Source organism: Pseudoalteromonas sp. NZS127 (assembly GCF_015864805.1).
GTDB classification, from domain to species: domain Bacteria; phylum Pseudomonadota; class Gammaproteobacteria; order Enterobacterales; family Alteromonadaceae; genus Pseudoalteromonas; species Pseudoalteromonas nigrifaciens.
In genome coordinates, this window is sequence record NZ_JADYWN010000005.1 from 1 (window position 1) to 57,671 (window position 57,671).

A 57,671-nucleotide genomic window follows, 5' to 3' on the forward strand; every position below is an offset into this window, starting at 1 on the left:
CGCTTACTTAGACAAATTAATAACTACCTATCATTATAATTGACATTCTCACCTTGTAAAGTGTACAGGTAATTATTTTAATTTAAAGTGTATGGGTGTACGTTTAAATCTTCAAACACTATAATGTCATTTTCATTGGTTATCTGTCGTGAGATTTGGTGTGCAAAGTCGAGCCTTTGCCTTGAGATCTTACCGTGTAATTTATTGATGCGTTGTCTTGTTTTGTGCCAGCGATTTGAGCCTTTATTTCGGCGGGCAAGCTGACGTTGCAATTGATTTAATTTGGCTTTTGATTGCTTTAAAAACTTTGGATTGTCGGCCACGTAGCCGTTCGAGCCAACTACCGTTTGCTTTGAGTTAATGTCAAAACCTGTGATTGTTTTTAAAACGCGAAGCGCTGTTTTGCACTCCACTTCTTGAGTAATACTGCATTCCCATTTACCGTGGCGAAACTGAACAGTTACCGTTTTGATTTTGCTAGCCAGTTCGCGATGTAAAATGATAGGCACTTTACCAACTTTTGGAATACTGATAGTGCCATCTTCAATACGGATGCAATTAGAATTGTTTACCGCTCGAAATGAATCGTTGTGAAGTTTTTTCTTTTTGTATGAGGTTTTATGCTTTGGAAAGCGCTGCAAACGGCCTTTCGAGATTGCGTTCTTTAACGCTGTTTCTAAGTCGCGAGCAACTTGCTGAGCTGCTGCCGAGTCAAAAGACTTAATCCACGTAAACTCTTCAAAAGGCTTTATTTCCTTAAGAAGCGAGGCCATATCATTGTAGAACAAGAATGTTTTATCGAACTCATATCGACGCATATTTTCAGACAGTAATAAGTTCCAAATACCACGCGCAGTCGCGCCAAACTCTATGAGTTTAGCTTCTTGTTCTGGTGTAGGATTCAGTCTGTAATTGTATCTAAGCGTCTTTTTCATATACTGTATAGACTACTGTATATGAAAGGGTTGTCAAGATAGAATATGAAACTAAATCACACTGCAAATATCTAATAGCGTTACATTTAATCTTAGTTGTGAAATATAGAAGGCAATTGCTACAAGGTAACTTAGGTGAATTTGTAAAACAAAAAATTTCTGAAATCGCAGAGCGCTCAGAATTTAATATTGAAGAGATCGAGGTAGACAAAGATCATATGTAAGCGCGCATTTAAGCAGTGCGCTTAGCTATAATCGAAGTCTAGCTGCACATTCCACGGCATTAGGTCGGTAAAATCATCATCACCCTCATCTCGATTCGGCAACGCTTTAAATAAATGCACAAAGTAGTAATAAGGATTGATGTCATTGGCACGGCAGGTCATCACAATACTATAAAGTATTGCGCTGGCCTGAGCACCATTAACCGATTTTGAGAATAGCCAGTTTTTTCTACCCGTGGTAAACGGCCGAATATCTCGCTCAGTAATATTATTATCAATCCCTAGTTCGCCATCTTCACTATACCGCATTAATTTCGGCCATTGATTAAGCGTGTATTTTATCGCTTTGCCAATATAACTCCCCGCCGTTACTTTACCTTCGGCTTCATCAAGCCACGCTTTAAAGTGCATTAATATGGGTAAGGCTTTTTCTTGTCGTAACTGATACCGCGCTTGAGGAGATAACTGTTTGTTTTTAGCGTGGGTTTCCAGTTTATATAATTGGCTGATAAAGCTGATGGCTTTATGCGCTCGACCTTTGTTTTTCGACTCTGCTTTTAAGGCATCGTTATATTTGCGTCTAGCGTGTGCCCAGCAACCAACAGGGGTAATGCCTTCAATACTGTCATAAACACGGTAACCGTCGCACTGTAAATAGCCTTGATAACCGGCAAGAAATTCTTTTGCGCAAGCGCGACTTCGACCTGCTTGGTAATCGTAAATCACGACAGGCTCACGGCTGACCTCATTGCTGCGATAAACCCACATGTAGGAATTGCTGCTAGGGTTGTCACCTTCATCTAACACTTGTGTACGGGTTTCATCGGCACATAAACTATGCTCACTAAGCAAGTGACGTTGCATGGCTGCCACTAAGGGGCTGATTAGCAGGCCCGCTTTAATACACCAATTAGCTAATGTTCCGCGCGATAGTTCAAGGCCGCCACGGCCCAGTATGTCAACGAAACGATAAAGCGGTAAGGCATCGCAGTATTTGCCCGTAACAACCGCCGATAACGCTTCTGGACTCGCAATGCTGCCAGGAATAGGCTGCTTGGGTTTAGGCGCGGTGATTATTTTACTGGCCAATTGTTCATGCTCGCAATGTCTGCAAGCATATTTAAATTGTTTGTGCTTAATGACACTGACTTTCGCCGGAATAATCTTCACTTGCTCGCTGTCTTCACTACCACATTGATGTAGTTGTTCACCGCAACACTGACACGTTAACTCGGTTAAGGTGTGCTCAACCTCTTCTCGTTCAAAGTGCTCAGCCAGTATTTGTTTACCTTTCTTATGGTGTTTAGGCGGCTCAGTCGTTTTATGCTGCTCCGCTTCATTGAAGGTGCCCCGTGGGGCTTTTTCACTTTTTTTACCGTATTTTTGGGATTTACTTAACTTAAGCTCAGCAAGCAAGTGGTCAATCCGCGATTGCATTTCAACCTTATCTTCTTGCAGTGAAATTTTATCTTTTTCTAAGCCATCAAGCTTAGCCTGCATAAGTGCAAGCTGATTTTGTAGTTCGGTGATGAGAATAGTGTCTGGCATTTTAATAGCATGACACATGGGAAAGATCGTTCAAGTAAAAAAAACGATCTGATTAATTTACATCACCGATAACCCCGATAAAGTCGGGTGCCGTGTTTGATTACTGACCGGTAACCCTGATAGCAACCACTGTAATTGGCGTTGCTCGATGCCCATAGCCGTGTGTTCATTAGTCTGTTTTGGCCACTGAAATCGTCCTTGTTCTAAACGACGATAATAGAGCCAAAAACCGTTGGTATCCCAAAATAAAATCTTTAATTTATCGCGTTGTTTATTACAAAAAACGAACCACGCTTGGCTTAAAGGATCGAGAGATAGGGTATCGCTGACAATAATACTTAGGCCATTGATTGATTTGCGCATGTCGGTGAACCCCGTGACCAAGTAAACTTGGTGTGTGCAAGGTGTCACAGTACGCTCAATAATTTGGCTAGCGTTTGGTTAGCTAATGTCGACTCGAAGTCTATTTGATAGCCGTTTGGTGTGGTGAGTTTAATGATTGAAGGTTGCGTAAAGGCTTGCTCATGAATAACAAACGGGATCACCTGTTGCTTTTTAACCCTTACCGTTTCGTCAGAAAGGCGTTTACGCCAAACATAGAAAGTCGATGCGTTAATGTTGTTATCACGACAAAATTGAATGGTGGCTAAACCACTCGATTTTTGCTGCTCAAAAATGCCTTGCCAGTGTTTTATTTTTTGCTGTTTATTCATAATTACCTCAGGTTAATATGCTGAGTAAATTATGCATAGGTGCCATTAACATTGGTATGTGGGGCTAATTACGCGCTTACGATCATATACACATATTGCTTACGATTTCCCCGACCATTTGTGTTGCGAGTTATGTTCGTAGAATTAAACAATCAACGACACAAAGCCTATGGTCGAGATTTAAGCAGGGCGGGATCGCACTTTAAATAAAAATATGATCTAATAGAGAAAATTCACTTATAGCATTCAATTTTGAGCATCTTAGACCACCTTACTGTTATTGAAGAAACACGTTCTGATATCAACCAAAAACATAATCTAATTGATGTTATGTTCTTGATAATTACAGCCATATCCTCAGGATGTGAGGGATGGCAAGATATTGAAATTTATGGTGATGAAAAGCTATCATGGCTCAGACAGTACCGAGCTTTCAGACATGGTATCCCTCGGCGGCATACGATAGCACGTATACTACGCAGTGTTGTTGCGGAATCCTTATTAGAAGCTTTAGCCTTGTGGTTAAATGAACAGCGCCAGTCATTAAATAAACCTATTATTGCCTTTGATGGCAAGGTGCTACGCGGCTCTTATCGAAATGATAGAAAAACAGCACTGCAATTAGTAACGGCGTACGATACTGAGCGAGGGTTAGTATTGAGTCAAAAACCGACAAAAACAAAAAGCGGCGAAATAAGTGTTGTTCGTCAAATGCTTGATATACTTGATGTAAAAGGAAGTGTCATCACGATGGATGCACTTCATTGCCAACGTGAAACACTCGAAATAATTTCAGATAAAAAGGCACATGTAGTTGTTCAGGTTAAGAAAAATCAACCCAAATTGTTTGATGCTGTATCGAATTCATTTCAAGCAGTATTTGATGCAAATAAAGAAAAAGTCGTCACACACATTAAGCAAGAAATCCATGGTCGCAAAGAAGAGCGCTACGTCTATCAATTAAAAGCGAACCTGCCGACAGAGCTTGCACAGAAGTGGCCAACAATAAGAAGTATAATCGCAGTTGAACGCCACAGAACAGTAAAGAATAAGTGCAGTATAGACACGTCGTATTACATAAGTTCAATGTCACCTAAACACAAAATGCTAGGGCATTATATACGGCAACATTGGCGTATTGAAAATAGCCAGCATTATGTTTTAGATGTTGTTTTCAAAGAAGATGATTCAAGAATAGCGTTAGAGGGTGCAGTTGAAAACATCGCTTTATTTAGGCGCTTTGTAATGAACATTTTGAGGCAATGCGAATGCGGGGCCCCAAGTCAACGTAGCAAAATCAAAAAGGCAAGCTGGAGTGATGATTATCGGGCGAGAATATTTTTTGGATTATAAATTAATCAAAGTATGCTCCCGCCCTGGAGATTTAAGTGGTTGAAAAAGCAATTCTGGATTGAGAAAACCTTTTGGTCTGACGGGTATTTTGTTTGCTCAGTTGGAAATGCTTCTGCTGATACAATTCGAAAATACATTCAAAAATCAGGGCTAGTTATTCCGATTCATCCCATCGACGCCGCTTCGCGTCGATCAATGGGTTTTCTCGGAAGGATTCGATAAAAAATGCCAGCAGTTAAAAACTCAAAAGCACATTTGCACAATGGATGCGAATGGGAGTAAATGAGCAGTGATTTAAACAGATAATTTATCTATTTTTTCTTCTCTAAAGCGCAGCGCCCTCTTAGCCTCTTTGTGAATAAAGCATTAAAATATTATTTTGCACAAAGAGAAAACAATGAGGGTAAATGAGGAGTGATTTAAACACATAATCTAGTGGGTTTACTTCTCTAAAGCGCAGCGCCCTCTTAGCCTCTTTGTGAATAAAGCATTTAAATATTATTTTGCACAAAGAGAAAACAATGAGGGGAAATGAGGAGTAACTTAAACATATAATCTAGTGGTTTTACCTCTCTAAAGCGCAGCACTTCATAGCCTTTTTGTGGATATATTTGCTTAAATATATTGGCACAATGCGCTTTAAATAAGGGGAGGTGCGAAGCTATAACTTATACAGAGTGCTTGGTAATACGCAAAGCTTGGCTAATTACTTGCTGATCACTAAAACGAAAAACGACGCTAGATGCGTCGTTTAAATAATGCTTAAAATGTGCAAACTGCTCGCACTTCACCACACTTGCAGTTATTTCTTTTGATAAATAATACCAGGGTTACATCTAACCATATCAAAATCGTTACTTAAACCACTCATCGATTCCGACGCACCTAAAAGTAAATAACCTTTAGGATTAAGTGCTTGAGAAAATTTAGCAATAATTTTTGCTTTTACTTCTGGTGCAAAGTAAATCAACACATTGCGGCAAAATATAATATCAAACTTGCCTAAAAGCGCGTATGAGTCGAGTAAATTAAGGTGTCTAAAGTTAACCTGCTTTTTTATTGGATCAATAACCTGAGCCATACCATTGCCGCTGTCTTTAAAAAACTTTTTGCGGCGTTCGACCGAGAGCCCTCTTGCTAGTGCTAACGCGTCATACTCGGCGTGTTTACACATATCCAGCATAGTATTTGATATATCGGTAGCCACTATTTGCGCTCCCATGCGTAAAACCCCAGGAGAACTTGTCTGAAACTCAGCAACCGACATAGCAATTGAATATGGTTCTTGACCAGAAGAGCTTGCCGCAGACCATATTTTTAATGGTCTGTTAAGCCCTTTAAACTCTGGAAACAGTTTAGTTTTTAATAACTCAAACGGATATTGATCTCTAAACCATAGGGTTTCATTGGTGGTCATTGCATCAACCACTGCAGCGCGTAATTGGCGCTCATGCAAACCCAACGTTTTATTTACTAGCTGTGACAAAGACTCAACATTAAATCGCTTCATTAACGGCGCTAAACGGCTTTTAACCAAGTATTGTTTGTTTTCGCCTAATACAATACCGCACTGTTGTTCTAAAAATAAGCGAAATTGATCGTATTCACTTTGCTGTAAATCTTTACTATTCAAATCAATAACACCTATATTTATTAATCACAATGAACCCATTTTCTTACTGCTGTTGCGAGTTCGTCGGGATTAAATTTTGCAATAAAGTCATCTGCACCTACTTTTTCAACCATGGCCTGATTAAACACGCCACTTAACGAGGTATGTAAAATAACATGTAATGGTGCCAATTTAGGGTCGGCTTTTATTTCGGCGGTTAATGTATAGCCATCCATTTCAGGCATTTCTACATCCGAAATAAGTAACCCTACACGTTCTGTAATATCGTTTACGCAGTCATGTTCGGCTATTTCTTTTAATCGCTTAAGTGCTTCTTTACCATTTTTGGCAAGCTCAGTTTGAACGCCAAGTGGCTCTAATGCTCGCTTAACTTGGTTTCGTGCTACTGCTGAGTCATCGGCAATAAAAACAATTCGCTCGCCTAAATCTTTTTTAATGTCACCTTGTGTAGCCGCAACATCGGCACTTACTTCGGTATTAACTGGGCAAATTTCGTTTAATATTTTTTCTACATCTAAAATTTCAACTAATTCGTTTTCTATTTCAGTTACAGCAGTTAAGTAAGAATACCGGCCTGCACCTGGCGGTGGCGGCATTATTTTTTCCCAGTTCATATTTACAATACGCTCTACACCGCCAACTAAAAAGCCTTGAACGATACGATTATATTCAGCAATAATTATAAAACTGTCTTTAATATTTTCAATTGGACGCCCACCCACAGCCATAGAAAGGTCGATAACCGAAATAGTTTGGCCGCGAATATGGGCAACACCACGAATGTAAGCATTTGATTTTGGCATATTGGTAAGAGGAGGACATTGCAGTACCTCTCTCACTTTAAACACATTAATCCCAAAACGCTGACGCCCTCTGAGTTTAAATAGTAGTAGCTCTAAGCGGTTTTGCCCCACCAACTGGGTTCGTTGGTTTACTGAGTCTAAAATACCTGCCATTCAAATCTCCTAAAAAACAAACTATACGGAACGATAATTGCTTTGAATCTATAAAGTCACATAATACAACGGGAGCGTCTACTTTTTGACGCTAAATATTTATACCCTGTTTTAACCTATAAGCATAGCCGAAACATTATGAGTTTGTTAAAAAAAATCAGAAGATACAGTGTTTTTTATGTTCTTACTAGCCTCTGTTTAACTTTGCCTTTAGAGGCTAAAGTATTTAGCAAAGACATATTACAACAAATGGCTATAACTCATGTTGCTGCGCAAATTAACAACCTTGATGAAAATAAAATACAGCTTAGTGCGTTACCGCTCGACCCCCGCACTCCCGATCGCAGTTGCGAATCAGAGCCTGAGTTATTACTCCCCAGCGATCCGCCTTTTAATCGCCAAGTAACATTACAAATAAAATGTAACGACACTAACAACTGGGCCCAGTATGTACACGTGAGAGTAACCGAAACGGCTCCTGTTGTAGTTGCTAATGTAAATTTAGCTCGCGGCGAAGTAATAACTGCGGCGCATTTAAGTATTGAAATGCGCTCAACTCACTTTATCAGAGTACAATATTTAGATAACCCAGCATTATTAATAGGCAGCCGAAGTAAACGAAATATACGCAGCGGAATGCCACTTTTATTGAGCCAAATATGCATGGTGTGCAAAGGCGATGCTGTAAATATTAATGCTAATATTAAGGGCTTAAAAGTTAAAACAACCGGTATTGCACTTGAAGATGGTAGCCTTGGCGAGCAAGTTAAAGTAAAAAACAAAAAAACCGGTAAAGTTTTAAATGCTCGCGTAGATGGTGTAGAGTCTGTACAAGTTAATATATAATTTAAATTTATACTAAAGTATCTTATGTATATGCCGATAACTTGGCATTAGTTGGGTAATATACAGGTTTATTATTATGGTCGGTCAAGTTAATAAAGGTAATCAACAAGCAAATGTGTTAACTAACACTAAGCAGCAAAAAGTTGATATACAAAGAGATAATGCAAATACGCAAGCTGCACAGTCTTCGGCGCCTAAAGCTGCCAGCGACTCTGTAAGCTTAACCCCGCAAGCTAAACAGCTAAAAACCCTGCAAGATAAAGCGCAGCAGTCTCCTGGTTTTGATACCGATAAAGTGGCAGAGCTTAAAAAAGCAATCACTGAGGGTAAATACCAAATAGACAGCGAAAAACTTGCAAAAAACCTAGCTGAATTTGAGTTTAACGTTTATGGCTGATCACAATAGTTTAATTACTATTAAACTAAATGAGCAACACAATTGCTTAGAATCACTTAATATTTTATTAAATGACGAGCTAACATCTATTGCCTCGCGCCGTGGTGAAGGTTTAAAAGAAATTGCCCAACAAAAAATGTCTTTTTTAACCACGCTAAGCAACCTCGATAAAGAGCTCAACAAGTTGATCGCCAATAACAATGAGCAAACAACCGAGATCACCGATTTAATTAAACTAATACGCAGCAAGCTTGAGCAATGCCAAAAGCAAAATGAAGTAAATGCCCACGCAGCGCATCAAGCACAATTAAGCGTTAAACAATTAAAAGATATTTTAATTGGTGCCCCCTCTTCTATGACCTACGACCAAGCCGGTAGTGTAATAAACACCGATAATAACTTGGTACGTAATTTAAAAGCTTAATTTAAAATAACGTCCTACATAATAAAAAAGCCTTAACTGTTGATCAGCTAAGGCTTTTTTTGTTTTTAGAGTTACTAACGTTTTTAGGGGGCTAGTAATAAGTTACTTTTTTAACTTCTCGGGGTTTAATTTCACCTATGTACAGGTCGTGCACGCGCTTCATATTTAGTTCAAGCTCAGTTATATAGGTGTCGTCTACCGCGTAGGCTTTTATAACTTGTGCGCCTTTAATAATGCCCTGCACTTTGCTTTGTAGGTAATCGTCTTGTGCTATTGAACCTGCAACTGTAGTACCTGCGGTAATTTGTTGCCCATACACTTGCTCTGCAAGCTCTCGATACGCTTCTAGCTTAGAAGCTTTAATAGCCATTAACTGCTTTTGCGACTTATTAACACCCGACTGCAGGCTAATAGGTGCATAACCCACGGCTTTTAATACCGGATAATTGTTTGGCTCTACATATTTGTATTCAACGTGCTTATCAAACATATTGCTACAACCGCTTAAGGTTATGCATCCTAACGTGATAAGTAATGGCATTACTCGCATAGTACCTAGCCCTAAAAAACAAATTAAATAATTATACGATACTTATGCAGGTTTAATGCCATTGACACTTAAGTGGTGTTTACTCACAAATAATATTGGTACGCTCCTTGCTGTGTAACTTATGCTAATAGCTAAAATTTAACTGGAGTAAATGTATGAATTCGTTTTTATCATCGGTATTTGCAGGATTAAGCGCAACTGCTTTATTAACGTTTTCGCCTTTTACTGCAGCGCAGTGGTATGAATCGACCGGCCATGCACAAGTTAAAAGTAGCGATGTAGGCGCAGCTAAATCTGCAGCAATTAAAGATGCCATTACACAAGCGTTAGTGTTCTCTGGTGCGCGGGTAAGCTCGGTACAAACCTTAGTAGACGGCGTGCTAATGCAAGATCAGCTTAAAATAAGCAGCCATGGCGAAATTCAAAAAATAGAACTTGTGAGCGAAGAACGTCATAATAATCAGCTAGCTATTACACTACGCTTAGATATTTTTGCGCAAACAGAGCAATGCCCACAAAGTAGTTTTAAAAAGTTTGTGGCCGTTACCCAAAGCCAGCTTAATCATCGTGAACAAGCCCGCATGGGTCAAATATTTGACATAGATAAAGCGGTTAGCAAAAATATTTATACCGCATTGCAAAAGTCAAAAATGAGCGCTGTACCTATTGCTTATTACAATAACGCTATAAAGGTCGATAAGTATTTTTCGCAGCAACACGACTACTCTAATGCGCAACTAGAAGATATTTCCTCGCGCAGTAACGCGCAGTACGTTTTATTAAGCCAAATAACCAACCTATCAACTAGCGACAAGCTCAATAGCGACTATGCCTTTTGGCAAGACGAAAGCTATCAACGTAGTTACCAAATAGAGTTTACCCTTTTTGATGGCACTACTTATGAACAGCTTTGGCAAAATAGCTATAAAAACCAAGCTATTTGGCCATTTGAAAAAACCGCTATTGTTGATGTTAACAGTAGTATGTTTTGGCAATCACCCTATGGGCAAAGCATAAACGATATAAACCAAACGCTAAGTTACGATTTACAATCAGCTATGGCCTGCTTGCCTACTCAAGGAAAAATTATGCACCTTGATCAGGGCAACATAGTGATTAACTTAGGTAAAGCACATGGTCTTAAAAAAGGTCAACTACTTAGCATAGCACACCACAATTACCTAACAGACGCTTTAGGCAATACTATGCCGCATAAAGTAATTACCCTTAATAGCATTCGTGTTGAGCAGTTGTATCAACAAAGTGCCATTGCGGTAAGCATTAATAATGCACCACTTCCGGGCGTGCAAATTAACGATATAGTCGAAATAGTTAGCCAAAACCTTTAATTCAACGATTTAGTTAATTTAGCCTTTAAATTAGGGTGAGCCGACAACCATTCACCCAATTGCTCAACCCCCGATAAATGCGGGTAATGCTTTCTACATGCAAATACTATATTGCGCTGCTGATTAGGATAAATAGCTAAATAATTAACCCCTACGCGCTCAGTACAAGCCAATTTAGGCACAAATGTAACCCCGTCATCCATAGCCACCAGCGCCAGTAATGTTTCTAAACTATTACCCTGATACTGGCTCGACACATTAACTCCTGCCGAAAAACAAAACTGTTGGGCTTGATCTTTAAAGCAATGGCCATCACTTAACATTAATAGGCTGCATCCTTGTAATTCGCGCAGCGCTACTTTTTTTTGCTGAGCTAATGAATTATCGTGTGATACAGCCACTAAAAAATCTTCTTTGTATAAATTAACGCTATGGTACTTTTTGAGCTCGGGTACATCAGCCAAAATTGCAAAGTCGAGCTCACCGTTATCTAGCGCTTCTAAAATTGTAGCGGTTTGCATTTCAATAAACGAAAAGCGACTATTAATAAACGCCTCTTTCATTGAAGTGAGTAATACCGGCAGTAAATAAGGCGCAATGGTTGGAATAATACCAATAGTTAACTTACCCTGTAGCGGCTCGCTTGACGTAGCAGCAAGCTCTTTAAGTATTTGTGTTTGTTCTAAAATAACATTAATTTGTGTTAATAAACGCTCGCCTTTAGCGGTTAATGTTACCTGCTTAGTAGAGCGGTCAAATAAAGTAACACCTAGCTCCTGTTCAAGTTTTTTTACTTGGCCACTTAAGGTAGGCTGGCTTACAAAGCACGCATCGGCCGCTTTACGAAAGTGCTTAAAGTGCGCTATGGCTTTTACATACTCTAAATCTTTTAAGTTCATATTCATTACCAGGCTGATAGCTTATACCTATCAGTTTAATACAAACAAACGATTGGAACTATATTTAAATCACCGCCATAATGGCTATCAACAAATCAAGAGGAACAAAAATTATGTTAAACAATATTGAAGGCAAAAAAATCCCAAGCGTTACATTTGCAACTCGTCAAAACGATGAATGGAAATCAGTAACAACAGACGACATTTTTAAAGGTAAAACGGTTGTTGTATTTTCACTACCGGGTGCATTTACACCAACGTGTTCGTCTACTCATTTACCACGTTACAACGAGCTAGCTGGCGTACTTAAGCAAAACGGCGTTGACGAAATTGTATGTTTATCGGTAAACGACACCTTTGTAATGAACGCATGGGCTGAGCATCAAGAAGCGCAAAACATTACTTTACTACCAGACGGTAACGGCGAATTTACTGACGGCATGGGCATGTTAGTAGATAAAAACGACCTAGGTTTTGGTAAGCGCAGCTGGAGATACTCTATGCTTGTAAAAGATGGCGTGATCGACAAAATGTTCATCGAACCAGATTTACCAGGCGACCCGTTTGAAGTATCTGACGCAGATACAATGCTTGACTACATCAACCCTAAGCAAGCTAAACCAGAGCCAGTAACTGTATTTACTAAACCTGGTTGTCCGTTCTGTTCAAAAGCTAAAGCGCTTCTTACAGAAAAAGGCTTTGCATTTGAAGAAATTGTTATGGGCTCAGGCGCATCACTAACAAGCCTTAAAGCAGTATCTGGCCGTGAAACCGTTCCACAAGTATTTATTGGCGGTAAGCACATTGGTGGCTCAGACGATTTAGAAAAATACTTTGCTTAATTAATAATTTTGCTCAATTAGGAAATATAAATAGGGGCACTGGTTGCCCCTATTTTATAAGGAAAAAATAATGAAAGAATTGCAAACCGACGTTGTTGTTATTGGTGCGGGTACTGCTGGTTTAAGTGCTTATCGTAATGCTAAACAATTTACAAATAACGTACTTATGATCGAATCAGGCCCTTACGGCACTACCTGCGCACGAGTTGGTTGCATGCCGAGTAAATTATTAATTGCAGCTGCTGAAGCTGCGCACTCAATCACAATGGCACCTGCATTTGGTGTACACAGCTCTGCACCACGTATTAATGGTAAAGAAGTGATGGCACGCGTTAAAAGTGAACGCGACCGCTTTGCCGGATTTGTAGTAGAAGCTGTAGATGAGCTTCCAAGCGATGACAAAATTCGTGGCTATGCTAAATTTTTAGACGCAAACCGCATACAAATAGATGATCACACCATAATTACTGCTAAACGCTTTGTTATAGCAACCGGCTCACGCCCTTCATACCCTGGCGTATTTAATAATTTTGGCGACAAATTAATTATAAACGACGACGTATTTGACTGGGACGACCTTCCAGAATCAGTAGCCGTATTTGGCCCAGGTGTTATAGGCCTTGAAATTGGCCAAGCACTGCACCGTTTAGGCGTTAAAGTAAAATTATTTGGTGTTGGTGGTGCAATTGGCCCCCTTACCGACCCAGTAGTAAAAGACTACGCAAACACCGTATTTGCCGAAGAATTTTTTGTTGATACCGACTCAAACGTATCCGACATGATGCAAGTAAACAACAAAGCGCAGCTTACTTACACCGACAAACAAGGTGCTAAACACACCGAGCAATTTGACTACGTACTTGCCGCAACGGGGCGCGTACCAAACACAGATAAACTCGGCTTAGAAAACACCGGTATTGAACTTGATGAGCGCGGCGTACCTGTTGCTAATGCTAAAACAATGCAATGTGGCGATTCAAATATATTTATCGCAGGCGACGCCAGTAATATGCTGCCACTATTACACGAAGCATCCGATCAAGGCCTAATAGCTGGCCAAAATGCTGGACGCTTCCCCGATGTACAACCAGGATTACGCAGAGCAAAAATTGCCGCCGTATTTAGCGACCCGCAAATAGCCATGGTTGGCGAAAGTTATAAAGAGATCACCACTCGCTTAGGCAGCTGCGACTGTTTTGAAATAGGCGAAGTAAGCTTTGAAAACCAAGGCCGCAGCCGCGTCATGCTTAAAAACAAAGGGCACATGCGTGTTTACGCAGAGCAAGGCACAGGGTTATTTTTAGGGGCAGAGTTTATCGGCCCACAAGCCGAGCATTTAGCTCACCTACTAGCATGGGCGGTACAAAACAAAATGACCGTACCACAAATGTTAGAAATGCCTTATTACCACCCAGTGATCGAAGAAGGGCTACGCACAGCGCTGCGCGACTTAAACGCCAAACTTAAATTTGGCCCAGATATTGTAAATTCATGTATGGAATGTGGCCCAGGGGCATAGGCTTAGGGCTTAGGGCTTAGGGCTTAGGGCTTACAAGGTCAAATAAAAATAATCAGCGAGTAAATTTATTTACTCGCTTTTTTATGCTCAACTTAAAGCGAGTGACAGCCAATCGATAATGCAAAACAGCGATATTAATTGATAACATACTTTTTCGTTGGGTTTCGCTTTGCTCAAGCCAACCTACGTAAAAATTAACCACCCATGTTACGTTTAACACGACTCGCCAGCGCGACAAAACCTGAATAAAGTTTTTTATATCACGACCTAGCTTTAACTTAGTGCTGTAATATTTATTCGACTAAAGTGATAAATTGAATTAGATGTTTAAAATACAGAAGTATTAATAATCTTTTTTTGAAAATGAATGCCTGAGTTAGCACAGCTACATATGTGCTAGATGAAGTTTGAACTTCAAAGCACCAACCCCATAACTCATTGATTTTACTGGTAGCCCCTGCAAGAATCGAACTTGCAACTGCCCCTTAGGAGGGGGCCGTTATATCCATTTAACTAAGAGGCCTAAACTGAGGCTAAAATTATAACGGCATTGTCTTTTTTGGATCAAGTGCAAACTGAGTTTAATTACTTGATAAGTAGATATCTTCTTTGTTTAAAACGTATATTGGTATAAATTTTCGGCTACTGGCAACGACTTGTTTATTATTTACGTTTATAACTCGGGTATTCACTGTAACGCCATTAGCGCGGTATATTAACGTACCACCGAGTACATGGCTTGCCATATGCTTTTTGCTAAGGTTTTTTATGTCTCGTGAAAAAACAAAGTCGCCACGACGATTAACGTTTATTGCATCACTCGTTTTAAAATCAACCACCCCATAACCAAACTTTTGTAGTTGATGAATGAGTGTTTCTGATATTTGGTTACCCAGCTGGTTGCTGTTATTTAAGGTGGCATCTAAATCAACTATGCTTGTTACCGCTATATTTATGCTCTCATCAAGCTCACTGCTAGACTCTAGGGTGTCGACTAAATCAAGCGCCATTTGCTCTACATAATTAACCAGGGTTTTATGATGTTTTAACGGCGTAAATTGTCGCGACGAGTCGTATTCGCTCTGCGTTTGTAGCCCTTGTGCATGCTCATAACGAGCATTCACATCAAAATGAGTGTCTGCATTATTAGTTTTAACCTGCTTATTATTACCCGCAGTAGAGCACCCTGCTAATCCTAGCAGGATAAATAATGCGGTAACGCTATTTAATTTGTAACCCATTATTGCCTCACTCATTTACTGGCTTGTTTAAGCATAATGCCATCGGTTCTGTAGCTACTATTAAGTGCATCAACCACTGACTGAGGAATAAAGCCTTGCGCTGTTCCTACTACGGCTTTACTAGCTAAGCCAATAATACGTGCATTTACAAGCACACCACCTTGATGGCTTACTAAAGTACCGGCTAAAACATAGTTAAAGTTTTGATCTTGGTTTAGCTCAAGGTAGTCGCGGCTAAATACAAAATCGCCGCTTGGAGTTACGCGCATATAATCGGTAGTTTTAAAGTCGATAACAGGTATGCCAAAGCTGTGTAGTTCATGCATGAAACTTTCGGCAATTTGATTTCCTAACAAACTTGCGTCGTTGTAATCATCATCTAAAAACACAAAACTTGAAACGGCCAGTGGTGTTTTTTCGTTCACATATTGTAGGTTTTCTACCATGCTTTGCATTATGCCACGCACATAATGATTAATGTTTTTACGTGATGGCGTGCTCGATTTTGAATAATTAGTATGTTGCCCTAACCCCGACTGATATACCTGATTGTCGGTCATTGGGGCTGCCACTGCACGCTCGCCATTAGCCAATTGTACTGAGTTGTTTTGATTTTTTTGTGTGGTGTCTGAGTTCATGCCTGTTAGCATTTGTGAGCACCCAAAGCCCAATGGCAAACATAATGTAAGTAATAGCTTTTTCATTTTGTGCTCCTAATTAGTATTCGCTGCGATATAAATTATTATCGCGTTGCTGAACTTTTTCACTGCCCCACATTACATTAATCGGGATTTCGGTACTGCCAGCTGATAAAACGTGTTTATTATTAATATTAACCAATCGGGCATTAACAATGTAAGCATGTTGCTGGCGCGTAACTGTGCCGGTAATAATTAAGTCAATATTCTGACGTTCGCGCAGTTTAGTTATATCTCTACTAAGCGCGCTGTCGGCGTTAGATGCTAAATTTATATTATTACTTAAACGGTACTCAACGGTGCTATATCCCAATTGAGTGAATTGTGTTAGCAGGCTTTCTTGAATTTGCTGGCTTAAACCTTCAGCTTGGCCGCTGGGAAGCTTTGAATCTAGTGCGTTTGCGTAATAAAAGCTGCTTACCCCAATGCGAGAGTTACCGCTTAAAGGCCCTTTAAAGTGACTAAGCTGATAAGTTAAGTTATTTACGTAGTCGTTAACCGTATAAGGTGCCATGGTTGCTATACGCGCAGGCGTGCTCACACTTGGCTCAGGCTGTGGTGTTAAGCTACATGCTGCTAAGTTTACTAATAATAACGGTAATAAAAGGCGCATAGTTGCCATCCTCAAAAAACATGACAATAACAAAGCAATTACTATGCCTATTTATAATTTTAATGGTTGTTCTGTATAATTACTAACAATACAACCCACTTGATGCTGCTTTAGTATATCGCAATCTGCCGTTGCATTTTTTTGAAGTTTATAAGCGCCAATTTTTAAGCGATAAAAAGTAACCCCTTTAACCTTTGCGGTTTCTACGTTGGCAATAAATGGGCTTGCTAATAGTTTTGTAGCCTTAGATTTCACTTCATTATAACTTTGGGTTAATCGTATCCAATCGGTAACAGATGCGACCTGCAGGGCAAACAATGGCTGTATTACTTTAGGTTGTACGGTTGCTTTGGCTTGCACATTAACAGCCTCTTCTGGCGCTGTCGTGTCTTGATTTAGGTTGCTCCCCTCTTGCTTTAGATTACTTTGTGTTGTCGACTCTCGTTGCGCTACTTCATTTAATTGGCTAATAAGTAACTTTAAATCGTGTTCAATAACAAGCAAACGTCTAACGCCTGCTTTGGCTTGTTGCCATTGTTGAGATGATGCTCTTAATTGCGCTAATTCTTCTGCCGAAATAGTAACCTCATTACTAACCTTATTTGTGGTAGTAACATTGTTTTGAGCTTCATTAACTTTACTACTGCATCCACAAAGTACAATTAGGCTAATACTTAACAATCTCATTAGCTGTTGTTTTATCATATTATTTGCCTTTTAAATTTTTACTTGGCTATTAAATTAGCATTGAACTTACAAACTGCATTGCTGGGTTTTAACTGCTGTATTAATTTTAGCTCGACTTATAGGTATGTGTTAGCACACAGGTAAATTGAGTTTCAACGTTATAACTAATCAGCTTTAAATACCTAAAACATACTTCGCTAAATTTTTTGGGTGTAATTGCCCACAAAACAAGCTACTTGCTGCTGTATTAAGGTTTTACAATCGCTTTGTGCTGCAGCTTTATTTTTATAAGAGCCTAGCTTTAATCGATACAAAGTAACTTTGTTAGCTACTACAGGCTCGATATTAACGACTGTTTCAGTATGTATTATGTTTGGGGCTTTTAACTTTAATTGCGCTAATGCGCTATGAAGTGCGGGCTCATTTTTAAAAGCACCGACTTGTATAGAAAATAATGCAGGGGGTTTATCTAACCGAGTATTTAAATTAAATATTGTTTCTTTAGGTTCGCTTAAGGGGGGTTCTGACTGCTCTATTTGTTGCATAAGAGTGGCTGTTAGCTGCGTTAATTTGTGTTCTAGCTGGCTTATTTTGTCAACATTAGTTTGAGCATTTTTCCACTGCTTTGCAGAGTCTTGTAGTAAAACTAAATCTGCTTTTTTAATAAGTATACTTTGCGGCGCATTTACTGCGCCTTGTTTTACAGGCGGTTCTGCGCTTTCATTTTGCTTAGTTGTATTGCATGCACTTATAACTAATGACAATCCTAGTATTAGTGTAATGCGCTTAAAGTTCCATTTTAAAAGCATTAGGGTTATTAACCTTTTTTGTTTATTTTTTTATAATTAATTTATAAAAAAGCAGCTTAGGTAAGCTGCATATTCTATTGATAAATAAAGCATAAGCAACTTTATATTTAAAGCTAGTTGGTATAATTACAGCTTTACCGGTTTATCTGTGTAGTTACTTACTATGCAGTCGAGTTTATAAAGTTTAAATACGTTGCAATCGGCTTGGGCATTTTTAAAGTTTTGATACACGCCTAACTTTAATCGATAGTAGGTTTTATTATTAACATTTGCTGTTTCAACATTGGTGCGAATTTTATCTCTAAATAACGGCGCAGCTTGCTCATTGAGTTCTTGCCATGCTTTAACTAAGTCTTTTTCGGAATCGAGCGACGCAACTTGCAATGCAAAAACGTGCTTTGGGGTGTTTAATTTTACCGTTGGCTTTGTATTATAAGCTGGTTTAATTGCTTGCTGAGCAGTGCTTGAGTAGCGTTGTTTGCGCGTGGGGCGATTATATTGGTTGTGATTTTTTTGATTAGACTGCGCAATTGCTTTGCTATTTATAATATCTATATGGTTTACCAAATAGGTAATATCTTTTTCTAGCTTTAAAAGTCGTTCAATCCCAGAGCGGGCTTGCTGCCATTGCATTGCAGCATCTTTTAATTGCGCCAGCTCTAATGCAGTAATAGATACATATTCAGGCGAGTCGTTTATTGGCCCTGCTAATAGCGTTTTGTTGGGCGCAGTTGCACAAGCAGTGCTAAACAAGAGTATAAGCAAACTCAATATTAAAGTATTATTTTTTTTATATTTAAACATGCATTCGCTGCCCTGAAAGTAGTGTAAGTACACTTACATTTCAGTTAAACATTCTTATAAGTAAGCGTTTAACTTTATTAATTGTGCTTGGATATATAACTGAGTTTATTTTATATCAATGATTACTGAGCAATTAATGTACTTTTTAGCTTAGCAGTCAATAAATTAAACTATAGTTAACACAAACATTACATTATAATTCACAGCGTGTCTGCAGTTATAATGTTTTTATCGCCAAATGCTACGATATTAACGACTATAAAACAAAAAAGACGCCATATAGGCGTCTTTTAGTTACTTTTATAAAAAGTAGGTATGTTAAATTAATGTTTTAATAAACGTTTTTAACTCGTCAGCAAATTCTTCACGACGCAGTGCAAACTCAATAGTTGCTTTAAGATAACCAATTTTACTACCACAATCGTGGCTACGCCCTTTAATTGCGTATGCATCAACAGTTTCGTGCTGCATTAGCATGGCAATAGCGTCTGTAAGCTGAATTTCGTTACCAGCTCCTTGCGGGGTTTTAGCGAGTAATGGCCAAATATTTTTACTTAATACATAGCGCCCGACTACTGCAAGGTTTGATGGTGCTTCGTTAACTGGTGGCTTTTCTACCATGTTATGAATTGGCGAACTTTCGCCTTGTTTTAGCTCAACACTGCCTAAGTCAACAACACCAAATTGATCAACTTCAGCCATTGGAACTGGCTCTACCATTATTTGGCTATGTTGAGTTTGCTCAAAGCGGCTGATCATTTCGGCCAAGTTATCTTTACTAAGATCGCTTTCCATATCATCAATTATTACATCGGGTAAAATAACCACAAATGGTTCGTTACCTATAATTGGCGCTGCACAGTTAATTGCATGCCCTAGGCCTTTGGCCTCGCCTTGGCGTACTTGAATAATGGTTACATCTTTAGGACAAATAGACTGTATTTCGGCAAGTAGCTGTCGTTTTACTCGTTTTTCTAGTGTGGCTTCAAGCTCAAAACTGGTGTCGAAGTGGTTTTCGATTGAGTTTTTACTTGAATGCGTTACCAGTACTATTTCTTTAATACCTGCGGCAACGGCTTCGTTAACTACGTACTGAATTAGTGGACGGTCAACAACCGGCAGCATTTCTTTTGGAATTGCTTTGGTGGCTGGTAACATGCGAGTTCCGAGGCCCGCTACGGGGATCACTGCTTTCATGGTGTTTTCCTTAATCTGTTTTGTTATACCGAAAATGGGTATTGAATAGCTTCGTGACACTCATAACCTGTCACTTCAAAGTCATCGCGTGTTACCCAGGTTTCTATATCGTTTAGTGATTTAATGTTTGGATTAATTTTTAACTGCGGCGATGCAAATGGCTCGCGTTTTAACTGCACATCGCGCATTAGCTCAAGCTGGTTTTCATAAATATGCGCGTTGGTAATTTTATGATACGCCTTACCCGCTTTATGCCCAGTAATTTGCGCCACTAATGCCAGTAATACAAAACACTGAATTTGATTAAAATTAAGCCCTAGCGGTACGTCGCAGCTACGCTGAATTGACGTTAAATAAAGTGTGTCACCTAATAATGAAAACGTGTGCGTGTGCATGCACGGGCGTAAACAGCCAAGCTCAAATTCGCCTGGGTTGTAAAAACTAATTATTTCACCGCGATCGTCTATACCATTTTTTAAGTTATTAATTACTTTTGCTAGTTGGTCTAGCGTTGAGCCATCTGGGCGCTGCCAAGCACGCCCTTGTACGCCATAAACACGCCCCATGTCGTCCTCACCTTTACGGTGCGGATTATTAAGCCAAGCGCTATTTTCGTTTGCGTTTGCATCCCAGGTTTTACAGCCTATTTCGCGAAACTGTGCCGCGCTATCGTAGCCACGCAAGTAACCGAGTAATTCGGCAATAGCTGCTTTGTAATAGCTTTTACGTGTGGTGATCATAGGAAACTGATTATTCGCCACATCGTACTCTAAATCGGCGTTGATCACGGTTAAACAGCGTGTGCCCGTACGTTTGTTTTCTACCCACTGGCCTTCATCAACAATACGCTGACATAATTGTAAATATTGTTTCATGGTATTTATTCTAACCCTTTACCGCTGTTTTTTGTGGTGCTTGCTTATAAGCCCAAATTAATAAGCCTAACCCGCCTACTATCATAGGCAGCGAGAGTATTTGCCCCATCGAGATAAAGTCGGCAAATAAACCCAGCTGTGCATCTGGTTGGCGAAAGTACTCAATACAAAATCTAAATGTGCCGTAACCTAGTAAAAATACACCCGCTACACTACCAGCAGGGCGAGGCTTTTTAATAAACCACTGTAAAATTAAAAATAATACTAAGCCTTCAAAAAATGCTTCGTATAGCTGCGATGGATGGCGTGCTAACGGCCCGCCGGTTGGAAATACCATAGCCCATGGTACATCGCTTACTCGACCCCAAAGCTCACCATTTATAAAGTTACCTATACGTCCAGCTAATAAACCTACCGGTACAAGCGGTGCAACAAAGTCGCCTACTTGCAGTATTGACTTTTTACGTGTCCAAGCAAAAATAACAACCGCGGTTATCACTCCTAAGGTGCCACCATGAAACGACATTCCACCTTGATCTATCCTGAACAAATATAGTGGGTTTTCTATAAAATAGCTAAATTGATAAAATAATACATAACCAATACGCCCACCAAGAATTACCCCTAGCATGCCGTAAAATAGGAAGTCGCCTACTTGGTCTTTAGTCCAACCTGAATTTGGTTTTGCCGCTTGGCGATTTGCAAACCACATTGCAAATGCAAAACCTATTAAATACATTAATCCGTACCAACGTACACTCAGTGGCCCGACAGAAAATATGATCGGATCGATTACAGGAAATTCCAGTGCCATAAAAATAAACCTTTAGCTAAAAACCATTTTAATTGCGATGATAACAAGTAACACCGCGAAAACTTTCTTTATTGTATTAACCGGTAAATAGTGGGTTGCTTTAGCGCCAATAGGCGCTATAAACCACGAGGTAATTACAATCCCAAATAATGCGGGTAAGTATACAAACCCTGCAAAACCGTGTTCTAAATCGGTAACCTGCCATCCGGCACTGATATAACCAATAGAGCCAAAAAAGGCGATAACAATTCCGCATGCTGCAGCGCAGCCTATGGCCTTTTTAATATCAACCGAAAAATAATGCAGTAAAGGCACTATTAGTGCGCCACCACCTATACCTATTAATCCAGATAGTGCCCCCATAATGGCGCATAAGCTGCCTAGAATAGGACCCGACGGTAAAGGTTTTTCTGACAAAGGTTTATTGCGAGCTGATAACACCATTCTTAAAGCAATAAATACCACGCTTACAGCAAATACTGTGCGTAATATTTGCTCGGGTATTAAGCTTGCAGCAAAGCCACTAATTAGCGCGCCAACAGCTACGCCCGACATAACCCAAGGTGCAATAACCCAAGGCACGTTATCATTTTTATGATGAGCCAGCGCTGAAGATGTAGAGGTAAACAAAATAGAAGCAAGCGATGTTGCAATGGCAATAACTAATACGTTTTCAACAGCCGTTACATTAAAAGCGAGTAATAAGGCACTTAATACGGGAACAATAATTAAGCCACCACCAATTCCGAGTAATCCGGCTAAAAATCCGACAACACAGCCTAGTAGCGCGCAACTTGCAACCAATAATCCTAGATCATACATAGTTATCCCATATACCTTTTATTATGCGCGTATCTTAATGGATTCTGATTACAGTTAACACGAGAATTTATTTTGGGGTGTAAAATAAGTTGCCTAACTCATGCTCTATCATAAAGCTGCGAGTTAAACGCAATACTTGCTTAGCCGACGATTGCGCTAAGCACTCTTTAAGTAATGCTTCCATTTCGCTGACATGTAAGCGCCTAAGCACCCATTTAACTTTATTTAATGATGATAAGTTCATACTTAAACGACGATACCCCATGGCAATAAGTAATATTGCGCCTTCAGGATCGCCGCCAAGCTCGCCGCATAAACTAAACGGTAGCTCGTATTGCTGGCACTCACGAGCCACATTATTTAATACTCTGAGCACTGCAGGGTGATACGGGTTAAACAGTTCTGCAACCCGCGCGTTTGATCTGTCTACAGCAAGCAGGTATTGCGTTAAATCGTTACTGCCCACTGAGCAAAAATCGACTTTTTTAGACCAGTCTGCCAGCATAAATACACTCGACGGTACTTCAAGCATAATACCTATATCGGGTCGTTCAATTGTTTGCTCTGGGTATTGCTCGTTCAGCTCAAAATACGCTTGCTCAAAAAGAGCTAATGATTCGTCTACTTCTTCTGTACCACTTATCATCGGCAGCATTATTTTTAAATTACCTAAGCCTATATTTGCTTTAAGCATGGCTTTGAGCTGATCTAAAAATAGCTCAGGGTGATCTAAACTAATGCGAATACCACGCCAACCTAAAAAGGGATTTTCTTCGGTAATATTAAAATAATCGAGAACTTTATCGCCACCAATATCTAACGTTCGCATTACTACCGGATTAGGGTAATAACTATTAAGTACTTCTCGGTACCAGGTTTCTTGCTCTGATTGCGATGGAAACTGCCCTTTTTGCATAAACCAGGCTTCGGTGCGGTACAAGCCAACGCCGTCACAAATATGGGCACTGTTTTGCTGCGTGTTTAACTCCAGCCCCGCATTGAGTAGTAAACTTATGTGTTCACCATCAAGGGTGACCGCTGTAAAGTTTTGCTCGGCTAAAAAACGATTATTAAGTAAGTTGTCTTGGTGCTGTAATTCTGTGTATTCATCAATTAGCATTTGCGATGGGGAAATATATAACCGCCCCGAAAACGCATCCAAAATCATTGGTTTACTATTTAATTGCAGTAATGGAATATCTTCGATGCCCCAAATAGCAGGCACGCCCATAGCACGGGTTAATATTGACGCATGACTGTTTGCCGAGCCATTTATACTCACCACACCCACTAAGCGATCGTTAGGCACCTCAGCCAGCATGGCTGGAGTAAGTGTATGCGCTATAAGTATGGTATTGGGTGGATAATCTTTTATTGCGAATTCGGTATTAACAAGGTGGTGCAACACTCGCAGGCCAATGTCTTTAACATCAACCGCGCGCTCTTTTATGTATGGGTCTTGCATGGCATTAAACTGAGCGATTAAACGCTCAATTACTATTTTTAAGGCGCTTTTTGCACACCAACCTTGTTGCAACTCCATCTCAACGTTATGACCTAAGCTTTTAGCATCGAGTAATTGCTGATAAACATCAAAAACAGCCAAAGCCTCATGGGGAATAGAATCACTTAGTGTCATTGATAGTGTATTAAATTCTTTTCGGGTTGCCGCTACGGCTTGGGTAAATAAGCGTCGTTGCTCATTTACATCGCTTTCTTTTTCAAGCTCAATTGATTTAAAGTTAACTTTAGGAATAACTACAAATGCATGGCCAATACTAATACCCGGAGCACTCGACACCCCTTTTAATACCGAGGTTTGATGAGAAGACTCATCTTGACGCAATACTTCTTTTATTTCAGCATGCGCTAATTGTGAGGCAAGTTGCGCCGACAAAGTAATTAAAAACGATTCTTCATCTTGGCTAAATACACGTGCCATTTTTTGTTGTACTACAATAACGCCCAGTACTTTTTTTTGATGCACCACAGGCACAGACAAAAATGCGTTATAGCCTTCTTCGTTTACTTCTGGGGAGAGCTTAAAGCGGGGATGAGATTTGGCAAAGGCAATATTAATTGCCTCCTCGCGCTGTGCCACCAGCCCTACTAGGCCTTCGGTAAAGCCAATTCTAAACTTACCCACCGCATCGGGGTTTAACCCTTCGGTGGCCATAAGTACAAAGTTATCTTGGCTGTAGTCAGCAAAATAAATAGAGCAGCACTGGGTTTGCATGGCTTCTTTAACCATTGTCACAAAGCACGCTAAAGCACTGTCTAAATTCGCTTGTTGCGAAACCGACTCTGCAATAGACCTAAGTGTTGCCAGCATGTCCTGCTCCTTTAATTTACTAAACTAACTACCTTTTATTTCGCCAATGATCTTTTTGCTGTTCGCGTTTATTAAAAGGCATAGCAAAAGGAGCAAACTCTTTCATTACACGCCGATAAACATCGCGTTTAAACGACACCACCTGCCTTACCGGATACCAATAACTTACCCAGCGCCAATCATCAAATTCAGGATGGTGGGTTTTAAGTAAATTTACGTCCTCATCTTTACAGCGTAGTTTTAGTAAAAACCATTTTTGTTTTTGCCCAATACATACCGGACTTGAGTCACGGCGTATTAATCGTTTGGGTAACTTATAGCGTAACCAATGTTTAGAACTTGCGACTATCTCTACATCTTCTGGTCGCAAGCCTACTTCTTCGTGTAATTCGCGGTACATGGTTTGTTCTGGCGTTTCACCATCGTCAACACCGCCTTGGGGAAATTGCCAAGAATGTTGACCATAACGTCTAGCCCAAAACACTTGTCCTTGGTTATTGCAAATTACAATTCCGACATTGGCACGAAAACCTTCGGCATCAATCACCTTAGTGCCTCATTTGTAAGTCGATTTTTAATGATTGTTCCACATTACCTGCTTTACGGCAAACAATATTGGAATATTTACTGTGGTTACTCACAGCTTGTGCATAACTTTTGTAAAACACGCTCATTTAGCAAACAAATCCACAATATAAGATCGCAAAACTGGATTTCTCCACAGATTCTGTGGATAAACATGTTTATATATGTGTACTCATTCAAACAACCTTAGTGTCACTTAATGAAAACTGAACAGTTTATTTTTAAATTTCATTATAATTCATGAGCTTATATTTATTTAACTGTTTATTAAAGTGTGCGAAATTGCACCAAACCCAAGGTGCACAAAAAACACTCAAAGGCAAAGATATCCACGGCTGGACTGATTTGCTATCATGGCGATGGTATTTATTCAACTTAAATAAACAGTATGCGACCTATAAAACCACATTCAATTAATGACTTAATGCAGCGTGTTAATAATATTGCTGGGCTTACCCTTGGCCAATTAGCCAATGAGTATAACTTTAAAACGCCTGACGATTTACTCCGTGAAAAAGGCTGGACGGGGCAATTAATTGAATATGTATTAGGCGCAACTGCAGGCTCAAAACCACTGCCCGATTTTGAAGATTTAGGCATAGAGCTAAAAACATTGCCAATTTCTTATAAAGGCAAGCCGCTAGAAACCACCTTTGTGTCGGTAACCCCACTCATTAACGTTACTGGCATGACCTGGCACGCAAGCAGCGTACGTAAAAAACTAAACCATGTACTTTGGTTGCCTATACTAAGTGAGCGCGACATAGCCCCGTTTGATAGAACCATAGGCAGCGGCTTTTTATGGCAACCCACACCTGAGCAAGACGCTTTATTGCAACGCGATTGGGAAGAACAAATGGAGCTTATTGCGCTAGGGCGTATTGATGAAATATCGGGGCATTTAGGTGACGCAATTCAAATTCGCCCTAAAGCCGCGCACAGTAAAATAGTAACCGATGCTATTGGCCCTAATGGTAAAATTATTAAAACCCTGCCCCGTGGCTTTTATTTAAAAACCAGCTTTACTGGCGAAATTTTAAAACAGCAGTTTCAACTTTAATTTGTACAAATAGAAGTAAATTAGGGCGGCATAAAATTAAACTTGAGGCGACAACTAACTTGAAAAACTCCGTTGTGAGTAAATCATTTAAAATTTTTGCACAAAGAGAAAAAATGAGAGTAAATGAGCAGTGACAAGACACATTATTTAGTCTTTTTAGCTTCTCTAAAGCGTAGCGCCTCATAACCTCTTTGTGCATATATTCACTTAAAGTCTTTTCACACTACTTTTAACATATTTAAACTAAAAAGAGAGATAGAAAACCCCACCTAAAAATCGTATTTAAACTGTTACTGACAGTTATCTCACTTCTGATTTTCTGGTTACTGTTTTACTTTTTTTACCTAGGCAAAAAAAATCCCCACCAAAGTGAGGATTTATAAGCTTAAACATCATATTCTAATTAAAGAATTACTGACCTTTAACTTCTTTTAAACCGTTGTACGGTGCTTTAGCGCCTAATTGCTCTTCAATACGAAGCAATTGGTTGTACTTAGCAACACGATCAGAGCGGCTTAATGAACCAGTTTTAATTTGACCTGCGGCTGTACCTACTGCTAAATCTGCAATGGTTGAATCTTCTGTTTCGCCTGAGCGATGAGAAATAACAACTGTAAAACCAGCATCTTTAGCCATTTTGATTGCAGCTAATGTCTCAGTTAAAGAACCAATTTGGTTAAACTTAATTAAGATTGAGTTAGCAATACCGTTGTCGATACCACGTTTTAAAATCTTAGTATTGGTTACAAACAAATCGTCACCCACTAATTGGATTTTATCACCCATTAGTTTAGTTTGGTGTGCAAAGCCATCCCAGTCAGACTCATCAAGGCCATCTTCGATAGACACGATTGGGTACTGCTGAGTTAAGTCTTGTAAGAAGAAGTTAAACTCTTCAGAAGTGAACTTTTTGCCTTCACCTTTAAGATTGTAAATATTTGCTTCTTTGTCGTAAAACTCAGAGGCAGCACAATCAAGCGCTAATGTAATGTCTTTACCTAGCTCGTAGCCTGCATTTGCAACAGCTACTTTAATTGCAGCTAGTGCCGCTTCGTTAGATGCAAGGTTTGGTGCAAAACCACCTTCGTCACCTACCGCTGTTGAGTGACCGTCTGCTTTTAGTACTTTAGCTAGGCTGTGAAATATTTCTGCGCCCATGCGTAGAGCTTCACGGAAGTTTTTAGCGCCAATTGGTTGGATCATAAACTCTTGAATATCTACAGAGTTATCTGCATGTTCGCCGCCGTTGATAATGTTCATCATTGGCAATGGCATAGAGTAAACACCCGGAGTACCGTTTAAGTCAGCGATATGTTCATAAAGCTCAACTTTTTTAGATTGTGCAGCAGCTTTAGCCGTTGCTAGCGATACTGCTAAGATTGCGTTAGCACCTAGTTTTTCTTTGTTTTCGGTACCATCTAAATCTAGCATTACTTGATCAACAGTGCTTTGCTCAAGTGCATTTTGGCCTGCTAAAGCGGTTGCGATTTCATTATTAATAAAACCTACAGCTTTTAATACGCCTTTACCTAAATAACGAGATTTATCACCATCGCGTAATTCTAATGCTTCGCGAGTCCCTGTAGATGCGCCAGACGGCGCCGCAGCACGGCCCCATGAACCATCAGCTAAATGTACATCAGCTTCAACAGTTGGGTTACCACGCGAATCCATAATTTCGCGACCAATTACTTTTACGATTACTGACATCTTGATTCCTCTATATTCCCAAAATGGTGAATTACTGCCAACTTAATTTAAACTAATTTGGTTGGCATTTAAAACAAATAAGCCGTGCAATATGCACGGCCTATTAATATTACGAAGACGCTTTTTGGTGGATGTGAGCCGCAGCTACAAACCCTTCAAATAGCGGGTGACCATCGCGTGGAGTTGAAGTGAATTCCGGGTGGAATTGCGCTGCAATAAACCAAGGGTGATCTTTGTTTTCAATAATTTCTACTAGTTTTTTATCTTCTGATAAACCAGTGAAGCTTAAACCTGCTTTTTCTAGCTGCTCTACAAAGTTATTATTAACTTCGTAGCGATGACGATGACGTTCTACTATTTCATCGCTACCGTATACTGCATGCACTTTAGAACCCGGTGTTAAATGACATTTTTGTGCGCCTAAACGCATAGTGCCACCTAAGTCTGATTTTTCATCACGCTGCTCTACTTTACCTTCAGCATCTAGCCATTCGGTAATTAAGCCAACTACAGGGCTTGCCGATTGTGCGTTAAATTCAGTTGAGTTTGCATCAACAAGGCCGGCTACGTTACGAGCGTATTCAATTAACGCCACTTGCATACCTAAACAAATACCTAAGTAAGGCACTTTGTTTTCACGCGCGTATTTAGCCGCTAATATTTTACCTTCAACGCCACGACCACCAAAACCACCAGGCACTAAAATAGCATCTAGATGAGCTAACGAATCAACGCCTTTGGTTTCTAAGTCTTGTGAGTCAATGTATTGAATATTTACCGTTAAACGATTTTTCAGACCGGCATGTTTTAATGCTTCGTTTACAGATTTATACGCATCTGGTAATTCAATGTATTTACCTACCATACCAATAGTTACTTCACCTGTAGGGTTAGACTCTTGATAAAGTACTTGTTCCCATTCAACAAGGTCAGCTTCAGGGACATCTAAATGAAAACGACGACATACAAAGTAATCTAAATCTTGCGACTTTAATAGCGCAGGAATTTTATAAATACTGTCTACATCTGGTAGTGATATAACCGCTTTTTCTTCTACGTTGGTAAACAATGCAATTTTTGCACGTTCGTTACTTGGCAGCTTACGATCTGAGCGACAAATAAGAATATCTGGTTGAATACCAATTGAACGTAGTTCTTTAACCGAGTGCTGCGTTGGCTTAGTTTTCACTTCGCCTGCAGGGCCTAAAAATGGTACTAGCGTTAAGTGAATAAATAACGCACGCTCACGGCCTATTTCTGTACCCATTTGACGAATTGCTTCTAAAAATGGTTGTGACTCTATGTCACCCACTGTACCGCCAATTTCAACAAGTGCTATATCATAACCTTCAGCGCCAGAATAAACACGTTGCTTAATATCGTTGGTAATATGTGGAATTACCTGAATTGTTGCTCCAAGGTACTCGCCACGTCGCTCACGATGTAATACATCTTTGTATACACGACCTTGTGTAAAATTATTGCGACTTGTCATTTTGGTGCGAATAAAGCGCTCATAGTGACCTAAGTCTAGATCGGTCTCTGCGCCGTCTTCTGTAACGTATACTTCACCATGTTGAATTGGGCTCATTGTGCCTGGATCAACGTTGATGTAAGGATCCAGCTTTAAGATAGTAACATTTAAGCCACGGGCCTCTAAAATAGCTGCCAATGATGCTGCTGCAATACCTTTACCCAACGAAGAAACAACCCCGCCGGTAACGAAGATAAATTTTGTACTCATGCGAACCCTAGAATATCAGGAATTAAAAGGAATATAATACCCAAACAAGTGATTTTGGAATATAAACAGGACGGGGAGAAATTGTACCAAAGCATAGCCAATCAATCCAGCTAAAATTAGAAATTGTAAGCACAAAAAACAGCCATAATTTTACTACAAACTATTTGACTTTTTTGATCTCATCCCATGCTGCATCCATCTCATCAAGCGTGGCAGACTCTAAACATTTACCTTGGGCATTTAAATAAGCTTGGACTTTTTCAAAGCGAGTTGAAAACTTGTCGCTGGCGCTGCGCAGTAATTGCTCTGGGTCGCGCTTTATATGGCGCGCAACGTTTACTGTAGCAAACAGTAAATCGCCCAGCTCTTCTGCACTATGATCTGAATACGGATTGTGAGCGAGTGCTTCTTTTACTTCGTCTACTTCTTCGCTCACTTTATCCAATGCACCATGGTAACTTGGCCAATCAAAACCAAGAGCTGCCACCCGCTGCTGAATTTTTTTAGCTTTGCTTAAGCTTGGCATATTAACGGGAATATCTTGCCACAGCGAAGATGTAGCGCTTGCAGTTTTAGCGCTGCGCTCTTGTGCCTTAATTGCTTGCCACTGCGCTGCAAGCTCATCATCGCTTAGCGCTGTTTGCTTGTCGAACACATGAGGATGGCGGCGCGTAAGTTTAGCGTTTAATTGTGTCACTATATCGTTAAAATCAAATAGTTTTTGCTCATTTGCAAGTTGAGCATAAAACACAATTTGAAAGAGTAAATCGCCAAGTTCATTTTTAAGCTCACCTAAATTGCCCGATTCAATGCAATCGGCCACTTCAAACGCTTCCTCAATAGTGTGCGGCACTATTGAGCTAAAAGTTTGCTTACGATCCCAGGGGCAACCAAGCTCAGGATCTCTTAGCGTTTTCATTATATTTAGTAGTTGCGCAAGCGCGGCGTTATCTGCCATATTTATTGCCCTCGCTTTGCACTGTGTACACCTTCAATTTGGTGTAACTTAGAAAGCACTCTATTAGTACCCGACAGATCGTGTACCTCTATTTGCATAGTAAATATAGCAATTTGATTATCATCAACGGTATTTACATTCATATTTAGCACATTCACTTTTTCGTTGGCTAACACTACACTTATGTCGCGAATTAAACCTGAGCGATCGCTGGCTTCTATTCTAATACTTAGCGCATAGGAGTTATGAATATCGTCTGACCAGCTTACAGAAATAACCCGCTCTGGGTGCTGAGTTTTTAAATTATCAAACGAGTCGCAATCATCACGATGTACACCAATACCGCGCCCTTGCGTTATATAGCCAATAATTTCATCCCCCGGAACCGGACGACAACATTTAGCAACATGACTCATTAAACTGCCTACGCCGTCAACCACAATACCGTTATTATCGCCGGTTACTTTTGTTGGGGTTTTAAAGCGTATTACCGGCTCTTCTTCGGGGCGATCGGTAACAAAGTTAAGCATTTGATTAAGGCGAATATCGCCTGCGCCAATGGCGACCATTAAATCGTCGAGCTCTTTAAAGTTAAAACGCTTAATAGCGGGTGCTAAGTCTCTATAATTTAAATCGAGCTTTTGCAGTTCGTTATCAAGTATTTCTTTACCGGCACTAAGATTTTTGTCGCGATCGAGCTGTTTAAACCAATGGTGTATTTTTGCTCTAGCACGCGATGATTTTATATAGCCTAATGACGGGTTTAACCAATCGCGGCTGGGGTTTGGCTGTTTTTGGGTAAGAATTTCTACCTGATCGCCGGTGCTTAACTGATGGGTAAATGGCACAATTTTGCCAAATACTTTAGCGCCAATACAACGATGCCCCACATTAGAGTGAATATAATAAGCAAAATCTAATGGTGTTGCTCCCAGTGGTAAATCAAAAATATCGCCGCGCGGGGTAAATACGTATACACGGTCTTCTACCACTTGGTTTTTAAGCTCTTGCGCTAGGTCGCTACCATCAACCACTTCTTCTTGCCATTGTAATAGTTTACGCAACCAGCTAATTTTTTGCTCATAACCTGAGCCTCGCCCTGGCAATGCGCCTTCTTTATACATCCAATGCGCAGCAACACCCAACTCGGCATCTTGGTGCATATCGCTGGTGCGAATTTGAATCTCTACCGTTTTGCCTTCGGGGCCAAATACCACGGTATGAATAGACTGATAGCCATTTTGCTTTGGCGTGGCTACGTAGTCGTCAAACTCTTTATGCAAATGACGCCAGTTAGTGTGCACTATGCCCAGTGCGCCGTAACAATCTTGCAGGCGCTGCACTACAATACGCATTGCGCGAATATCAAACAGTTGATCAAACTCGTAGTTTTTTTGCGCCATTTTTTTATAAATGCTGTAAATATGCTTTGGTCGCCCGTAAACCTCAGCTTCTATGCCCGCTTCGCTTAAGCGGTTTTTAACTTGCGCTACCATGTCTTCCATGTAGGCTTCACGCGCTAAGCGTTTGTCATCAAGCTGTTTGGCAATGTTTTTATAAATATTGGGGTGTAAATACCTAAACGATAAGTCTTCAAGCTCCCACTTTAATTGCCCTATACCTAAGCGGTTTGCCAGTGGTGCAAAAATGTCGGCGGTTTCTTTGGCGGCAATAACGCGCTCTTCTTCTGCGGCATTTTTTACATTGCGTAAATGACATACTTGCTCTGCTAACTTAATAACAACCGCGCGCACATCCTCTACCATAGCAAGTAACATACGGCGAATATTATCAACCTGTACCGTGCCTTTTCCTTGATGCGCCAAAGTGCTAATAGTCGCCATTTGTGCGACCCCGTTTAGCAATACCGCAATACTGCTACCTAGCTGCTCTTCAACAGTTTCAAGGGTGACTAAGTTATTTATAAAATACGGCGTTAAATAAGCAGTAGCTAATGAGTCTGCATCAAGATTAAGCTCGGCTAAAATTTCGACCATTTCAATGGCTGTGCTTTGTCGGGTGGTATTGTCGCACGCTAAACAAAGTGCCTGTGCTTTATTAAGCAGCTCTACTTTTTCTGCCGACAGAGCAAGTAACTTTAAGCGACTAGCAAAATCCCCGGTTTCATCCTGTTGATGTGATTGACGTGTAGCTACCATAATGCGCTTTACCTCCGTTGAAATAACGCCATAGTTTCAATATGTCCGGTGTGCGGAAACATATTCATTAGCCCAATTTTATGCAGTTCAAAGCCTGCTTGCGAAATAATAGCGCTGTCACGGGCTAAAGTAACAGGGTCGCATGAGACGTATAAAATAGTTTTAAACTGCTTTAAAGGAAGTTGTTCTAATACCGTTATTGCCCCAGTACGTGAGGGGTCTAACACCAGTACATCTAAATTTTTATTAAACCACGAAGCCGTTTCAATTTTATTTGTTAAATCAAAGCAATTAAATTGAGCATTAGTGATTGAGTTAGTGTGCGCATTTTGCGTTGCCATTGCAACCGCTGAAGCAACCCCTTCTACACCAATTACTGTTTTTGCTTGTTTTGCCAGCACTAGTGAAAAGTTACCAATACCACAAAATAAATCCAATACGTTTTCGTCGCCTTTTAGTGCCAGCCAATTTTGTGCTTGTTTAAGCATTGCTTGATTAACGCTAGCATTAACTTGGATAAAGTTATTTAAGCCAAATTCAAACTTTAACCCTAACTCTTCAAGTGCATAAAATGGCATGGCTAAATGTGAGTGTTCAATCACTTCACTTTCGCTTTGCCACACTAATTGCCATTGTTGCTCAGCGGCACTTTGTGCTACCAGTGCTTTTATATCCTCTGAAATAGGTTTTGTGTGGCGAATAATAACAAAGTTTTGCTCATCGCCTTGGCACAATTGCAAGTGAGATACACTGTGCAATGCCTTGTGTTGATTAATTAAGTTATCAAATACAGTAAATACATTTGCAAATACTTCACTTAGTACTGGGCACTCATTAATACTAATAATACTTTTAGAGCCACTTGCTCTATAGCCTACATGCATTTTTTTTGCTTTTTTATCAAACATTACCGCTAAACGAGCACTTCGTCGGTAATGAGTGGCTTTACTTAATAAGGGTGCTTGCCAGTTTAATTCATCAAGCTTGGCAAACTTTTCAAATAATTTGCTCACTGCTATTTGCTTTTCGACTACCTGTTGGCTGCTATCTAAATGCTGCAACTGACAACCACCACATTGATTATAATGCTCACAAAACGGCGCTACGCGATATTCACTCGCCTGTAATACTTTATGCGTTTGCGCTTCGCTATAACGCGCTTTGTCGGCGATAATGGTGGCTTTTACTTGCTCGTTTGGCAAAGCATTACTTACAAAGCACACTTTATTATTATGTTTAGCTATGCCGCGACCATGGTGATCCATGGCGGTGATATCGAGCACTAAAGACTGTTGTTTTAGCGGTTTTTTTGTTGCTTTAAATATTTGCGCCATTAGGCATTACCTTAAACATTTGATGAATCGACTCCAATTGCAGAATACCTCATTATCCGTATATACTCTGAGCATGCTAATAACAATAATAACGCTCCCAATATGACTAAATTAGGCTTACGCGATTCTGTTTTAACACTCACTCTGATCCCCACGGTGATCATTGGATTGTTACTCGGTGGTTATTTTACAATAAATCGTTACATTGAGCTTGATGAAATTTTATATCAACAAGGGACGACTATTTCAGAGCCCCTTGCTATTGCGCTTGAGCAGCCATTACTTGAAAAAAACAAACAACTACTAAATCGTGTCATTAGCTATACCCACAATAAGCACTCCCCGGTAGTAAAGGCGATTGCATTATTTGACGACAATAATAAGCTAATAATAACCAGTAACTATCATCGCTCGTTTGATGACTTGCTCAACAACGAGCAACTAAATAATCTTAATGCCACTCAAGTTCATAAAACAGATGATTTAATTACCTTTTTTACACCCATTATTAATCACACAAGTCCTGATACAAAATGGGATAAATCGATATTTCAAACCTCACTAGGAACTGTGGTATTACAGTTAAATAGAGATCAAGCGGTTATTGGCCAGCAAAGAGCCTTACTGGTCAGTGGTATTGTTATTATACTAGCCCTAGTACTGGCTGCTATTTTAGCACTTAAACTTAGTCATATGTTTATGACCCCTCTTAATAAATTAGTACTGGCAACCGATAGGCTCGTAGAAGGTAAAAGAGAAACTGGTTTAAACGAGTCCATGATTGGTGAGTTTGAGTTACTCCGCGAAGGGTTAAATACTATTTCTTATTCAATGGTGATGCAAAAAGATGAAATGCAAAAAAACATTGATCAAGCCACCAGTGATTACCGCGAAACATTAGAGCAGTACGAAACGCAAAATATTCAGCTCACTATGGCAAAAAAAGAAGCTCAAGATGCAAACCGAGTTAAATCTGACTTTTTGGCAAAAATGAGTCATGAGCTACGCACCCCTTTAAATGGCGTGATTGGTTTTACGCGTCAGCTGCATAAAACGCCATTAAATAAAAACCAAAAAGATTACTTAGATACCATTGAACTGTCGGCTAATAGTTTAATGACCATTATTAGCGATATATTAGACTTTTCAAAATTAGAAGCGGGCGCTATGGAACTTGAGTCTATTCAGTTTCAGTTGCGCGATACCGTTAACGAAGTAATGACGCTGTTAGCCCCAAGCGCCCATGATAAGCAGCTTGAGCTGTCTATTTATATTAGCCCGCAAGTGCCCGATCACCTAACCGGTGATCCTACGCGATTAAAACAAGTTTTAATTAATTTATTAAGTAACGCAATTAAGTTTACCGAAAAAGGCGCTATAAAAGTCGACATTAGCCATAGACTACTCGATGAAGAGCGCACCTCAATTTTAGTTTCAGTGGCCGATACAGGCGTAGGTATTCCTGTTGATAAGCAAGATGCATTATTTACCGCCTTTGGCCAAGCCGATTCAAGTATTACTCGTAAATTTGGTGGCACTGGCTTGGGGCTAATTATCACCAAGCATATTGTAGAGGCCATGAGTGGTAAAATTACACTTAACTCAGCCCCTGGTAATGGCACCTGCTTTACCTTTAATGGCGTATTTAGACTGCCTAATCATGTGTTTGCCAGTGACTTACCAACTAAATCTTTGCTCGGTAAGCATGTTTTATATTTAGAGCCACACGAGCACACCCATCATGCTGTTTTATCTTTGCTTAACGAATGGCAAATAAGTGTGACCGGCTGCTTTAGCGATGCAGAATTTTTAGCTGCAATCGACAATAAAGAGCAGCAATATGATATTTGTATCATTGGTGATATGGCCTCGGTTAACGATATGCAGCGTTTAAAGGCTCATGTAAAAGCGGTGCGTGAATCAACCGACTATTTATATTTAATGCTCAACACGGTATCGCATAGTATGCGTGAAGCCTTTATTGGCAGTGGCGCTGATGCCTGCTTAAGTAAACCACTTAACCATCGTAAATTGTGTGAACTACTTGCCGCGCCGTATCGATTAGATCATCCGGTGCACAACATTGAGCAAAATGAGCAAACACTCTTGCCGTTAAAAGTATTAGTAGTTGACGATAATGACGCTAACTTAAAATTAATTTATACCTTACTTAATGAGCAGGTTGAGCTAATAGACACTGCGCACAATGGCTCGCAAGCTTACAGTTTGAGTAAAAGCCACAAGTACGACGTAATATTTATGGACATACAAATGCCAATTATGGATGGTATTACTGCCTGTAAGTTAATTAAAGAATCATCATTAAACGAAGATACTCCAATAATTGCAGTGACCGCACATGCACTGCATAGCGAAAAAGAGCAGTTATTAAAAGACGGTTTTGAAGGCTATTTAACTAAACCGATTGATGAGGACATGCTCAATCAAATTATTTGCGATCACAGCCCGCAACTACCGGTTAGCCGCGATAAACTAAAAAACATGCCACAAAGCCCGCCCCCTTTTAAGAGTGTGCGCCTTGATTGGGGCATAGCACTGCAACATGCTGGCGGTAAAAGTGAGCTGGCATTAGAAATGCTCAATATGTTATTACTCAGCGTGCCCGAAACACTTAGCCTATTAGCACAAGCTATTGCCGATGAAGACTGCAAACAAGTACTGAGCATTATTCATAAGTTACATGGTGCGTGTTGCTACACTGGCGTACCTAAATTAAAGTCGCTGGCCGAAACAATCGAAACCGCGTTAAAAAGTAACTGCGTATTAGCCACTATTGAACCTGAGTTATTTGAACTACAAGACGAGCTAGAGAACTTACTACTTGATGCTAAAGATTAAAGGCTCGAAACTATAAAACGATAGATATTGCGCCATCAGTACAATAAACAGGAAGAGACTTTATGAGCAATAACAAAGTAATTGGTAGTATTGAATGGCGCGATCTTACTGTGGCTGATGCACAGCAAATCAGCGACTTTTATGCACACGTTGTTGGTTGGCAAAAAGAGCCTGTAGATATGGGCAGTTACAATGATTTTAATATGAATAACGCACAAGGGACAATAGCAGGCATTTGCCATGCTAAGGGCGATAACGCCGATTTACCAGCACAGTGGTTAATGTATGTTCGCGTAGAAAATGCTCAGCTTAGCGCACAAAAAACGCTGGAGTTAGGAGGCGAAATTATTAAAGGGCCGACTGAATATGGTGGCGAAAGCTATTTTATTATTCGCGATCCAAGTGGCGCTATTTTAGCAGTGTATTCTTAACTTTTAGTGGCTTTAATTGTACTCACCCAAGCTAGTTGCTAACTTGCATAACAGCCGGGCTCAAAATTAGAAGCTCCATGCACCTAATATAACTAAGTAGCAAGAAGCTTCAAGTAGCTTATTTAAAGCGAGGCTTTAGGCACGCGCTTCAAGCATTAAGCGTTTCATATCGCGTACGGCTTTATCTAGCCCATCAATGGCGGCACGAGCAATAATGGCGTGACCAATATTAAGCTCATAAATTTCTTCCATTGCGGCAATTGGTTTTACATTATGGTAATGCAAACCATGGCCCGCATTGACAATTAAGCCAATACTGGCTGCGTATTTAACGCCTTGGCGAATATGTTCAAGCTCTTTGCTTATTGCCTCATCGGTTGTAGCATCTGCGTAAGCACCGGTATGAATTTCAACATACGGAGCGCCTGCTGCTTTAGCTGCATCTAGCTGCGCTTTATCGGCATCAATAAATAACGAAACTTTAATACCTGCGTCGCTCAAGGTTTTTGTTGCTGCGGTAATTTTTTCAAGATTACCCGCCACATCAAGTCCGCCTTCGGTGGTTAGTTCTTCGCGTTTTTCTGGCACTAGGCATACGTACTCAGGTTTTACCTCAAGTGCAATATTGATCATTTCATCGGTTACGGCTGTTTCAAGGTTCATGCGTGTTTGTATGGTTTTAGCCATTACATACACGTCACGGTCTTGAATATGACGGCGATCTTCACGTAAATGAATAGTGATACCGTCGGCTCCTGCATGCTCAGCTACACTTGCTGCATGTGCTGGATCAGGGTAGCTAGTGCCACGTGCTTGGCGAAGTGTTGCAATATGATCAACGTTTACACCCAAAAGAATATCTTTCATTATTTTACCTGTAAAATTACGTTTATTGAGAGGCCGCAAATAACTCACGACTTTTTAATGGTTTATTACCAAGTAGTGGCTTTAATAAGTAGCGGCTTAATTGCTTTGCCATATATAGCACATCTGCTTGGCTAAAGTCATGATTAGCTATGGCATTAAGTTGCAAACCGCTAAATCCAGAGCGCGGATCGTCTTGTACTAAAAAGCCAACTTCTGCAAAATAGCTATACGTTCGCTTTTCATCTATGGGTTCACCGCTGGCGTCAAAACTAAAATCGACGCCATAACCTAATAGTTCTAATAGTTGAAATTCGTAAGAACGCAGTACTGCTTGTAAATTAGCACCGCTATTAAGGTTTTTTAAGTGCGTATTATAAAGCTGAAAAACCTGATCAATCGGTTCATTAATTGGCACAATTCGATTAGTTAATTCATTTAAATAAAAGCCGCAATAAAGCTCATCACCTTTTAAAAAAAGTGGCGTTCCGTGCAGTTCAAATTTGTTGATGTATTTTAAATCGTACTTGCCGTTGTAATGTACCAACAAGGCTTGGAAAGGTTGTAATTGCGCTTTATGTTTAGTGGCCTGGCGGCCACTAATACGGGCTAGCATTCTAAGTTGGCCAACGCCTTCTACTAGCATATCAAGCATTACTTGGGAGTCACTATAAGGACGCCGATGTAATAAATACGCTCTGTAGAAGTCGCTATCCATAATTTAAACTGCTAGCAGATTATTAGTCTTCACCATAACCTAGGCTTCTTAATGCGCGCTCGTCATCAGCCCAACCCGATTTAACTTTAACCCAAAGCTCTAAAAACACTTTATTATCGAGCATTTCTTCAAGATCTTTACGTGCTTCGCGACCAATGGTTTTTAGCTTTTCGCCTTTATTACCAATCACCATACGCTTTTGTGTTTCGCGCTCAACGAGTATTAAACCATTGATATGCCAAATACCGTTTTCTTGCCATTTAAACTGCTCTATTTCAACAGTAACAGAATACGGTAGCTCCTCGCCCATAAAACGCATTAGCTTTTCACGAATGGTTTCTGCTGCCATAAAGCGCATTGAACGGTCGGTTACGTAGTCTTCTGGAAAATAAAATTCACTTGGCTGAAGGCGTTTAGTTACTTCAGCTTTGATCAAGTCGATATTTTTACCTTGCTCAGCCGACACTGGCATAATACCAATAAAGTCAAACTTGTCGCCTAACCACTTCATATGAGGCAGCACTAGGTCGCGATCTTTTACTAAATCTATTTTATTGATCACCAATAATACCGGCTTACCACTTTGCGATACTTTATTAAGTACCATGTCGTCATCGGCATTCCAGTGGGTGCCTTCAACTACAAATATAATAAGCTCTACATCACCAATTGAACTTGATGCTGCGCGGTTCATTAAGCGGTTAATAGCACGTTTTTCTTCAACGTGTAGGCCAGGTGTATCAACGTAAACAGCTTGATGCTTACCTTCGGTATGAATACCCATAATACGGTGGCGTGTGGTTTGTGGCTTACGTGAGGTAATACTAACCTTTTGCTCAATAATTTTATTAAGTAAAGTAGATTTACCTACGTTAGGGCGCCCTACTATTGCGATCATGCCGCAAAACGTATCTATATCGCCATCGTGTGGTTGTATTAAGGTATCAAGGTTCATTTTTAAGTATCTTCAATGCTTTTTCAGCAGCTTTTTGTTCGGCTTTACGACGCGAGCTACCAACAGAAATAATGCTATCCATGCCATCAACAATACATTCAACCGTGAATGTTTGATTATGTGCCTGGCCTTTTGTATCAACAACTGTATAGCCCGGTAACGATAGTTTACGAGCTTGCAAATGCTCTTGCAGCAGGGTCTTAGGATCTTTTTGATTAAGCCCTGGTGAAATAGCATTTAAACGCTCTTCATACCAAGATAAAATTAATTCGCCACAGCGTTCAATATCCGAATCTAAAAACACAGCGCCAATAATCGCCTCTACGGCATCGGCAAGTGTTGACTCGCGACGAAAGCCGCCACTTTTTAGCTCGCCTGGACCTAAGCGTAAATAATCCCCTAAGCCAAACTCTAAGCCAAATTCAGCCAATGTTTGACCACGCACTAAGGTAGAGCGCATACGGCTTAAATCGCCTTCACGCGCTTTAGGAAACTTAGCATACAGCGCATTTGCAATCACAAAGCTTAAAATTGAATCGCCTAAAAATTCTAGTCGCTCGTTATGCTGACCTTTATGACTACGATGCGTCATTGCTTGCTCAAGCAAGCCTTGATCTGCAAATATGTAGTCTATTGTTTTGTATAGTTCTGTTACATTTTTTTTCATTGCTATTGAATATTACCTAGGCGTTCAAAACGAACACCAGTTGGAACCCATCCTGGTAAAATGTCATCTGGGCCATTATCAAATTCAAAACTCATCCATATAAAGACAGCTTTACCCACCAAGTTTTCTTTTGGCACAAAACCCCAAAAGCGACTATCTTGGCTGTTATCGCGATTATCACCCATCATAAAATAATGATCAGCAGGAACAACCCATTCATCGGTAGGTGTACCTGGTTGCTGATAATAACGCCCTTTACGTTCAGGCGCCTGAGGGTTAATTAAAATATCATGGTTTAACGTAGTTAAGTTTTCATTTAAACGCGCTAATGCCATTGAGCCTTGCTTAAATTCGTCATCATTAATTAATTTAAAATCAATTTTATTAAATTCATTACAAAGCAGCTCACCCTGCTGGGTTTCACCAGCTTTACAATTTGGTTGAATATATAAACGCTTATCACGATAAACAATTTTATCGCCAGGCAAGCCTATTGTGCGTTTAATAAAATCGACCTTTTCGTCTAGCGGGTATTTAAAAACAATAATATCACCACGCTCAGGCTCACCTACATCAACTAATTGGCTGCGCCATACAGGGTCTTTAATCCCGTACGAATACTTTTGCACTAAAATAAAATCTCCTACTAATAAAGTAGGCATCATTGAACCTGAAGGTATTTGAAACGGTTCAAACATAAACGATCTAAATATAGTGATAGCAGCAATCATCGGAAAAATCGACTTTGCTGTTTCAGTAAGCATAGGCTCTGGTGCGATTAATGCGGCAGTTTCTTCATCTAATTTACCACCAGCAGAAGCCTCTGCCATAGCCAAATGCGCATTTCGTTTCGGCGCAAACATTAAGTGGTCTATTAACCATATTAGACCTGAGCCTAAGGTTAATAGCACCAATAAAACTGAAAAATAGCCAGCCATTTATAATCCTTTGTTTTTATTTACCAACTTTTAAAATAGCTAAAAACGCTTCTTGAGGCACTTCAACGTTACCTACTTGCTTCATGCGTTTTTTACCATCTTTTTGCTTTTTAAGTAGCTTTTTCTTACGACTCACGTCACCGCCGTAACACTTAGCAATTACGTTTTTACGCATCTGTTTTATCGTAGTACGGGCAATAACATGTCCGCCAATAGCTGCTTGAATCGCAATATCAAACATTTGACGTGGAATTAGCTCTTTTAGTGCATCGGCTAATTGGCGACCACGTGATTGCGCACTATCGCGGTGAGCAATGATCGCCAGCGCGTCGACGCGCTCTGAGTTGATCAAAATATCAACACGTACCATATCTGATGTTTGGAAATGCTTAAAGTTGTAATCAAGCGATGCAAAGCCACGACTGGTTGATTTTAACTTATCAAAAAAGTCCATAACTACTTCTGCCATAGGCAGTTCGTAAGTTACCGCAACTTGCTTACCATGATATGACATTTTAGTTTGCATGCCACGCTTATCAACACACAAGGTAATAACACTGCCTAAGTATTCTTGCGGCACTAAAATATTGGCTTCTACAATCGGTTCACGAATTTCTAAAATATCGTTTACCGCAGGTAAATCAGATGGGTTATCAATTTGGAAAGTCCCGTCTTTTTTAGTCACTACTTCATAAATTACGGTTGGTGCTGTGGTAATTAAATCAATATCGTATTCACGTTCTAAACGCTCTTGAATAATTTCCATGTGTAGCATGCCTAAAAAGCCACAACGAAAACCAAAACCAAGTGCTGTTGAGTTCTCTGGTTCGAAAAATAACGACGCATCGTTTAAGCTTAATTTATTAAGCGCATCACGAAACGATTCATATTCATCAGAAGCAATTGGGAACATACCTGCATACACTTGTGGTTTTATTTTTTGAAAACCAGGTAAACGCAATGGTGCCGCATTTTTTTGATGAGTAATAGTATCGCCAACAGGTGCACCATGTATTTCTTTAATACCAGCAATTACAAAGCCTACTTCACCGGTTCTTAAAATACCTGTGTTAGTTTGCTTTGGTGTAAATACACCTACCTGATCGGCTGTGTGTACGTGATCGTTCGACATGATTTTAATTTTGTCGCCCGCGCGCAGTTCACCGTGCTTAATGCGCACTAATGATACAACACCTTGGTATGGGTCAAACCATGAGTCAATTATAAGTGCTTGAAGAGGAGCATCTTTATCGCCAACCGGTGGCGGTACATCTTTAACTATCATTTCAAGTACTTCGGCAATACCAACGCCAGTTTTAGCGCTACATTGCACTGCATCTAGGGCATCAATACCAATAATATCTTCGATTTCTTCAGCCACACGAAGCGGATCGGCTTGTGGTAAATCTATTTTATTAAGTACAGGAATAACTTCTAAGTTCATTTCAATGGCAGTGTAACAATTTGCCAGTGTTTGTGCTTCAACACCTTGACCAGCATCTACAACGAGTAACGCACCTTCACATGCTGCTAATGAGCGTGATACTTCATAAGTAAAATCAACATGCCCTGGGGTGTCGATAAAGTTAAGCTGGTAGATCTCGCCGTCATTGGCTTTATAATTCAAGGTTACACTTTGCGCTTTAATGGTAATACCACGTTCGCGCTCAATATCCATTGAATCCAAAACCTGTTTTTGCATTTCACGGTCGGTTAAACCACCACAAACTTGGATCAAACGATCTGAAAGGGTCGATTTACCATGGTCAATGTGGGCGATGATCGAAAAATTACGGATATGCTTCATAAAATGGATTCTAAACTCTATTTTAATGGACTAAGTAGATATACCTAAACAACTTGAAAATATTTGTTTTTATATTTTCAAGTTGCTGTGGCGTAAGCGGGCAATTTTACATTTAATTGGCATCAATCACCATCTATTTGAGTTAAAGGAAGGCTAATTGGATGAATTTTTATCACTTTGATATCATGCCTGAATGATTTAACCCACATTTTAGCCATTAAAAAGCCAATACCGCCACCCAAAGCAGCAGCTAAAATTTGCCATCCTTCGGTAACTAACAGTAATTCAGCGGCAACTAGCGCAAAGCCTAGGCTTAAAAATAGCGGCAACATATATACAGTAAAGGCGTGTTTAACAACGTGGCTGTCATCAAGCGACAAGGTGATTTTTTGTCCCACCACTACGGGCGTGTCAAATTTATAGGGAAAGGTTTTTTTAGCACTGCCAAATAACTTACTAAACACCTGCGATCCACAACGACCATTACAGCCTTCGCATGCTTGTTTTTGTTGTGCCTCTAAATGTGCAATGTGGCCACTAAGGGCCACAACTTTTAAGGTTTGTTCTATCATAACAACTCTTTATAAATCGTTTATAATGCGCGGGTCACCGACTCTGCAATTTTTTTGGCCGTTAAACTAGGAATATTACCCACCACCGAAACATCAAAATTACCGCCGTTGTGCACATAAACTGTGGTTGCCCCAGAGGTGAGTGAGCCACTTAAGCGCTTACCCGGCAAAGGTCTTTGTATAAATACCGACACTTCTACAAAGCCATCTGAAAATAAATAGTAGTCGGTTAATTCATTATTTAAATCTAATTTATGGCGGTCTGATTTTAATAATTCAAAGCCTGCTGGCAACCAGTCTATTTTCCACGTTTTTGCCGTATTACTGCCCAATGTTTCGAGTGAGTTATTTGGTAACGGGGTTGGAAAGTTGCGATTAAGTATTTCCAGCAACATACTAGCAGGCTGCTCTGTAACACTTATGTGGGTAAGTTGCAGTTGCTCTAAAGCTTCGCCTTGATGATTAACATAGGCTGCTTTTAGTAATAAAGACGATTCCATATCAAGCCAAATCCAGTAGTTATATTTGTCTTCATCTTTAGATTCTATACGTACTAACTGAGCTGCTCGTCCTGATATACGCCCTTTTCCACCAAGTACAAAGTCATAATGGCCACTTAAACGCTCAACGTTTTTAAACAGTACTTCAGGAATTGGCCCTGCAATTGAATCAGTTGTAAGTGAATAAGGCTCTGATTGCGGCTCAAAATAAGTAACTTGGTTGTCAACGCGTACCATTTCTAGGCCCGCGCCATTGAGTAAACTTAAGTGTTCTATCTCAATGTCATCTTGTTTTGCATGTAACCAACGGTAGGGTTCCATGGTTTTACCTTTAACAACCACAAACGAGGCGTCAAAGTTACGGGTATGAACGGCATTAGCCATTTTAAGCAGTAAATCTTTGGCAGGATTGGTGTCGCTGGCAAAGGTATTAAAGCTGATTGCCAGCGACAGAATAAAAGTAATTACTTTCATTTAATTAGTTGTTTTCCTCTGGTTTTTTTGCATCCGTTTGCGCAGCCTCTAATGAATGTGCAACACGAGCTTGGCGTTGATGCTCTAAAACAAGTGCGCCAATACGTTGCTGCTGCAATTCACGCAAACCATTTTCTGCGTTTTTAAGCGCGGGCTCCGATGAATAACTCACTGGTGATGCAGTACCTGTAAAAGGTGTTGTTTGCAGCAATGGAATTTCGCTTTGTTGCGCGCCATCGCCCTGTGGCAACATATTTACGCCTACAATAGCAAACATAGCAACACTTGCTGCAATCGCAAGTTGTGCCACTGGCTTGCGCCAATTAAATGCCACAACTTTATTGTCGTTTATAGTATCACTTTGCGGCGCAGATTGCGCTTTAGACTGACTGAAATCTGCATATACTGGTTCGCTTTCGAGTGCTAACGCAACACGCTTGCTAATATCAATATGAATATCGCTGTGATCTTTTTGAGCTCGCATTGCATCACCAATTAACGCATAACGGCCAAAGGTAGCAACGTCTTGCTCTGCAATTTTTGCATCTGCTAGTTGTTGCTCGCCGTCAAGTAATGCAGATAACGATTCGTCATCTAACCTGTTAACGTGTGCTTTTATCATACTAAGACTCGCCTATTAATGGGTTTAATTTGTTATCAATTGCTTCACGGGCACGAAATATACGCGAACGTACCGTCCCGACTGGGCAATCCATTACCACAGCTATTTCTTCATAGCTCATCCCTTCAATTTCTCTGAGGGTGATTGCGGTTTTAAGATCTTCAGGCAAACTATCAATCGTATTAAAAATAACAGCGCGTACTTCTTCGCTCAGCAGTAAATTTTCAGGAGATGCGTTAGAACGCATTGAGTCCGCGCAGTCATAAAACTCAGCATCTTGTGCGTCTATATCACTTGCTGGCGGTTTACGCCCCTGAGCTACTAAATAATTTTTAGCACAATTTACTGCAATACGGTACAACCAAGTATAAAAGGCACTATCGCCCCTAAAGTTAGGAAGCGCACGATAAGCTTTTATAAACGCTTCTTGTGCTACATCTGCAATATCACCCTGATTTGACACATAACGTGAGATCAAACCGGCAATTTTGTTTTGATACTTCTTTACTAATAGGTTGAAGGCGTTTTTATCTCCTTGCTGAACCCTTTTTACTAGCGCTAAATCTTGATCCTGCTCGCTCATTCGAGCCGGTACTCCTGTGTCTAATTTTTGCTTATCATTCATAGTGTCGCCATTGTTCACAGATACTCTGACTCTTACATGAATAAAAAGTTCTGCTTTATATTGTTTTTTTATTAAATAGTCGTAAATAACCGTAGTTAGAGCCAAAATTACTACTTGGTATGATGGCAAATATGATACAACTACCACTATTGAAAACAAACATTGCTCTATATGGGCATTGTAACCGCAAAGTACCTCTGACATGAACCAAAATAAACATCACATTGCAGATGTCGCTATTATCGGTAGCGGCGCAGCGGGCTTATCACTTGCCTTATCTTTAGCTAACTATTGTAACGTTACCGTAATCAGTAAGGGAGCACTCACTGAAGGTTCCACACTCTATGCCCAAGGTGGTATAGCCGCGGTATTTGATAAGAAACATGACAGTATAGAATCACATGTGCAAGACACGCTCGATGCGGGCGGTGGCTTATGCGACAAAGAAGCAGTGCACTATACCGCTAGTAATGCCCACGATTGTTTGCAATGGTTAATTAATCAAGGCGTACCGTTTGATATAGAGCTGGATAGCCATGGTAAAGAGCGTTTTCATTTAACGCGTGAAGGCGGCCACAGCCACCGACGCATTTTACACGCCGCCGACGCTACTGGTAAAGCCGTACAAACTACATTAATCAGCCAAGTTCAAGCCCACAAAAACATCACCCTGTTAGAGCATTACAACGCCATTGATTTAATTACAGATAAAAGCGGCAATAAAGCCAGCTCGCATATAAATGGCATGTATGTATGGAATAAAAACGCCAAAAAAGTAGAAACAATTGCGGCTAAATTTGTTGCTTTAGCGACAGGTGGTGCTAGTAAAGTGTATTTGTATACTTCAAACCCTGATGTTTCCAGTGGTGATGGTATTGCTATGGCATGGCGTGCGGGTTGTAGAGTGGCGAACATGGAATTTAACCAGTTTCATCCAACCAGTTTGTACCACCCTGAATTACAAAACTTTTTAATTACCGAGGCAATGCGTGGTGAAGGAGCTTATTTAAGACGCCCCGACGGCAGCCGATTTATGCACGAGTTTGATGAGCGTGAAGAGCTTGCTCCTCGCGATATTGTTGCTCGCGCTATCGACTTTGAAATGAAACGTTTGGGTGCCAATTGCGTATTTTTAGACATTAGTCACAAAGATAAAGATTTTATTATTGAGCACTTCCCCACTATATATGCAAAGTGTCTAAGTGTCGGGCTCGATATTACCAAAGATCCTATTCCTGTTGTACCTGCAGCGCATTATACCTGTGGTGGAGTAATGACTGACTTTAATGGTAAAACCGATTTAGATAACTTATATGCAGTAGGTGAAGTTGCTTATACCGGCTTACATGGTGCTAATCGTATGGCGAGTAACTCATTACTAGAGTGTATTGTGTTTGCCCATGCGGCTGCAAAAGACATTTTAAGCAAAATTGAACATGCACCAGAGCCCATTAATCTGCCGCACTGGGATGAAAGCCGCGTAGCTAATTCAGATGAAGAAATAGTGATTACTCACAACTGGCATGAACTAAGGTTGTTTATGTGGGACTACGTGGGTATTGTGCGCTCAACCAAACGCTTAGAGCGTGCACTACATAGAGTTGAGTTGTTACAGCAGGAAATACATGACTATTACGCTAACTTTAGAGTTAGTAATAACTTGTTAGAGCTGCGTAATTTGGTACAAGTTGCCGAACTAATTATTCGCAGTGCACTTGAGCGTAAAGAAAGCCGTGGCCTGCACTACACTATTGACTATCCAGAGCAAAACGCTAATCCAACACCTACTATTTTAACTCCACAGCGTTAATTGCATTAAGTGTGGCGCGTTTTAGGCGCGCATAGCTTTGTACATCAACACTATTGGCTGTAATAATCAGCCAATAGTTGTTATTAAAACCCTTAATATAAAGCCAAACACTGTTGCCAATTAAGCGGCTTTTAGCACTTATTTCGCCTTGAATTAACCGTGTGCTATTTTCAAACCTAAACTGCTTTGGGGCTAAAATAATAACGCCTTCAAGTGGCTGTACTGCCTGCATTTTTAGCCATACAAGTATGGCCGCTACAAAGTTAACAACTATGCAAAAAATGATTGCCTCGAGTGAACTTAAAAATAAGCACAGCAATAATGTTAAAACACAAAAAAAGACCACAATAGGTTTATGGTCTGTTTTGTTTGCTGTAACTGTAAACCTATACACGAACTCGGTCTAAAATAAGTTGCACCATGCTGTTGAGCTGCTCATCTTTACATTCTTTATGGCCCATAAACCAAGCAAATAAGTCAGGATCTTCTTCGGTAAGTAAACGCTGAAAAATAGCTTGCTGTTCAACGCTAAGTGAATCAAAAGCATCCTCTACAAAGGGCATAAACAATACATCTAGCTCTAGCATGCCACGGCGACAAGCCCAACGGATACGTGCTTTACTATGAATTTCAGTCATTTTAAACCTCATATTTAATTGACCTGAGTTTAACAAATACCAATTAATTTAGCAGCTCTTAATCACTTATTAAAATAATAAAAACCCGTACAGAGTTAGCTGCTGTACCCAAGGTTGTATCTACGTTATTATGTTACCTCATTAAATAGTCAAAGAAGGTGTTTATGTCGATTGTTCATGCATGTGCTTTATCTCATCAGCTTATTAGCTTCTCTGGCGCAGATAAATTATCTTATCTTCACGGACAAATCACTCAGGATATCAACAAGCTAACCAACAACAATTATCTTTGGGCCGGGCACTGTAGCGCCAAAGGTAAGTTATGGGGCGTGTTTAAATTATTTTCTCATCAAGATCATTACTATTTAATTGGCTCTAAGGCTGAAGTGGAGTGCTCTTTAGCCGAGTTAAAAAAGTATGCGGTATTTGCTAAAGTAGACATTAACGTAGCACCACAGCGATTAATTGGCTTAATTAGCGACGACTTTACTGAGTTACTCACACAACTTAATATCGAATTTGCGGCGCAAGACACTGCATGCGATTTTAGCCATGGTAAAGCTCTTAAGCTTACCGGCAATCGACTTTTACTAATGGTAGATGAGCAATTTAACTTGCCTGATAACGTAGTAACGCTTGAAAACGATATGCTATGGCAACAAGCTGCTATTTTAGCCGGCGAGCCACAGCTTAATGAGCAAGCGATTGGTGAATACGTGCCGCAAATGGTTAACTTGCAAGCAATAGGTGGCATTAGCTTTAAAAAAGGCTGTTACGCAGGGCAAGAAACCGTAGCGCGAATGAAATACTTAGGTAAAAATAAGCGTGCTATGTATATCGTTTCAGGGCAAAGCGATGGGTTACTTACTGAGTTGGATCTAGAAAGACAACTAGGCGAAAACTGGCGCCGCGCTGGTAAACTTATCAGCCAGAGCTTTAATGAACAAAGTAAAACACTTACTGGCCTTGTAGTGTTGCCAAACGATACTGATGTTACTCAGGTACTTCGTGCAAAACACACTCCTTCGGTAGAGCTAAACATTCTTCCTCTACCCTACTCTCTTGAAGATGAATAAATAGGACTGACTATGATCGTTGCAGCAAACAAAGTGGTAAAAATGCATTATTCGGTATTAGATAATGACGGCAATACCATTGATAACTCGTTCGATGGCGAACCACTAATTTTTATTATTGGCACCGGCTATCTAATTTCAGGCCTAGAAAATGCTCTGCAAGGCAAACAAGCTGGCGACACGTTAAGCGTAAAAGTTGAACCTGATGAAGGTTACGGCGAACGTAGTGACAACTTAATGCAAGCTGTGCCTAAAGAAATGTTTGAAGGCATGGAAATTGAAGTGGGTATGCAGTTTCGTGCATCAACCGATGATGGCGATCAATCAGTCATGATCATCGACATTCAAGACGAAGAAGTTATTGTAGATGGTAATAACCCACTGGCTGGTATTACGCTTAACTTTAATGTAGAAATTTTAGAAGTACGCGATGCAACCGAAGAAGAACTAAGCCATGGTCATGTACATGGTGAAGGCGGTTGTGGTCACGACCACTAAAATGCCCTAAGCAAATAAAAAAGCGCCTAAGGCGCTTTTTTTGTTACTAAACTCAATTTAATTACATTTAAACCGCAGCAGGTTTAGCATCATCGGAAGCTGCTTTAAGTGTTTCTGCAGGTGCTATTTTACCTTCAAGCGCTGTGAGTAAGCCTTGCTGATCATTAGTACCCACTCTGTATAAAGTGCCATCCTTAAGGGTAAGTTGAATAGCACTAAAACCAGACACTGTATATATCCAGCCATCGTGGGTAATACGAATACCAATCCCATGACGATACGAGTTTTGCACCGCTTTAGCTTCTGCAATATCTGCAAGTGCAATACTTTGCCCAGCAACACCAGGACCAAATGCCCAACTAATATGAGTGTCATTTACTTTTACGGTTAAGCCATGAAACAAAAAACCCACCAGCACTAAAATACCGGCAAACACCATAAGTGGGCCATCAGCCCCAATTAAATTCCAGGCAAGGGCTACAAAGCCACCAATCCAGGCTAATACAAAAAATATAAATAGCGCATACTGCTTATGCTGATACATAACACTCTCAAAATTAAATAACGATACGATTAAAAATAAAACAACTTAAAAGCTATAAACTAATGTTGCGCTGAGCTCTGAGTCAAACTTGAGCTTATTTTCTTCAGGTTTGGAATTATAACGATACATATAAGCAAACTTAAGTGATACCCCACCAATTACTTGGCTGATCAAGGCTGTTTCTGATTTTAATCGTGAATTAAGCCCCGACAAAGACTGCTCTATACTTACATCTTGGTTAAAGCGCGTTCGCTCAGAAACCAACCGCTCCCATTGCATAGCAAAGCGCACTAAATAACCTACTTTGTTTTTATCATCTTCGCTAACATCAGACTGCTCCTCAGCCACAGAGCGATACAAACCAGGTCCTATATCAATATCAACTTTATTTTTAACGCCTTGGTAAACGCGCGCACCATAACCTGTTGCTACAGTACTTTTAAACGCTAGACCGCTAAATTTATCTTCTTCGTAATCGCCATAAATAAAAAATGAGGAATTCTTAACGCCTACTTTGTAGTTACCTTGCGCTGATATAAACACCCGGTTAGCGGTCACATCAGACTTTCCGGTGTCATCGTTATGATCGCGTTTGTATAAGGAATCTATTTTAAATTGATTACGCCAGCTTTCAAAATCTTGATAAAGGTTACCTTTGAGTTTAAAACTGGTCGAATTAGTATTGCCTTTACTTAATATAAAACCAAATTCGGTGTCGCCGTAAAGCATTTCGCCTTTATGTAAATCATGAATTTCTTCATCCGAGAGTTGTCCGTATTCATGAAAATCTTCAAAAGGATCGACAGCCCAACTTGGGCGGCAAACCATTAAAAAAATTAAGAATAAAAACTTACGCAAAACACTCTCTCTTGTAGGTGATCATAAAACAACTTTAACTAAAACTGAGTTACTCAGTCTCTTTCCATAAAATGTGACAAAAAGGCGCGTCTTTATCACGGCTAATTAAAATTTTAGCGAATAATACATCGTCATTTTCAAATTCTAAGCCTACTAACACCTGCAAAAAATGATCAGCTTCAACTTCTAGAGCAACAAAATCCTGCCATTGCTCATCGGGCTCGCCCTCTTCAATAAAACCAAGTTCTTCTCTGTATTGATTAAAAGTTTCAACGTCTTGCTCATTCAGGTTGCTTGGTGCCAACTCTAAAAAAATATCGTACGCTTGATGAGTTGCTTCTTCTTCTGTGTATAAACGCGGGCCTGACATGAGTAGTTAACCTTTGAGCTTTTAAAGTATGATCATAATACCAAAAGTTATCGTTGTTTTGAGAAAAAAACGCTGAAAAAACTGACTTTCTTCAGTCTCTTAATTGTTATAAGTAAAATCAATCAATTGAGACCTGCCGCTGAGTAATAAATTCATTTTATTTTAGGGTCTGTTGACCTTTGCGGATTAAATTTGTTCAAACTAGGGGCGATTTAATCACGGCGCGAGGTTTGTAACCTAGTGGGCTAAGTAAAAACCGAGCAAAGCTTCCGCGTCCTGCTCACGCCCCTTACCTACATCCATGTAGGCAACAAAGAGTCAATCGCCCCTAGGCAGAACCCTTCGGGCAGCGCATGTTTGGCATTGATGCTACGTTATCGCCTATTTATGGGGAATAACCACACCACATAGGCTCTGCCTTGCCTAAATACCAAACACACTGCTGCAAATTTAACCTTGAAAGATAAACAGACCCTAATCAACCACGCTCACTTTACTTAACTTAAATAACATCATAAGCTCAGGCAACAGGTCAGAGGAGTGCAAAATGATAAAGTTAGAAAAACAACAAGGCATTGCAATTGTCACACTAAGCAGAGCTCAAAAACAAAATGCTTTAAGCTTTGCTATGTTTGTTGAGCTTAATAAAATAATAAAAAAGCTTAAAAAAGATCGCAGCATCCGCGCCGTAGTTTTAAAAGGCGATGGCGATCACTTTTGCGCGGGGTTAGATATAGCCGCAGTTATGGCGTCGCCGCTTAATATTATTAAATTATTATTTAAATGGTTACCTGGCAATAAAAATTTAGCCCAGCGGGTAGTATTGGGTTGGCAATCGCTTAGCGTGCCGGTTATTGCCCAAATTAATGGCAACTGCCTTGGCGGTGGATTGCAAATTGCACTCGGCGCTGACTATAGAATAGTGCACCACGATGCCCAATTTGCCATTATGGAAGCGCGTTGGGGGTTATGCCCAGATATGGGGGCTAATGTTGTAATGAGCGGTTTAGTAAAACGCGACCAAGCACTATGGCTTGCCAGCCATGCTGATCCAATAAGTGCGCTACAAGCAAAAGAGCTTGGCTTGGTCACTCAAGTAACTGATGACACCGAGGCTGCCACACAAAAAATGTTGGAAATACTATTAGCCCGCTCGCCCGACACTCTGGCGGCAATTAAGCGCGTTACCCAGCAAAGCTATAAAACTCAGCAACGCAACATACTCGCCAAAGAAACCTTTAGCCAAATTAGATTATTACTTAGCCCAAATACCAAAAAGGCAATTGCTAAAGCAAAGGGTAAAACCGATATTCATTATGCCAACCCTAAACGCTGGTAAGATGATGCATGCATAAATAACAGGGATTTGTTAAAGTTAAATTCCTGACTTTCCAATGAGTTCTCTAATGAAATATGTGTTAAGTAGCGCAATTATTTTACTCTGCTTAGCGGCGGCTAAATTCATTATGCACAGTATTGGCGGCAGTTTTCCTGCGCCTTTACTAGCAATGGTTATTTTATTGCTGCTACTGTTAACTGGCATAGTAAAAGAGCATCAATTAAAGCCCTGCGCTTCACCTATTTTAAATATTATGCCCATCTTTTTTATTCCTGCGGGGGTTGGCTTTATTGAGCACCTTGGCTTAATAAAGTCGCATTGGCCTTTTTTAGTTGCCATTGTATTGCTAGTCCCTATTAGTACCTTATTGTTAGTGAGTAGTGTTATTGCCTACTTTAAAGGACGCGTAAATAATGACTGAGCAACTAAAATCGCTAACAACACAACTAACTCCAGATTTATGGTGGCTTAGCGTACCGTTTATTATTGCGCTGTTTTTATTATTAAGGCTACTTAACCAGCGGGTTAAGCATGTTATTTTAAAATCACTTACTAACCCTGTATTTTTAAGTATAGCTATTATTGCTTTACTCTTGGTTAATTTAAACTTGCCTTACACTAAATTTGCTAGCCACAGCCAATTACTAAGTTGGCTGTTAGAGCCCGCTATTGTGGCACTAGCATTACCTTTATATCAGCAGTTTGTTCATGTACGTAAAAACTTACTCTTAATTGTAACCACTTGTAGTTTAGGGATTATTAACGCCACTGTAGTGGCTTTTTTACTCAGCATGATATTTGCTGTACCCACACAACTTAGCGCCTCAGTTGCAGCATTGAGTGTAACAACTCCTATAACGCTAATTGTAACCGAGTCATTAGGCGGTATTGACTCACTCGCTGCTGCCTTGGTTATTTTTATTGGTTTATTGGGTGCTTTATTTGGCTTTGTACTTTTTAAACTAATTAAAATTTATAACCATGAAGCGCAAGGCGTTGCCATGGGTACTGCCTGTCACGCTATTGGCACCGCAGCAGCATTGGTTGAGCATCCTAAAATAGGTGCATTTTCATCGGTTGCCATGGCATTAAGTGCGCTTTTAACGGCTGTAATAGTACCGTTTTTATATCCAATCTTAGTCAACACTTTGCTATAGTTAGCAAAAATATTTAACAGCCATCTTAAGAGCATATATGATCAGCCCAGAAATAGAACAGTTTGAAAAATACTACGCCATGCTTACCGAGTATTTAGTTACCTATAGCATGCAAATTGTAGGTGCTATTTTCATACTCTTAATTGGCTTATGGGTTGCGCAAAAGCTTGCCAACGTAGTGGCTAATTTAATGGCTCGCCATAATATTGACGTCACGTTAACTAACTTTGTGAGTAACCTAGTTAAAGTGTTGCTCATAATAATTGTCATTATTATTGCGCTGGGCAAAATAGGCATTAGTGTTACCCCTTTTGTGGCCGCTATTGGTGCTGCGTCGCTTGGTGCGGGTTTGGCAATGCAAGGTATGTTGTCTAATTATGGTGCTGGCCTTGCTATTATTGCCACTCGTCCTTTTGTGGTTGGCGACACTATAGAGGTTAAAAATGTCAGCGGGCAAGTTAAAATAATAGAGCTGGGGCATACAGTACTTATTGACGAAGAAAAGGTAGAAATAACTATACCCAATAAGCATATCCTCGGTGAAATACTCCATAACTCGTTTAAGTTTTCATTGGTAAAAGGCGAAATTACCATTGCTTACAGCGCGTGCTCAAATACCGCAGTTCAACTAATTGAAGATGTTGTGAATGGCCATGAGCTTGTGGCTAAAGTGCCCAATGCACAAATTGGTATAGAACGCTTTGCCGACAATGGCGTAACTATTAGCTACCGCTACTGGGTACCAACCACTAAAATAATCGAAACCAAGTTGGCTATTAATGGTGGGGTTTATAGCGCTATGAATAAAGCGAATATTGAAATACCTTTACCGCAGCGCATTGTTAGTATTATTAAAGGTGATTAATTTATAAACCTAAACCGTTTAAAGCGGTTTAGGTTGATCTATACTGGGGTTTAATTCAAGTTTAGGCGCACTCATACCTTTTAGTAATCGGCCAAAAATATCAGCCCCAGTAATAATGCGTTTTTCATCGCCCCATACCAGTACTACATCGTGCTCAATTGCCCCATCGAATGACTTGTCTAATGAATGACTGGCGCGAATTTTTAAAATAACGTCACTTAAGCGCATACTTTCATCGATCACTATTATTGGTCTGTGGCAAAAGTGGTACGGATCAAATGTGTCTGGCTCAAACAAAGCTGCGCGTAAAAAGCCATCCGCATCAACCACTAACAAAGGATCACCGGCCTGATTAGTAATAATTACCCAGTTGTAACCAGACTTGTGCAGTTTGCGTAAAAATTCATTATCGGCACTGAGTGTTAGTTCAGGAAATATTGGTAAATCAAGCTTGGTTGGTAACGCTATGATTGAGTCGGGATCTATCACTTCGCCTTCTTGAGTAACACTAATTTCATCTAAACTAAAAAAGTTAAGTGCACCAATACCTTCTACGTGCTGTACATCGGCTTCTTCAGCTTCTATGTGCTTACGAATAATGCCTCTGAGCTCACTCTCTGCAAAGTAGGTAATACCTTCTTTGCCTAACCAAGCATCGAGTATTAGCCCTGTAGGCTTAGCAACGACATAAAACAGTAATTGATAAAACTTAATTAACGGCGACAACATGCTGGCCATTTTTAACGCATTACGTGAAAAATACGCCTGTGGTGTAATTTCGCCAATAATAGTAATAGCAATAGTTGAGAATAAAAAAGAACTTGCACCCATTAATACCGAGTCAGAAAGTAAGGTCAGCAGTACGTTAATACCTACGTTTCCCCACAAAATAGTCGAGAGTAAAAAGTTTGAATCGTTACGCAGTGCCATTACTTTTATCGCAGCGGCGTTACCTTTACTGCTTTCCATTTCGAGTTGTAATCTACTTAGCGAAAAAAACGCCAAGTTTAAACCCGAAAATATTGCTGACTGCGAAATACACAGTGCAATAGCACACCAAATCATGACATCAAAAGTCATTGTTTTTCCTATTTATTTACGCGTTCCTTGCGATACAAGGCACTATAACAGTAGCAAACTACCTAAACCTAAAAAGGTAACAAAACCAACTATATCGGTTACTGTAGTTAAAATAACTGAGCCCGAAAGCGCAGGATCTATTTTCATTTTATCTAAAATAGAAGGGATCACTACACCGGCTAACGATGCTGCAACTAAGTTAAGCAAAATAGCCACGGTAATAGTAATACTTAGCATAACGTCGTTAAACCACAAAAAGGTCAATGCGCCAATAACAAAAGCCCATACAAAACCATTTACCGCGCCCACTCTTAGCTCTTTTTTAAGTAGCGCTGCGCGGTTAGAGTCGGTTACCTGGCCAAGTGCCAAGCCACGTACAATAACGGTGAGCGTTTGACTCCCGGCAATTCCGCCCATAGAGGCTACTATTGGCATTAATACCGCTAAAGCCACTACTTGCTCTATAGTTGCACCAAACAGGCCAATAAACCACGAGGCTAAAAATGCAGTCGCCAAATTTATACCTAACCAAATACCTCGGTTTTTAGCACTTTTTCGCACACTCGCAAATAAATCTTCGTCTTCACGCAGACCACCCGCTTTAGCGGCAGCCTCGTCGGTTATTTCTTGGCGTAACTCATACGCTGAAGCAATGGTTAAACGGCCCAGTAATTTGTTATCAACATTAACAACCGGCATTGCCATTTTTTCGCTATGAATAACCACTTCCGCAGCTTCGTATAAATCATCATCTGCATGCAGCGATACATAGTC

Annotated in this window: 60 protein-coding genes, 1 tRNA gene and 2 pseudogenes (1 of these 63 running past the window's edge); 20 read left to right on the forward strand and 43 right to left on the reverse strand. The window is 40.1% G+C overall.

The genetic code is table 11. The features are described from left to right. Positions 1-77 precede the first annotated feature (77 nt). Positions 78-935, reverse strand: coding sequence for an RNA-guided endonuclease InsQ/TnpB family protein (locus tag I6E78_RS06455; protein ID WP_231617952.1), 858 nt, complete (start codon positions 933-935; stop codon positions 78-80). Positions 936-973: 38 nt separating this feature from the next. On the opposite strand from I6E78_RS06455, the pseudogene I6E78_RS18900 reads away from it, so the two are divergent. Then, positions 974-1,156, forward strand: a pseudogene (locus I6E78_RS18900) (transposase); the annotation flags it as partial. Between the two features lie 24 nt (positions 1,157-1,180). Here I6E78_RS18900 and tnpC read toward each other — a convergent pair. From tnpC to tnpA, 3 genes are read right to left on the reverse strand one after another with little or no spacing between them, the layout of a single operon-like run. Continuing rightward, positions 1,181-2,725 carry an IS66 family transposase gene (gene tnpC, locus I6E78_RS06465; RefSeq protein ID WP_197182176.1) on the reverse strand — a complete coding sequence of 515 codons (1,545 nt, stop codon included), beginning with the start codon at positions 2,723-2,725 and terminating at the stop codon, positions 1,181-1,183. A 39-nt stretch (positions 2,726-2,764) separates the two neighbouring features. Then, on the reverse strand, positions 2,765-3,118 hold the full coding sequence (gene tnpB / locus I6E78_RS06470) for an IS66 family insertion sequence element accessory protein TnpB (RefSeq protein WP_301563133.1): 354 nt from the start codon (positions 3,116-3,118) through the stop codon (positions 2,765-2,767). Next, the gene (tnpA, locus tag I6E78_RS06475; RefSeq protein WP_179808177.1) at positions 3,115-3,420 is read right to left on the reverse strand and encodes an IS66 family insertion sequence element accessory protein TnpA; all 306 of its coding nucleotides are present in this window, start codon (positions 3,418-3,420) and stop codon (positions 3,115-3,117) included. The genes tnpB and tnpA overlap by 4 nt, the downstream gene beginning before the upstream one ends. 80 nt (positions 3,421-3,500) lie before the next feature. Between tnpA and I6E78_RS06480 the strand changes: the two are divergent. The 3 genes and pseudogenes from I6E78_RS06480 to I6E78_RS06490 form a co-directional block, all read left to right on the forward strand. Beyond that, positions 3,501-3,605: pseudogene (locus I6E78_RS06480) on the forward strand (transposase); the annotation flags it as partial. A 67-nt stretch (positions 3,606-3,672) separates the two neighbouring features. Further along, positions 3,673-4,773, forward strand: coding sequence for an ISAs1 family transposase (locus I6E78_RS06485; RefSeq protein ID WP_197182177.1), 1,101 nt, complete (start codon positions 3,673-3,675; stop codon positions 4,771-4,773). 12 nt (positions 4,774-4,785) lie between these two features. Beyond that, positions 4,786-4,995, forward strand: coding sequence for a transposase (locus I6E78_RS06490; protein ID WP_231617955.1), 210 nt, complete (start codon positions 4,786-4,788; stop codon positions 4,993-4,995). A gap of 580 nt (positions 4,996-5,575) precedes the next feature. Here the strand turns inward: I6E78_RS06490 and I6E78_RS06495 are convergent. Beyond that, a complete protein-coding gene (locus I6E78_RS06495) occupies positions 5,576-6,406 on the reverse strand; it encodes a CheR family methyltransferase (RefSeq protein WP_197182178.1) in 831 nt (276 codons plus the stop codon). Between the two features lie 20 nt (positions 6,407-6,426). Next, a complete protein-coding gene (locus I6E78_RS06500) occupies positions 6,427-7,362 on the reverse strand; it encodes a chemotaxis protein CheV (RefSeq protein WP_197182179.1) in 936 nt (311 codons plus the stop codon). Positions 7,363-7,500: 138 nt separating this feature from the next. Between I6E78_RS06500 and flgA the strand changes: the two genes are divergently transcribed. The 3 genes from flgA to flgN all read left to right on the forward strand — a co-directional run bounded on the left by flgA (position 7,501) and on the right by flgN (position 9,029). Beyond that, positions 7,501-8,208, forward strand: a complete 708-nt coding sequence (gene flgA, locus I6E78_RS06505) for a flagellar basal body P-ring formation chaperone FlgA (protein WP_011327459.1) — start codon at positions 7,501-7,503, stop codon at positions 8,206-8,208. Between the two features lie 76 nt (positions 8,209-8,284). After that, a complete protein-coding gene (gene flgM, locus I6E78_RS06510) occupies positions 8,285-8,605 on the forward strand; it encodes a flagellar biosynthesis anti-sigma factor FlgM (RefSeq protein WP_011327458.1) in 321 nt (106 codons plus the stop codon). Then, a complete protein-coding gene (gene flgN / locus I6E78_RS06515; RefSeq protein ID WP_197182180.1) occupies positions 8,598-9,029 on the forward strand; it encodes a flagellar export chaperone FlgN in 432 nt (143 codons plus the stop codon). Before flgM ends, flgN begins: the two co-directional genes overlap by 8 nt. A gap of 91 nt (positions 9,030-9,120) precedes the next feature. Here flgN and I6E78_RS06520 read toward each other — a convergent pair whose 3' ends face one another. Beyond that, positions 9,121-9,579, reverse strand: coding sequence for an LPP20 family lipoprotein (locus tag I6E78_RS06520; RefSeq protein ID WP_011327456.1), 459 nt, complete (start codon positions 9,577-9,579; stop codon positions 9,121-9,123). Positions 9,580-9,734: 155 nt separating this feature from the next. Between I6E78_RS06520 and I6E78_RS06525 the strand changes: the two genes are divergently transcribed. Further along, positions 9,735-10,928 carry a flagellar assembly protein FlgT gene (locus I6E78_RS06525; protein WP_011327455.1) on the forward strand — a complete coding sequence of 398 codons (1,194 nt, stop codon included), beginning with the start codon at positions 9,735-9,737 and terminating at the stop codon, positions 10,926-10,928. Here the strand turns inward: I6E78_RS06525 and I6E78_RS06530 are convergent. Next, complete coding sequence (locus I6E78_RS06530) at positions 10,925-11,827, reverse strand: LysR substrate-binding domain-containing protein (RefSeq protein ID WP_197182181.1); 903 nt, start codon at positions 11,825-11,827, stop codon at positions 10,925-10,927. The two genes, I6E78_RS06525 and I6E78_RS06530, sit on opposite strands and share 4 nt — an antisense overlap. A gap of 113 nt (positions 11,828-11,940) precedes the next feature. Between I6E78_RS06530 and I6E78_RS06535 the strand changes: the two genes are divergently transcribed. Both I6E78_RS06535 and I6E78_RS06540 read left to right on the forward strand, forming a co-directional pair. Next, a complete protein-coding gene (locus I6E78_RS06535; protein WP_179807089.1) occupies positions 11,941-12,669 on the forward strand; it encodes a glutathione peroxidase in 729 nt (242 codons plus the stop codon). Between the two features lie 70 nt (positions 12,670-12,739). Continuing rightward, the gene (locus I6E78_RS06540) at positions 12,740-14,188 is read left to right on the forward strand and encodes a dihydrolipoyl dehydrogenase (RefSeq protein ID WP_197107741.1); all 1,449 of its coding nucleotides are present in this window, start codon (positions 12,740-12,742) and stop codon (positions 14,186-14,188) included. A 448-nt stretch (positions 14,189-14,636) separates the two neighbouring features. Here the strand turns inward: I6E78_RS06540 and I6E78_RS06545 are convergent. From I6E78_RS06545 to rppH, 13 genes are all read right to left on the reverse strand, one after another. Further along, a tRNA-Arg gene (locus I6E78_RS06545) sits at positions 14,637-14,711 on the reverse strand. A gap of 58 nt (positions 14,712-14,769) precedes the next feature. Then, positions 14,770-15,429 (reverse strand): FlgO family outer membrane protein, encoded by a 660-nt coding sequence (locus I6E78_RS06550; protein ID WP_179807087.1) that lies wholly within the window; start codon positions 15,427-15,429, stop codon positions 14,770-14,772. A gap of 11 nt (positions 15,430-15,440) precedes the next feature. Continuing rightward, complete coding sequence (locus I6E78_RS06555; RefSeq protein ID WP_011327450.1) at positions 15,441-16,133, reverse strand: FlgO family outer membrane protein; 693 nt, start codon at positions 16,131-16,133, stop codon at positions 15,441-15,443. Positions 16,134-16,146: 13 nt separating this feature from the next. After that, entirely contained in the window at positions 16,147-16,740 is a 594-nt protein-coding gene (locus I6E78_RS06560) for a FlgO family outer membrane protein (RefSeq protein ID WP_197182182.1), read from the reverse strand. Positions 16,741-16,791: 51 nt separating this feature from the next. After that, complete coding sequence (locus tag I6E78_RS06565; RefSeq protein ID WP_011327448.1) at positions 16,792-17,445, reverse strand: SPOR domain-containing protein; 654 nt, start codon at positions 17,443-17,445, stop codon at positions 16,792-16,794. A gap of 179 nt (positions 17,446-17,624) precedes the next feature. Beyond that, a complete protein-coding gene (locus I6E78_RS06570; RefSeq protein WP_197182183.1) occupies positions 17,625-18,236 on the reverse strand; it encodes an SPOR domain-containing protein in 612 nt (203 codons plus the stop codon). A 126-nt stretch (positions 18,237-18,362) separates the two neighbouring features. Further along, on the reverse strand, positions 18,363-19,040 hold the full coding sequence (locus I6E78_RS06575) for an SPOR domain-containing protein (protein WP_197182184.1): 678 nt from the start codon (positions 19,038-19,040) through the stop codon (positions 18,363-18,365). Positions 19,041-19,358: 318 nt separating this feature from the next. Further along, complete coding sequence (gene galU, locus I6E78_RS06580; protein ID WP_011327445.1) at positions 19,359-20,237, reverse strand: UTP--glucose-1-phosphate uridylyltransferase GalU; 879 nt, start codon at positions 20,235-20,237, stop codon at positions 19,359-19,361. 23 nt (positions 20,238-20,260) lie between these two features. Next, complete coding sequence (locus I6E78_RS06585; RefSeq protein WP_011327444.1) at positions 20,261-21,112, reverse strand: thymidylate synthase; 852 nt, start codon at positions 21,110-21,112, stop codon at positions 20,261-20,263. Between the two features lie 10 nt (positions 21,113-21,122). Continuing rightward, positions 21,123-21,926 carry a prolipoprotein diacylglyceryl transferase gene (gene lgt / locus I6E78_RS06590; protein WP_089367854.1) on the reverse strand — a complete coding sequence of 268 codons (804 nt, stop codon included), beginning with the start codon at positions 21,924-21,926 and terminating at the stop codon, positions 21,123-21,125. Between the two features lie 12 nt (positions 21,927-21,938). Then, on the reverse strand, positions 21,939-22,748 hold the full coding sequence (locus I6E78_RS06595; protein ID WP_089367853.1) for a sulfite exporter TauE/SafE family protein: 810 nt from the start codon (positions 22,746-22,748) through the stop codon (positions 21,939-21,941). Between the two features lie 67 nt (positions 22,749-22,815). Continuing rightward, positions 22,816-25,080, reverse strand: a complete 2,265-nt coding sequence (gene ptsP / locus I6E78_RS06600) for a phosphoenolpyruvate--protein phosphotransferase (RefSeq protein ID WP_089367852.1) — start codon at positions 25,078-25,080, stop codon at positions 22,816-22,818. 28 nt (positions 25,081-25,108) lie between these two features. Continuing rightward, complete coding sequence (rppH, locus tag I6E78_RS06605; RefSeq protein WP_008111786.1) at positions 25,109-25,627, reverse strand: RNA pyrophosphohydrolase; 519 nt, start codon at positions 25,625-25,627, stop codon at positions 25,109-25,111. 426 nt (positions 25,628-26,053) lie between these two features. Between rppH and mutH the strand changes: the two genes are divergently transcribed. Further along, positions 26,054-26,725, forward strand: coding sequence for a DNA mismatch repair endonuclease MutH (mutH, locus tag I6E78_RS06610; protein WP_011327439.1), 672 nt, complete (start codon positions 26,054-26,056; stop codon positions 26,723-26,725). Between the two features lie 411 nt (positions 26,726-27,136). On the opposite strand, the gene eno is transcribed toward mutH, so the two are convergent. The 5 genes from eno to rlmD form a co-directional block, all read right to left on the reverse strand. Next, entirely contained in the window at positions 27,137-28,435 is a 1,299-nt protein-coding gene (gene eno, locus I6E78_RS06615) for a phosphopyruvate hydratase (RefSeq protein ID WP_058372749.1), read from the reverse strand. 109 nt (positions 28,436-28,544) lie between these two features. Then, on the reverse strand, positions 28,545-30,179 hold the full coding sequence (locus I6E78_RS06620) for a CTP synthase (RefSeq protein ID WP_011327437.1): 1,635 nt from the start codon (positions 30,177-30,179) through the stop codon (positions 28,545-28,547). A gap of 160 nt (positions 30,180-30,339) precedes the next feature. Continuing rightward, on the reverse strand, positions 30,340-31,137 hold the full coding sequence (gene mazG / locus I6E78_RS06625) for a nucleoside triphosphate pyrophosphohydrolase (RefSeq protein ID WP_089367850.1): 798 nt from the start codon (positions 31,135-31,137) through the stop codon (positions 30,340-30,342). Between the two features lie 2 nt (positions 31,138-31,139). Continuing rightward, positions 31,140-33,296, reverse strand: coding sequence for a GTP diphosphokinase (relA, locus tag I6E78_RS06630; RefSeq protein WP_197182185.1), 2,157 nt, complete (start codon positions 33,294-33,296; stop codon positions 31,140-31,142). Positions 33,297-33,304: 8 nt separating this feature from the next. Beyond that, on the reverse strand, positions 33,305-34,630 hold the full coding sequence (gene rlmD / locus I6E78_RS06635; protein WP_011327434.1) for a 23S rRNA (uracil(1939)-C(5))-methyltransferase RlmD: 1,326 nt from the start codon (positions 34,628-34,630) through the stop codon (positions 33,305-33,307). A gap of 102 nt (positions 34,631-34,732) precedes the next feature. Here rlmD and barA point away from each other — a divergent pair, with 102 nt between their 5' ends. After that, positions 34,733-37,489, forward strand: coding sequence for a two-component sensor histidine kinase BarA (gene barA, locus I6E78_RS06640; RefSeq protein ID WP_197182186.1), 2,757 nt, complete (start codon positions 34,733-34,735; stop codon positions 37,487-37,489). A 62-nt stretch (positions 37,490-37,551) separates the two neighbouring features. Continuing rightward, positions 37,552-37,920: a VOC family protein gene (locus I6E78_RS06645; RefSeq protein ID WP_086995046.1), complete on the forward strand. Its 369-nt coding sequence runs from the start codon at positions 37,552-37,554 to the stop codon at positions 37,918-37,920. Positions 37,921-38,055: 135 nt separating this feature from the next. On the opposite strand, the gene pdxJ is transcribed toward I6E78_RS06645, so the two are convergent. From pdxJ to rpoE, 10 genes are all read right to left on the reverse strand, one after another. Then, positions 38,056-38,787 (reverse strand): pyridoxine 5'-phosphate synthase, encoded by a 732-nt coding sequence (pdxJ, locus tag I6E78_RS06650; protein ID WP_197182187.1) that lies wholly within the window; start codon positions 38,785-38,787, stop codon positions 38,056-38,058. A gap of 22 nt (positions 38,788-38,809) precedes the next feature. Then, a complete protein-coding gene (gene recO, locus I6E78_RS06655; protein ID WP_011327430.1) occupies positions 38,810-39,502 on the reverse strand; it encodes a DNA repair protein RecO in 693 nt (230 codons plus the stop codon). A 22-nt stretch (positions 39,503-39,524) separates the two neighbouring features. After that, positions 39,525-40,457, reverse strand: coding sequence for a GTPase Era (era, locus tag I6E78_RS06660; RefSeq protein ID WP_011327429.1), 933 nt, complete (start codon positions 40,455-40,457; stop codon positions 39,525-39,527). Next, entirely contained in the window at positions 40,447-41,124 is a 678-nt protein-coding gene (rnc, locus tag I6E78_RS06665) for a ribonuclease III (protein ID WP_041454353.1), read from the reverse strand. Before rnc ends, era begins: the two co-directional genes overlap by 11 nt. Positions 41,125-41,126: 2 nt before the next feature. Continuing rightward, on the reverse strand, positions 41,127-42,062 hold the full coding sequence (gene lepB, locus I6E78_RS06670) for a signal peptidase I (RefSeq protein WP_011327427.1): 936 nt from the start codon (positions 42,060-42,062) through the stop codon (positions 41,127-41,129). 16 nt (positions 42,063-42,078) lie between these two features. Next, the gene (lepA, locus tag I6E78_RS06675) at positions 42,079-43,869 is read right to left on the reverse strand and encodes a translation elongation factor 4 (protein ID WP_011327426.1); all 1,791 of its coding nucleotides are present in this window, start codon (positions 43,867-43,869) and stop codon (positions 42,079-42,081) included. Between the two features lie 122 nt (positions 43,870-43,991). Next, positions 43,992-44,441 (reverse strand): SoxR reducing system RseC family protein, encoded by a 450-nt coding sequence (locus I6E78_RS06680; protein WP_011327425.1) that lies wholly within the window; start codon positions 44,439-44,441, stop codon positions 43,992-43,994. 20 nt (positions 44,442-44,461) lie between these two features. Next, on the reverse strand, positions 44,462-45,415 hold the full coding sequence (locus I6E78_RS06685) for a MucB/RseB C-terminal domain-containing protein (RefSeq protein WP_197182188.1): 954 nt from the start codon (positions 45,413-45,415) through the stop codon (positions 44,462-44,464). A gap of 4 nt (positions 45,416-45,419) precedes the next feature. Next, positions 45,420-46,037: a sigma-E factor negative regulatory protein gene (locus tag I6E78_RS06690; protein ID WP_011327423.1), complete on the reverse strand. Its 618-nt coding sequence runs from the start codon at positions 46,035-46,037 to the stop codon at positions 45,420-45,422. A 1-nt stretch (position 46,038) separates the two neighbouring features. Beyond that, positions 46,039-46,620 carry an RNA polymerase sigma factor RpoE gene (gene rpoE, locus I6E78_RS06695; RefSeq protein ID WP_011327422.1) on the reverse strand — a complete coding sequence of 194 codons (582 nt, stop codon included), beginning with the start codon at positions 46,618-46,620 and terminating at the stop codon, positions 46,039-46,041. 244 nt (positions 46,621-46,864) lie between these two features. Here rpoE and nadB point away from each other — a divergent pair, with 244 nt between their 5' ends. Next, a complete protein-coding gene (nadB, locus tag I6E78_RS06700; RefSeq protein ID WP_011327421.1) occupies positions 46,865-48,472 on the forward strand; it encodes an L-aspartate oxidase in 1,608 nt (535 codons plus the stop codon). Here nadB and I6E78_RS06705 read toward each other — a convergent pair. Together I6E78_RS06705 and I6E78_RS06710 are read right to left on the reverse strand one after the other, a co-directional pair. Beyond that, a complete protein-coding gene (locus I6E78_RS06705) occupies positions 48,450-48,818 on the reverse strand; it encodes a hypothetical protein (RefSeq protein ID WP_041454661.1) in 369 nt (122 codons plus the stop codon). The two genes, nadB and I6E78_RS06705, sit on opposite strands and share 23 nt — an antisense overlap. Before the next feature lie 40 nt (positions 48,819-48,858). Further along, positions 48,859-49,110: an FAD assembly factor SdhE gene (locus I6E78_RS06710; protein ID WP_011327419.1), complete on the reverse strand. Its 252-nt coding sequence runs from the start codon at positions 49,108-49,110 to the stop codon at positions 48,859-48,861. 164 nt (positions 49,111-49,274) lie between these two features. Between I6E78_RS06710 and ygfZ the strand changes: the two genes are divergently transcribed. Together ygfZ and I6E78_RS06720 are read left to right on the forward strand one after the other, a co-directional pair. Further along, positions 49,275-50,186, forward strand: a complete 912-nt coding sequence (gene ygfZ, locus I6E78_RS06715) for a tRNA-modifying protein YgfZ (protein WP_089367843.1) — start codon at positions 49,275-49,277, stop codon at positions 50,184-50,186. 12 nt (positions 50,187-50,198) lie between these two features. Further along, positions 50,199-50,684, forward strand: coding sequence for an FKBP-type peptidyl-prolyl cis-trans isomerase (locus I6E78_RS06720; RefSeq protein WP_011327417.1), 486 nt, complete (start codon positions 50,199-50,201; stop codon positions 50,682-50,684). A gap of 67 nt (positions 50,685-50,751) precedes the next feature. Here the strand turns inward: I6E78_RS06720 and I6E78_RS06725 are convergent, their stop codons facing one another. The 3 genes from I6E78_RS06725 to I6E78_RS06735 all read right to left on the reverse strand — a co-directional run bounded on the left by I6E78_RS06725 (position 50,752) and on the right by I6E78_RS06735 (position 52,456). Next, positions 50,752-51,228, reverse strand: coding sequence for a hypothetical protein (locus I6E78_RS06725; RefSeq protein ID WP_011327416.1), 477 nt, complete (start codon positions 51,226-51,228; stop codon positions 50,752-50,754). Positions 51,229-51,273: 45 nt separating this feature from the next. Next, on the reverse strand, positions 51,274-52,056 hold the full coding sequence (locus I6E78_RS06730; RefSeq protein WP_086995029.1) for a DUF481 domain-containing protein: 783 nt from the start codon (positions 52,054-52,056) through the stop codon (positions 51,274-51,276). Between the two features lie 79 nt (positions 52,057-52,135). Further along, positions 52,136-52,456 carry an HI1450 family dsDNA-mimic protein gene (locus I6E78_RS06735; protein ID WP_011327414.1) on the reverse strand — a complete coding sequence of 107 codons (321 nt, stop codon included), beginning with the start codon at positions 52,454-52,456 and terminating at the stop codon, positions 52,136-52,138. 547 nt (positions 52,457-53,003) lie between these two features. On the opposite strand from I6E78_RS06735, the gene I6E78_RS06740 reads away from it, so the two are divergent. From I6E78_RS06740 to I6E78_RS06755, 4 genes are all read left to right on the forward strand, one after another. Beyond that, positions 53,004-53,795, forward strand: a complete 792-nt coding sequence (locus I6E78_RS06740) for a crotonase/enoyl-CoA hydratase family protein (protein WP_089367841.1) — start codon at positions 53,004-53,006, stop codon at positions 53,793-53,795. Between the two features lie 67 nt (positions 53,796-53,862). Then, positions 53,863-54,216, forward strand: a complete 354-nt coding sequence (locus I6E78_RS06745; protein ID WP_011327412.1) for a CidA/LrgA family protein — start codon at positions 53,863-53,865, stop codon at positions 54,214-54,216. Continuing rightward, positions 54,209-54,952, forward strand: coding sequence for an LrgB family protein (locus tag I6E78_RS06750; RefSeq protein WP_086995023.1), 744 nt, complete (start codon positions 54,209-54,211; stop codon positions 54,950-54,952). The genes I6E78_RS06745 and I6E78_RS06750 overlap by 8 nt, the downstream gene beginning before the upstream one ends. 37 nt (positions 54,953-54,989) lie before the next feature. Continuing rightward, positions 54,990-55,817, forward strand: a complete 828-nt coding sequence (locus I6E78_RS06755) for a mechanosensitive ion channel family protein (RefSeq protein ID WP_089367840.1) — start codon at positions 54,990-54,992, stop codon at positions 55,815-55,817. Positions 55,818-55,835: 18 nt separating this feature from the next. Here the strand turns inward: I6E78_RS06755 and I6E78_RS06760 are convergent, their stop codons facing one another. Together I6E78_RS06760 and I6E78_RS06765 are read right to left on the reverse strand one after the other, a co-directional pair. Next, positions 55,836-56,897 (reverse strand): DUF21 domain-containing protein, encoded by a 1,062-nt coding sequence (locus I6E78_RS06760; protein ID WP_089367839.1) that lies wholly within the window; start codon positions 56,895-56,897, stop codon positions 55,836-55,838. Between the two features lie 42 nt (positions 56,898-56,939). Further along, positions 56,940-57,671, reverse strand: the 3' portion of a protein-coding gene (locus I6E78_RS06765; protein ID WP_011327408.1) for a magnesium transporter. Its footprint extends 621 nt past the window's final position; the window shows 732 of its 1,353 coding nt (coding positions 622-1,353); the start codon falls outside the window, past its right edge; it ends in the stop codon at positions 56,940-56,942.

Bases quoted from the DNA above. Each gene is read 5' to 3' on its own strand.
- I6E78_RS06455 (WP_231617952.1), bottom strand. From the start codon at position 935: ATGAAAAAGACGCTTAGATACAATTACAGACTGAATCCTACACCAGAA.
- ygfZ (WP_089367843.1), top strand. From the start codon at position 49,275: ATGTCGATTGTTCATGCATGTGCTTTATCTCATCAGCTTATTAGCTTC.
- eno (WP_058372749.1), bottom strand. From the start codon at position 28,435: ATGTCAGTAATCGTAAAAGTAATTGGTCGCGAAATTATGGATTCGCGT.
- recO (WP_011327430.1), bottom strand. From the start codon at position 39,502: ATGGATAGCGACTTCTACAGAGCGTATTTATTACATCGGCGTCCTTAT.
- flgN (WP_197182180.1), top strand. From the start codon at position 8,598: ATGGCTGATCACAATAGTTTAATTACTATTAAACTAAATGAGCAACAC.
- mazG (WP_089367850.1), bottom strand. From the start codon at position 31,137: ATGGCAGATAACGCCGCGCTTGCGCAACTACTAAATATAATGAAAACG.
- I6E78_RS06535 (WP_179807089.1), top strand. From the start codon at position 11,941: ATGTTAAACAATATTGAAGGCAAAAAAATCCCAAGCGTTACATTTGCA.
- I6E78_RS06725 (WP_011327416.1), bottom strand. From the start codon at position 51,228: ATGTATCAGCATAAGCAGTATGCGCTATTTATATTTTTTGTATTAGCC.
- mutH (WP_011327439.1), top strand. From the start codon at position 26,054: ATGCGACCTATAAAACCACATTCAATTAATGACTTAATGCAGCGTGTT.
- rnc (WP_041454353.1), bottom strand. From the start codon at position 41,124: ATGAAAAAAAATGTAACAGAACTATACAAAACAATAGACTACATATTT.
- I6E78_RS06585 (WP_011327444.1), bottom strand. From the start codon at position 21,112: ATGAAACAATATTTACAATTATGTCAGCGTATTGTTGATGAAGGCCAG.
- lgt (WP_089367854.1), bottom strand. From the start codon at position 21,926: ATGGCACTGGAATTTCCTGTAATCGATCCGATCATATTTTCTGTCGGG.
- I6E78_RS06730 (WP_086995029.1), bottom strand. From the start codon at position 52,056: ATGGTTTGCCGCCCAAGTTGGGCTGTCGATCCTTTTGAAGATTTTCAT.
- I6E78_RS06685 (WP_197182188.1), bottom strand. From the start codon at position 45,415: ATGAAAGTAATTACTTTTATTCTGTCGCTGGCAATCAGCTTTAATACC.
- I6E78_RS06570 (WP_197182183.1), bottom strand. From the start codon at position 18,236: ATGCTTTTAAAATGGAACTTTAAGCGCATTACACTAATACTAGGATTG.
- nadB (WP_011327421.1), top strand. From the start codon at position 46,865: ATGAACCAAAATAAACATCACATTGCAGATGTCGCTATTATCGGTAGC.
- I6E78_RS06710 (WP_011327419.1), bottom strand. From the start codon at position 49,110: ATGACTGAAATTCATAGTAAAGCACGTATCCGTTGGGCTTGTCGCCGT.
- I6E78_RS06550 (WP_179807087.1), bottom strand. From the start codon at position 15,429: ATGGGTTACAAATTAAATAGCGTTACCGCATTATTTATCCTGCTAGGA.
- I6E78_RS06620 (WP_011327437.1), bottom strand. From the start codon at position 30,179: ATGAGTACAAAATTTATCTTCGTTACCGGCGGGGTTGTTTCTTCGTTG.
- lepB (WP_011327427.1), bottom strand. From the start codon at position 42,062: ATGGCTGGCTATTTTTCAGTTTTATTGGTGCTATTAACCTTAGGCTCA.
- I6E78_RS06525 (WP_011327455.1), top strand. From the start codon at position 9,735: ATGAATTCGTTTTTATCATCGGTATTTGCAGGATTAAGCGCAACTGCT.
- pdxJ (WP_197182187.1), bottom strand. From the start codon at position 38,787: ATGAAAGATATTCTTTTGGGTGTAAACGTTGATCATATTGCAACACTT.
- tnpC (WP_197182176.1), bottom strand. From the start codon at position 2,725: ATGTGTCATGCTATTAAAATGCCAGACACTATTCTCATCACCGAACTA.
- rpoE (WP_011327422.1), bottom strand. From the start codon at position 46,620: ATGAGCGAGCAGGATCAAGATTTAGCGCTAGTAAAAAGGGTTCAGCAA.
- I6E78_RS06750 (WP_086995023.1), top strand. From the start codon at position 54,209: ATGACTGAGCAACTAAAATCGCTAACAACACAACTAACTCCAGATTTA.
- era (WP_011327429.1), bottom strand. From the start codon at position 40,457: ATGAACCTTGATACCTTAATACAACCACACGATGGCGATATAGATACG.
- I6E78_RS06565 (WP_011327448.1), bottom strand. From the start codon at position 17,445: ATGATAAAACAACAGCTAATGAGATTGTTAAGTATTAGCCTAATTGTA.
- I6E78_RS06755 (WP_089367840.1), top strand. From the start codon at position 54,990: ATGATCAGCCCAGAAATAGAACAGTTTGAAAAATACTACGCCATGCTT.
- I6E78_RS06575 (WP_197182184.1), bottom strand. From the start codon at position 19,040: ATGTTTAAATATAAAAAAAATAATACTTTAATATTGAGTTTGCTTATA.
- relA (WP_197182185.1), bottom strand. From the start codon at position 33,296: ATGGTAGCTACACGTCAATCACATCAACAGGATGAAACCGGGGATTTT.
- I6E78_RS06520 (WP_011327456.1), bottom strand. From the start codon at position 9,579: ATGCGAGTAATGCCATTACTTATCACGTTAGGATGCATAACCTTAAGC.
- flgM (WP_011327458.1), top strand. From the start codon at position 8,285: ATGGTCGGTCAAGTTAATAAAGGTAATCAACAAGCAAATGTGTTAACT.
- barA (WP_197182186.1), top strand. From the start codon at position 34,733: ATGACTAAATTAGGCTTACGCGATTCTGTTTTAACACTCACTCTGATC.
- I6E78_RS06530 (WP_197182181.1), bottom strand. From the start codon at position 11,827: ATGAACTTAAAAGATTTAGAGTATGTAAAAGCCATAGCGCACTTTAAG.
- I6E78_RS06735 (WP_011327414.1), bottom strand. From the start codon at position 52,456: ATGTCAGGCCCGCGTTTATACACAGAAGAAGAAGCAACTCATCAAGCG.
- I6E78_RS06760 (WP_089367839.1), bottom strand. From the start codon at position 56,897: ATGACTTTTGATGTCATGATTTGGTGTGCTATTGCACTGTGTATTTCG.
- I6E78_RS06745 (WP_011327412.1), top strand. From the start codon at position 53,863: ATGAAATATGTGTTAAGTAGCGCAATTATTTTACTCTGCTTAGCGGCG.
- I6E78_RS06740 (WP_089367841.1), top strand. From the start codon at position 53,004: ATGATAAAGTTAGAAAAACAACAAGGCATTGCAATTGTCACACTAAGC.
- I6E78_RS06560 (WP_197182182.1), bottom strand. From the start codon at position 16,740: ATGCGCCTTTTATTACCGTTATTATTAGTAAACTTAGCAGCATGTAGC.
- I6E78_RS06690 (WP_011327423.1), bottom strand. From the start codon at position 46,037: ATGATAAAAGCACACGTTAACAGGTTAGATGACGAATCGTTATCTGCA.
- I6E78_RS06490 (WP_231617955.1), top strand. From the start codon at position 4,786: ATGCTCCCGCCCTGGAGATTTAAGTGGTTGAAAAAGCAATTCTGGATT.
- ptsP (WP_089367852.1), bottom strand. From the start codon at position 25,080: ATGCTGGCAACACTTAGGTCTATTGCAGAGTCGGTTTCGCAACAAGCG.
- lepA (WP_011327426.1), bottom strand. From the start codon at position 43,869: ATGAAGCATATCCGTAATTTTTCGATCATCGCCCACATTGACCATGGT.
- rlmD (WP_011327434.1), bottom strand. From the start codon at position 34,630: ATGGCGCAAATATTTAAAGCAACAAAAAAACCGCTAAAACAACAGTCT.
- I6E78_RS06500 (WP_197182179.1), bottom strand. From the start codon at position 7,362: ATGGCAGGTATTTTAGACTCAGTAAACCAACGAACCCAGTTGGTGGGG.
- I6E78_RS06680 (WP_011327425.1), bottom strand. From the start codon at position 44,441: ATGATAGAACAAACCTTAAAAGTTGTGGCCCTTAGTGGCCACATTGCA.
- galU (WP_011327445.1), bottom strand. From the start codon at position 20,237: ATGAAAGCAGTGATCCCCGTAGCGGGCCTCGGAACTCGCATGTTACCA.
- I6E78_RS06595 (WP_089367853.1), bottom strand. From the start codon at position 22,748: ATGTATGATCTAGGATTATTGGTTGCAAGTTGCGCGCTACTAGGCTGT.
- I6E78_RS06645 (WP_086995046.1), top strand. From the start codon at position 37,552: ATGAGCAATAACAAAGTAATTGGTAGTATTGAATGGCGCGATCTTACT.
- tnpA (WP_179808177.1), bottom strand. From the start codon at position 3,420: ATGAATAAACAGCAAAAAATAAAACACTGGCAAGGCATTTTTGAGCAG.
- I6E78_RS06555 (WP_011327450.1), bottom strand. From the start codon at position 16,133: ATGAAAAAGCTATTACTTACATTATGTTTGCCATTGGGCTTTGGGTGC.
- I6E78_RS06540 (WP_197107741.1), top strand. From the start codon at position 12,740: ATGAAAGAATTGCAAACCGACGTTGTTGTTATTGGTGCGGGTACTGCT.
- flgA (WP_011327459.1), top strand. From the start codon at position 7,501: ATGAGTTTGTTAAAAAAAATCAGAAGATACAGTGTTTTTTATGTTCTT.
- I6E78_RS06720 (WP_011327417.1), top strand. From the start codon at position 50,199: ATGATCGTTGCAGCAAACAAAGTGGTAAAAATGCATTATTCGGTATTA.